Below are 52,624 nucleotides of genomic sequence, written 5' to 3'. Positions count from 1 at the left end.
GCAGCACTCATTTTGAATGCGCCGACGTATTCGCGAGCAGGCTCGCTCCCACAATGAGCAAGACAAGTCAGCGTTTGACCAGGTGCACCGCCAGTACATCGCAAGGCGCACCGTGCAGCACGTCATTCGCAGTCGAGCCGAGCAATAGCGCCAAACCATGACGGCCGTGGCTGCCAACCACAATCAGATCGCACGCCTGGTCTTTGGCGAAGTGGTGGATTTCCTGGCGTGGCTGGCCGTAGGTCAGGTGGCAATTGGCGCCTTCGAGTTCGGGATATTTCGATTTCAGTTTTTCCAGGCGCTCCTTGGCCTGATCGAACTGCTGTTGTTGCAGTTGTGACAGGTCCATCGGCACGTCGCCACCGAAGGCCATGGCCATCGGTTCAACGATGTGCACCAGCGACAACTTGGCACCGTTGCTCACCGACAGCTCGCGGGCGCGGTGGATCACAGGGTCGCACTCTTCGGTCAGATCTACAGCGACCAGTATGTGGTGGTAGGGCATGAGGTGCTCCTCCTGAGGGTTCGATATTGGTAAGTATGGCTGGTTTCAAGCGCATTGGTTCGCTAGTGACACAATGGGCTCATCAAAAATCGGGAGTACAGATATGACGGTCTGGCTGGTGGTGTCAATCCTGCTGGTAGTTTTAAGTCCGCTGGCATGGTTGCGCCCATCGCGTACACAGAGCGGGCGCATGGCCCTGCGCATGGAAGCGCGGCGCATCGGCCTGGCCATGCAGCTGGCGCCGCAGGAGTGGCCGCACTGGCTGTTGCCTGAGCCGCCGAATCCCTGCGCCCAGTACCACCGGCCGCGGCGTGGCAGTCAGCCGGCGTGCTGGACCTACTGGCAGAAGGCTCCCGGAGTCTGGGTCAATCAGTGGCAGGAAGTCTGTGATGAGCGGACGCTGCTGGATTATTTCGAAAAATTGCCGGGCAATGTTTTCAAGATCGAAGCGGACAGGCAGATGATCGCCCTGTACTGGGGCGAGAAGGGTGAGGCGACAGTTCTGCAGGACATTGATGCGACGCTGAAAGCGCTCGCGTGACGTGGCGATTTTTCTCACTGCAACGGTGTGATGCGTCCGGCAGACGCGCATTAAAAAGCCCGACATGATTCGTCGGGCGGGTTGGCCAGGCAGGCCGGTAAACTTTTTCGCGGCAGGCGCTTGGTTCGCCTCGGCAAATTCTCTGAAGTCCACCTAGCGTAGCCTTCTGAACAGGGCACGTCGGGAATTAGGGCGACTTTTCTAACTATTGATTCTATGAATAGCTGACCATGCGGGCGCGTGTTGCTGCTCATCATGGTGCAGAAATGACTGCAAAGTCGCGTTTCAGCCCGAATTTAGGGCGATTGACAATTGTCAGAAATTCCGTGAATGTGACGTACCCGAATCAAACGGGCGTATGAATTGAGCGTTTGTCTTACAGACTGCTCCTACAGAATCCCGACTATCGCGTTGGCGGGTGTGCCAGGCGGACAGGTATCAGCATCGACGAACAAAGCGTCCTTCTGAGCCATATGCCTGCGTCCGACGTGTACTGTTCAGCTTCCATATCGTGGAGATCAGTTGATGATTTACGAAGGTAAAGCCATCACGGTTAAAGCTCTTGAAAGTGGCATCGTCGAATTGAAATTCGACCTCAAGGGTGAGTCCGTCAACAAGTTCAACCGTCTAACCCTGAACGAACTGCGTCAGGCCGTAGACACCATCAAGGCAGATGCTTCGATCAAGGGCGTGATCGTCAGCAGTGGCAAGGACGTGTTCATCGTCGGCGCCGACATCACCGAATTTGTCGACAACTTCAAGCTGCCGGATGCCGAGCTGGTTGCTGGCAATCTCGAAGCCAACAAGATCTTCAGCGATTTCGAAGACCTCAACGTGCCAACCGTCGCGGCCATCAACGGCATCGCCCTCGGTGGCGGTCTGGAAATGTGCCTGGCGGCCGACTATCGCGTCATGTCCACCAAGGCCAAGATCGGCCTGCCGGAAGTCAAACTGGGCATCTACCCGGGCTTCGGCGGTACCGTACGTCTGCCACGCCTGATCGGCGTCGATAACGCCATCGAATGGATTGCCGCCGGCAAGGAAAACCGCCCTGAAGACGCGCTGAAAGTCAGCGCCGTCGACGCCGTGGTTGCTCCCGAGAAGCTGCAGGAAGCTGCCCTCGAGCTGATCAAGCGCGCCATTTCCGGTGAGTTCGACTACAAGGCCAAGCGTCAGCCGAAACTTGAAAAACTCAAGTTGAACGCCATTGAGCAGATGATGGCTTTCGAAACCGCCAAAGGTTTCGTCGCCGGTCAAGCGGGTCCGAACTACCCGGCGCCGGTCGAAGCGATCAAGACCATCCAGAAAGCCGCGAACTTCGGGCGCGACAAAGCTCTGGAAGTGGAGGCTGCAGGCTTCGTCAAACTGGCCAAGACTTCTGCTGCGCAGAGCCTGATCGGTCTGTTCCTGAACGATCAGGAACTGAAGAAAAAGGCCAAGGCCTACGACGAAATCGCCAAAGACGTGAAGCAGGCCGCCGTACTCGGCGCTGGCATCATGGGTGGCGGTATCGCCTATCAGTCGGCCTCCAAAGGCACGCCGATCCTGATGAAGGACATCAACGAGCACGGTATCGAACAGGGTCTGGCCGAAGCCGCCAAGCTGCTGGTTGGTCGCGTTGACAAAGGTCGCATGACCGCCGCGAAGATGGCTGAAGTGCTCAACGCCATTCGTCCGACCCTGTCCTACGGCGACTTCGGTCACGTCGATCTGGTCGTCGAAGCTGTGGTGGAGAACCCGAAGGTCAAGCAAGCGGTACTGGCTGAAGTCGAAGGTCAGGTCAAAGAGGACACCATCCTCGCCTCCAACACTTCGACCATTTCCATCAGCCTGCTGGCCAAGGCCCTCAAGCGTCCGGAAAACTTCGTCGGCATGCACTTCTTCAACCCGGTGCACATGATGCCGCTGGTGGAAGTGATCCGTGGCGAAAAGTCGAGTGAACTGGCTGTTGCCACCACCGTTGCCTACGCGAAGAAAATGGGCAAGAACCCGATCGTCGTCAACGACTGCCCGGGCTTCCTCGTTAACCGCGTACTGTTTCCGTACTTCGGCGGTTTCGCCAAGTTGGTCAGCGCCGGTGTCGACTTCGTCCGTATCGACAAGGTCATGGAAAAATTCGGCTGGCCGATGGGCCCGGCATACCTGATGGACGTGGTCGGCATCGACACCGGTCACCACGGTCGTGACGTCATGGCTGAAGGTTTCCCGGATCGCATGAAGGATGACCGTCGTTCGGCCATCGACGTGCTGTACGAAGCCAAGCGCCTGGGCCAGAAGAACGGCAAGGGTTTCTACGCCTACGAGGCCGACAAGAAAGGCAAGCAGAAGAAAGTCGCCGATCCGTCGGTGCTGGAAGTGCTCAAGCCGATCGTTTACGAGCAGCGCGAAGTCACTGACGAAGACATCATCAACTGGATGATGATCCCGCTGTGCCTGGAAACCGTGCGCTGCCTGGAAGACGGCATCGTCGAAACCGCCGCCGAAGCCGACATGGGTCTGGTTTACGGTATCGGTTTCCCTCCATTCCGTGGCGGCGCGCTGCGCTACATCGATTCGATCGGTGTCGCCGAGTTCGTTGCCCTGGCTGACCAGTACGCTGATTTGGGCGCGCTGTACCACCCGACCGCGAAGCTGCGCGAAATGGCCAAAAACGGCCAGAGCTTCTTCGGTTAAGCGCCCCCAACTAGAGTGAGAGTGAACTTATGAGCTTGAATCCTAGAGACGTCGTGATTGTCGACTTCGGTCGTACTCCGATGGGCCGCTCCAAGGGCGGCATGCACCGCAACACCCGCGCTGAAGACATGTCGGCGCACCTGATCAGCAAACTGCTGGAACGTAACAGCAAGGTCGACCCGGCGGAAGTCGAGGACGTGATCTGGGGCTGCGTCAACCAGACCCTGGAACAGGGCTGGAACATCGCGCGCATGGCGTCGCTGATGACCCAGATTCCGCACACCTCGGCCGGCCAGACCGTCAGCCGTCTGTGTGGCTCGTCGATGAGTGCACTGCACACTGCTGCGCAAGCGATCATGACCGGCAACGGTGACGTGTTCGTGGTCGGCGGCGTCGAGCACATGGGCCACGTGAGCATGATGCACGGTGTCGATCCGAACCCGCACATGTCGCTCTACGCGGCGAAAGCCTCAGGCATGATGGGCCTGACCGCTGAAATGCTCGGCAAGATGCACGGCATCACCCGTGAGCAGCAGGATGCCTTTGGCGTGCGTTCCCACCAGTTGGCCCACAAGGCAACTGTGGAAGGCAAGTTCAAGGACGAAATCATCCCGATGCAGGGTTACGACGAGAACGGTTTCCTGAAACTGTACGACTACGACGAAACCATTCGTCCGGAAACTACCCTGGAAAGTCTGGCGGCGCTCAAGCCGGCATTCAATCCGAAGGGCGGTACCGTGACGGCGGGCACTTCGTCGCAGATCACGGACGGCGCCTCGTGCATGATCGTGATGTCGGCGCAGCGCGCGCAGGACCTGGGTATCCAGCCGATGGCGGTGATCCGTTCGATGGCAGTGGCGGGTGTGGATCCGGCGATCATGGGCTATGGTCCAGTGCCAGCGACCCAAAAAGCCCTGAAGCGTGCGGGCCTTGGCATCAACGATATCGACTTCTTCGAGCTCAACGAAGCTTTCGCTGCACAGGCCCTGCCAGTGCTGAAAGATCTGAAAGTGCTCGACAAGATGAACGAGAAGGTTAACCTGCACGGCGGCGCGATCGCCCTGGGTCACCCGTTCGGTTGCTCCGGTGCGCGTATTTCCGGCACCCTGCTGAACGTGATGAAGCAGAATAGCGGTACCTTCGGGGTGGCCACTATGTGCATTGGTCTCGGCCAAGGTATCTCCACCGTCTTCGAACGCGTTTAAGCGTCTCGTCGATGGAAGCCGGGGCCCAGTGCCCCGGTTTTTGTTTTTGGGTTTTTTATTTATTTTTGAAAAGATTTCAGTGAGGGCCGAAGCATGCCGATACAACCTGGGCTCTATCAACATTACAAAGGTCCGCAATACCGTGTATTCAGTATTGCGCGGCATTCCGAGACCGAAGAAGAAGTGGTCTTTTACCAAGCCCTGTATGGCGATTACGGCTTTTGGGTGCGCCCGCTGAGCATGTTTGTCGAGTCGGTCGAGGTTGACGGCGAGCAGGTGCCGCGCTTTGCTTTGGTGCAAGCCGAACCGAGCCTTTTTCCCAAGGTTTGAGGCGACTGCGCAGAGAACCCTGCGCTTGACCTCACCTTGTATCAACTATATATAGCGGTGCCGCGTCAGGCGCCAACCGCCTTTCACTTCTAGAATTCAGGAATTTTCTGATCCATGGGCAAATCGCTGGTCATTGTGGAATCCCCGGCTAAGGCCAAGACCATCAACAAGTATCTGGGTAACCAATACGTGGTGAAGTCGAGTATCGGCCATATCCGAGACCTGCCCACCAGCGGTTCGGCTAGCGCCAGCAAAGAGCCAGCCGCCAAGCGTGGCAAGGCGGCTGCGGGCGAAGGTCCGGTGCTCTCGCCGAAAGACAAAGCGCGCAAGCAGCTGGTCTCGCGTATGGGCGTCGATCCCGAGCACGGCTGGAAAGCCAAGTACGAGATCCTTCCGGGTAAAGAGAAGGTCATCGAAGAGCTGCGCCGGCTCGCCAAGGATGCTGACACCATCTATCTCGCAACCGACTTGGATCGCGAGGGGGAAGCCATTGCCTGGCACCTGCGCGAAGCCATCGGTGGTGATGACAGCCGCTACAAGCGCGTGGTGTTCAACGAAATCACCAAGAAGGCGATTCAGGAAGCCTTCTCCGAGCCGGGCGAGCTGGACATCGATCGTGTCAACGCCCAGCAGGCGCGTCGCTTCCTCGATCGCGTTGTCGGCTACATGGTGTCGCCGCTGCTGTGGGCCAAGATCGCCCGTGGTCTGTCCGCCGGTCGTGTGCAATCGGTAGCGGTGAAACTGGTGGTCGAGCGTGAGCGCGAAATTCGTGCGTTCATCCCGGAAGAATACTGGGAAGTGCATGCCGATCTCGGCACTGCCAAAGGCTCGACCGTGCGTTTTGAAGTGGCTCGCGAAAAAGGCGAAGCCTTCAAGCCGCTCAACGAAGCCCAAGCCATGGCTGCGCTGGAGAAGCTCAAATCCTCCAGCTACAGCATCGTCAAGCGCGAAGACAAGCCGACCAGCAGCAAGCCGTCGGCGCCTTTCATCACCTCGACCTTGCAGCAGGCCGCGAGCAACCGCCTCGGTTTCGGCGTGAAGAAAACCATGATGATGGCCCAGCGTCTGTACGAAGCCGGCTACATCACTTACATGCGTACCGACTCGACCAATCTCTCGGCCGACGCCGTAGCGATGGCGCGCACTTACATCGAAGACGAGTTCGGCAAGAAATACCTGCCGGAATCGCCAAACGTCTACAGCAGCAAGGAAGGTGCGCAAGAGGCTCACGAAGCGATTCGTCCCTCCGACGCCAACACCACACCGAGCAAACTGGCGGGTATGGAGCGCGATGCCGAGCGTCTGTATGAGCTGATCTGGCGTCAGTTCCTCGCCTGCCAGATGCTGCCGGCGCAGTACCTGTCGACCACCGTCAGCGTTGGCGCTGGCGACTTCGAGCTGCGCGCCAAGGGCCGTATCCTCAAGTTCGACGGTTACACCCGCGTGATGCCACAAATTGCCAAGCCTGGCGATGACGACGTACTGCCGGATATGGCGCAGGGCGATGTGATGAAGCTGATCAAGCTCGATCCGTCGCAGCATTTCACCAAGCCACCGGCGCGTTACTCCGAAGCCAGTCTGGTCAAGGAAATGGAAAAGCGCGGCATCGGTCGTCCTTCGACCTACGCTGCGATCATTTCGACCATTCAGGATCGAGGTTACGTGACGCTGCACAACCGCCGTTTCTATTCGGAGAAGATGGGCGACATCGTCACCGAGCGTCTTTCCGAGAGTTTCTCCAATCTCATGGACTACGGCTTCACCGCCGGCATGGAAGAGAACCTCGATGACGTGGCGCAAGGCGAGCGCGACTGGAAAAACGTACTGGACGAGTTCTACGGCGACTTCAAGAAGAAACTCGAAGTAGCGGAAAACCCGGACAGCGGCATGCGCGCCAACCAGCCGGTCATGACCGACATTCCGTGCACCACCTGCGGCCGCCCGATGCAGATTCGTACTGCCTCGACTGGCGTGTTCCTCGGCTGCTCGGGCTACAGCCTGCCGCCGAAAGAGCGCTGCAAGGCCACGGTCAACCTGGTGCCGGGCGATGAAATCGCAGCGGACGACGAGGGCGAATCGGAATCGCTGGTACTGCGTGGCAAGCATCGTTGCCCGATCTGCAGCACGGCGATGGACGCCTACCTGCTGGACGAAAAGCGCAAGTTGCACATCTGCGGCAACAACCCGGATTGCGCCGGTTATGAAATCGAAGAGGGCAGCTATCGCATCAAGGGCTATGAAGGTCCTAGTCTGGAGTGCGACAAGTGCGGCAGCGAGATGCAGCTCAAGACCGGTCGTTTCGGCAAGTTCTTCGGTTGCACCAACCCGGAGTGCAAAAACACCCGCAAACTGCTGAAGAGCGGTGACGCAGCGCCACCGAAGATGGATCCGGTGAAGATGCCTGAGCTGAAATGCGAAAAGGTCAACGACACCTACATCCTGCGCGACGGCGCATCCGGTCTGTTCCTGGCCGCCAGTCAGTTCCCGAAAAACCGCGAGACCCGTGCTCCGCTGGTAATCGAGATTCTGCCGCACAAGGACGAGATTGATCCGAAGTACCACTTCCTGTGCGAAGCTCCGCAGAAGGATCCTGACGGTCTGCCGGCGGTCATCCGCTACAGCCGCAAGACCAAGGAGCAATACGTGCAGACCGAAGTCGATGGCAAGCCTACAGGATGGAAGGCGTATTACGACGGTGGCAAGTGGACAGTTGAAGACAAGCGCAGCGCGAAGGCCAAGGCTGAGTAAGCGTTAGTCTGAACAGCGAAAAGGCCGCATGAAACCTTAAGGATTTCATGCGGCCTTTTTGTTTTGTGCTTGCGGTGGCATTGGCTGATCCACGACACTGTCCGGCCTGTGTGAAGCAATTATTTCGTTGTGGAGGCTGCCGTCATGGCCCACGAACTCTATACCCGCACCAACCAGAAAATCTATTTCGCCGGACTGTCACTGGAAGCTCTGGCTCGTGCAGAAGAAGGGCGGGCGATGAATTCTCTGGCGCTGATTCAGGCCGGGCGTGAGTCGGCGTTGTTCCACCTCTACGGCGCACTGCTGGGTCTGTGTCATGAGATTGCCGGCTTTTACCGGCTACCACAGGCCAATTCGCCGAGGGCGGAGGAGTTGCTGAAGCAGGAAGTTCTGGAATCGATCGCTATCCCGGAGCTCGCAGAAATGGTCGAGCTGGCCGGGAACCCGGAAACCTGGCTGGCCAAACTGCTGGCGGCGCACGCGGCACTGTTTCAACCTCCCAGGGTGCCACGCAAGCCGAAAGGCGACGTGACACAGCCGCTGATTCAGGCCATCAACCTGGATGAAGAAGAGGCGTCAGAAGAGCTGACTCGAGAGGAGCTGGAGAGCTGGCGACAGAGCCTCAAAGGCTTTGCCATTCGATTCCGTGAGGGCTTGAACGAGTGCTGACGGGGTTTGATGCAGTGGCAATCAGAAACATGCTGCTGGTCAAGATCCCGAGCGAAGCTCGAATGATGTCTATATAATCGCTGCCTTTCGTGGAGAACAGACTTATATGCCAACGTCCTTTCTAGAAATTGTCGAGTTACCAGACGGCCGAATCGAACTGCGCAGGGCTGAGGACGAAGGCTCCCTGGTGACGCTGGATTTCTCCGAGGATGCCAAGGCGTTCCTGCAAGGCCAGCACGTCGAAATTGCCAAAGCGATGCTGAGCGTCGGCGTGCAGATGGCGGGGCGTATGGTTGAAGGCGAGTTTGATAAGGAAGAGGGGCCGCGGGTTCTTCATTGATCCACGCCTTGACCTTTTCTCGATCGCTTGCACTTCAGATCGGCTTCTCTATCCATGGAGAAGCCCTGCGCTTCACACAGCCCGCATCACCAGGCAATTACCCCAAACGAATGTTCAGACTCTGAGCTTCGCCCGTACGCGCGGCGCTGATCAGTTGTTGCCGCGAGTTGGCGTTCAACGGGTTGAGCCAGGTCACCACGGTATGGCTGCGACCCAGGCGCAAAGCTTCGCACGCCAGTTGCTGAGCGCTTTGAGTGCCCCGCGGTTGCAGCAGCAGAATGCGTTCGCGATTCAGTCCGGCATCGCGCAGCCAGGTTTGCGTCAGGCTGGCGGGCGGAGCGATCAGCGTCAGCCAGCGAGCATCCTGATCCTCGCTGAGCTCGCGCAGGATCGGCGCGAGCAGGTTCAGGCAGTTCCCGGCAGCACCACGCAGTGACAGTTCACTGAAGGCATCGGGTTTGGCATTCCAGTCACGCTCGACCACGTCTTTCAGAATCGGCGCCATAGGCTGGGCCAGAAACGCTTCGAATAAAGGCAGTTGTGTTTGCTGAGGTGTGTGTGGGAACTGCATGGAGCCTCCTTTAGCGGCGAATGACGCCGACACTCAAGCCTTCAATCACCAGTTCCTGATCTTTCAGGTCGACTTCGATAGGGGCAAACTCGGGGTTTTCGGCGATCAGCCAGACTTTGCTGCCTTCCCGCTTGAAGCGCTTGACCGTGACTTCGTCGCCGATACGGGCAACCACGACCTGGCCGTTACGTGCTTCACGGGTGGTATGTACGGCCAATAGATCACCGTCGAAAATGCCGATGTCCTTCATGCTCATGCCGTGCACACGCAACAGGTAGTCGGCGCGAGGATGGAAAAAGGTCGGGTTGATGTTGCAGGATTCTTCGATGTGCTGCTGGGCGAGGATCGGCGCGCCGGCAGCCACTCGGCCAATGATCGGCAGGGTGGAGTCGTCGGGCTTGGCTTCGAAGCCGGGAATACGGATGCCGCGGGAAGCGCCGGGCGTCATCTCGATCGCGCCCTTGCGGGCCAGGGCCTTGAGATGTTCTTCCGCCGCATTGGGCGATTTGAAACCCAGTTCCTGAGCGATTTCCGCACGGGTGGGCGGATAGCCGTTGTCTTCTAGGCAACGTTTGATAAAGGCCAGAATCTCGGCTTGGCGTGGCGTCAGCTTTAGCATATTGATCGCTCTGTCTTTTTATACAGTGACTGGGATTATATACAGTGAAGCGCTCTTGGCAATGGTCGTTTTTTTGCCGCCCGCCGAGCGGTCGCCAAGGGCACTTATTAATGCTGTGGTCTTGTGTGGTTAAATAGCTGACCGACCATTCCCAAAACGAACCGGCAGGCTTGACAAGGCACAGGCTGAAACGTATGTTTCAAACAAGTGTTTGTCAGGCGGAGTAGCCATGGCCCAGTCGGAAACCGTTGAACGCATTCTTGATGCTGCCGAGCAGTTGTTCGCGGAGAAAGGATTCGCTGAAACCTCATTGCGTTTGATCACCAGCAAGGCTGGCGTCAATCTGGCTGCGGTGAATTATCACTTCGGCTCGAAGAAGGCGCTGATCCAGGCGGTGTTTTCGCGTTTTCTCGGACCATTCTGCGTCAGTCTCGACAAAGAGCTCGAGCGCCGTCATGCCAAGCCGGAAAACAAGCCGACGCTCGAAGAGTTGCTGGAAATCCTCGTCGAGCAAGCGCTCGTCGTGCAGCCTCGCAGCGGCAACGACCTGTCCATCTTCATGCGCTTGCTCGGCCTCGCATTCAGTCAGAGCCAGGGTCACTTGCGGCGTTATCTGGAAGACATGTACGGCAAGGTGTTCCGCCGCTACATGCTCCTGGTCAACGAAGCGGCGCCCCGCATTCCGCCGATCGAGCTGTTCTGGCGCGTGCACTTCATGCTTGGCGCCGCCGCGTTCAGCATGTCCGGGATCAAGGCCTTGCGCGCGATTGCCGAAACCGATTTCGGCGTCAACACGTCCATTGAGCAAGTGATGCGCCTGATGGTGCCGTTCCTCGCCGCCGGCATGCGCGCCGAAACCGGCGTTACCGATACAGCCATGGCCAGTGCGCAATTGCGGCCGCGCAGCAAATCCACGCCGGTCGCCGCCAAGGTTTGACCGCGCACGGGTGGGCGCGGCAGCGGGGATCCGCTAAGCTAGCCGGCCATGCCGACTCTCGTACTGAACCCGATCTGCATGAGTTCTGCTGACCGTCCGGGCGCTGCCCACGGTAGCGAACACAGGCAGGTCGGGTTTTTCGTTTTCAAGGAATCTCTATGACTGCTGGCCTGCAAGGCTCGTTGATGGTGGACGTCGCCGGTACCTGGCTGACGGCCGAAGATCGCCAATTGTTGCGTCAGCCCGAAGTGGGCGGCCTGATCATTTTCGCCCGTAACATCGAGCATCCGCGCCAGGTGCGTGAACTCAGCGCGGCTATCCGTGCGATTCGTCCGGATCTGTTGCTGGCGGTGGATCAGGAGGGCGGGCGCGTGCAGCGCCTGCGTCAGGGTTTCGTCCGTCTGCCGGCCATGCGCGCCATCGCCGACAACCCGAACGCCGAATACCTCGCCGAGCAATGCGGCTGGATCATGGCCACCGAAGTGCTGGCGGTCGGGCTCGACCTGAGTTTCGCCCCGGTGCTGGATCTGGACTATCAGCGCAGCGCCGTGGTCGGAACCCGTTCTTTCGAAGGCGATCCCGAGCGTGCTGCCTTGCTCGCAGGCGCATTCATTCGCGGCATGAACAGCGCCGGCATGGCCGCCACCGGCAAACATTTCCCCGGCCACGGTTGGGCCGAAGCCGACTCCCACGTGGCGATTCCGAACGACGAGCGCAGCCTCGACGAGATCCGCGCCAACGATCTCGTGCCGTTTGCCAAACTCAGCAAACACCTGGCCGCCGTCATGCCGGCCCACGTCATCTATCCGCAAGTCGACTCACAGCCCGCCGGCTTCTCCCGGCGCTGGCTACAGGAGATCCTGCGCGGCGAGTTGCAGTTCGATGGCGTTATCTTCAGTGATGATCTGTCGATGGCCGGCGCCCATGTGGTCGGGGACGCCGCCAGTCGCATCGAAGCTGCGCTCACTGCTGGCTGCGACATGGGCCTGGTATGCAACGACCGCGCCGCTGCCGAACTGGCCCTCAGCGCCGCCCAGCGCATGAAGGTCAAGCCGTCCGCGCGTATCGCGAAGATGCGCGGTCAGGCTTTCGCCAGCACCGATTATCGTCAGGACCCGCGTTGGCTCACCGCCCTCGGCGCGCTCAAAGACGCCCAACTGATCGATTAAGGATTTTTCGTTATGACCGTTTACGCAATCATCGGTGGCACCGGCCTGACTCAGCTCGAAGGTTTGAGCATCCGCCAGTCGCTGGCAGTCGACACTCCTTACGGCGCGCCTTCGGCCGAAGTGCAGATTGGTGAGTACGCGGGCAAGGAAGTGCTGTTCCTCGCCCGTCACGGTCACCCGCACCGCTTTCCGCCACACAAGGTCAACTACCGCGCCAACCTCTGGGCATTGAAGCAGGCCGGTGCCGAAGCGATCATCGCAGTGAATGCGGTCGGCGGGATTCATTCGGCCATGGGCACCGGGCATTTCTGCGTGCCGCATCAGATCGTCGACTACACCAGCGGGCGCGAGCACACCTATTTCGCCGATGATCTGGAACACGTCACTCATATCGATTTCAGCTTTCCCTACAGCGAGCCGTTGCGTCAGCAACTGATTGCCGCGCTCGCCGCTGAAGGCTGCGAATACAGCGATCAGGGCGTGTACGCCTGCACCCAGGGCCCACGTCTGGAAACGGTCGCGGAGATCGTCCGACTGGAACGTGACGGCTGCGACATCGTTGGCATGACCGGCATGCCGGAAGCCGCCCTGGCCCGTGAGCTGGATCTGGATTACGCCTGTCTCGCACTGGTGGTGAATCCAGCCGCGGGCAAGACCACAGAAGTGATCACCATGGCCGAAATCGAGCAGGCACTGCACGATGGCATGGGCAAGGTGAAATCTACGTTGGCACGGGTGCTGGCCAGCTAAGGACTGTCCATGAGCATTTTCATCGAGCGGCTTAAAGGGCTGATATGGACCCACGCATTCACTAGCAAGGCGTTGGCCAAAGCCCGCGCTTATGCTGCCGATGACCGGGTCGAGATCATCGAAATCGATGACAAAAAGATCGAGGCGTTCTGTGTCGGTTCGGAACTTCAGGCGTATGAGCAAAGCATCTACCTGTCCGAAGATCGCCTGGGAACGGTTAATTTGCGGTGCTTGTGTACCTGTCCCGTTGCGATCGATTGCAAGCATTGCGCCGCGGTGCTCTATCACCTGCAGGGTACTGGCGACGATACGTCTGAAAGTGACGCAGCGGTCCCCTTGGGCCGGGCCCTGGAGCATTGGCTGTCGACAATTCCCGTGCCGGCCAAGCCTGCTGAAGAAAGTGCGCAAACCGCAGGCACGCGTCTGTTTTACAAGCTCAAACCGACGCCTGCGAACGGCAAGTGGCTGCTCGATATTTTCAAGGTCTATCAGCTCAAGAGCGGCGAGTTGCGCGAAGTAAAACCGATGTATTCGCTCTCGGACATGCTCATGCGCCAGCCCGGCTACCTGTCCGAGCTGGATCTGCGCGTCGCGAGGCTGCTGGTCGCCATGCACTCCCATCACGCCTATTACAGCGGCTATCCGCTGGAAGGCAGCAGTGGCGCCGAACTGCTGGAAATGCTCCTGCGCACCTCGCGCCTGTTCCTCGACTTCGAAGACTTGCAGCCCCTGGCGCCGGGCGCGAAACGCGTGGGCCAGTTCTCTTGGGCCGAGCAGGCCGACGGCGGCTTCCGCGCGCAGTGGAGCAGTGCCGAAGCCGCACAGGAAACCGTGCTGGCGCTGGAGCCGCTTTACTACCTTGATCGCGAGCAGCGCCAGGTTGGCCCGCTGTTCAGTGAGCTGGAAGAAAAACTCGCCTGCCATTTGACCCTCGCCCCAGACATTCCGGCGCGTCAGGCCATGCAGTTCAGCCATCGCATGAGCGCGACGAGCAGAATCCCGCCGCCGCACAAGCTCACCGAACGAATCATCGATGACGTGCTCCCGCAGCCGCAACTGACCCTGGTCAGCGGCCGGGAGCGTTCGCGCTGGGAATACGTTCTGGAGCACCGCGCCGCTCTGGTGTTTACCTACAACGGCCAGCCGGCGGTGGATCGTAATCCGGAAGTGATGATCCTCAACGGCAGCGAAACCCAGCGCATTCAACGTCAGCCTGCGCTGGAAAAGAAGCTGCGCCAGAGCCTGCAAAAGCACGGCTTCAAAAAAGCCACGCGCAAGAGCGCTATGGATCGTCCCGGCGAGATGTTTACCTTGCCGGATGATTCCGCCTGGCTCGGATTCATGCACGAAGGGCTTGCCACACTGCGCGCCGCAGACTGGAAAATCGAGATCAGTCCCGGCTTCCATTTCAATGTGCAACCGGTTGAACAGTGGTACGCCGAGGTCGAAGAAGAGGCCGGGCATCAGTGGTTTGATTTGCAGTTGGGCATCGTCGTCAATGGCGAGCGCTACAGCTTGCTGCCGATCCTTCTGCATCTGTTGCGCACCCAGCCGCGCTTGCTCGACCCGGTCAATCTGGCGCAACGCAGCGATGACGAAAAACTCCTGATCGAACTCAAGCCCAACGGTTTTGGCGACCAGGCGGGTGCCAAGGTCGCGTTGCCGCTGAGTCGGGTCAAACCGCTGATGGCGACGCTGGGCGAGTTGTACCTGGGCGGACATCAGGGCGATGCACTGCGCTTGACCGCTCCAGACGCCGCGCGCCTGAGTATGCTCGATGGCGTGCCGCTGGATTGGCAGGGCGGCGAACGCCTGCGGACCTTTGCCAGGCGCCTGCAGAATTCCAGTCACGCCCACGTTGCTGCGCCGGCCGGTCTCAATGCGCAACTGCGCCCGTATCAGCTCGAAGGCTTGAACTGGATGCAAACCCTGCGCGAGCTGGAGGTCGGCGGCATTCTTGGCGATGACATGGGCCTGGGCAAAACCCTGCAGACCCTGGCGCACCTGCTCACGGAAAAGCACGCCGGGCGTCTCGATTGCCCGGCACTGGCGGTGATGCCGACCAGCCTGATTCCCAACTGGCTTGATGAAGCCGAGCGCTTCACGCCGCAGTTGAAAGTCCTGGCGCTGCACGGCACCGGGCGGCAAAAGGACTTCGCCAATCTCGCCGAATACGACCTTGTGCTGACCACTTACGCATTGCTGCCCAGGGATCTGGAAACGTTGCAGCCGCAGGCGTGGAGCGTACTGATTCTCGACGAAGCGCAGAACATCAAGAACCCGCTGAGCAAAGCCGCGCAGGCCGCACGTGACTTGCAGGCCCGTCAGCGCTTGTGTCTGAGCGGTACGCCACTGGAAAACCACCTCGGCGAGCTGTGGTCGCAGTTCCATTTCCTCATGCCCGGCTGGCTCGGCGACAGCAAGTCGTTCAACCGCGATTACCGCACACCGATCGAGAAGCACGGCAACGTGCAGCGCATGCAGCACCTGACGGCGCGGATCAAGCCGTTTTTGCTGCGGCGCAAGAAGGATCAGGTCGCTACTGAGTTGCCGCCGAAAACCGAGATCATTCACTGGGTCGAACTCAGCGATGGTCAGCGCGACGTCTATGAAACGGTGCGCGTGGCGATGGACAAAAAGGTCCGCGACGAAATCGCCCGCAGCGGCGTGGCGCGCAGTCAGATCATCATTCTCGATGCGCTGCTCAAGCTGCGTCAGGTCTGCTGCGATCTGCGCTTGATCAACATGCCGCTCACGGCGAAGGCGTTGCGCTCGGGCAGCGGCAAGCTGACCAGCCTGATGGAGATGCTTGAAGAATTGCTCGGTGAAGGTCGCAGAATTCTGCTGTTCTCCCAGTTCACCTCGATGCTGGCGCTGATCGAGGAGGAGTTGCAGCAGCGTGGGCTCGGTTATTCGTTGCTGACCGGCGACACCACCGACCGGCGCACGCCAGTCAAGAATTTTCAGGGCGGCAAGGTGCCGTTGTTCCTCATCAGTCTCAAGGCCGGCGGTACCGGTCTGAACCTGACGGCGGCGGACACGGTGATTCACTTCGACCCGTGGTGGAACCCGGCCGTGGAGAATCAGGCGACTGATCGGGCTTATCGTATCGGCCAGAACAATCCGGTGTTCGTCTACAAATTGATTGCCAAAGGCACCGTCGAGGAGAAGATCCAGGCGTTGCAGCAGGAGAAGGCTGCGCTGGCCGGGGCGGTGCTTGAGGGGGGCACGACGGGGGGATTCAAACTCGAACAGAGTGATATCGAAGCGTTGTTTGCGCCGTTGCCGGTTTCCAGGGATTGAGCTTCGGTTTCAATCGTTTGACCGAGGTGATGCCTTTCGCGAGCAGGCTCACTCCTACAGGGGAACGCATTTCAAACTGTAGGAGTGAGCCTGCTCGCGAAAGCTATCTAACCAGCGACGACGATTTCAACGCTTGTCGATCTTGTCCGGCAACGGCGCAAACAGCGCTTCAATATCATCGCTCTGCAACTTCCAGTCTCCGGCCTTGCGCCCATCGAGCACGCCCGCGGCGAGGTCGGACTTTTCCTTCTGCAGGTGCTGAATCTTCTCTTCCACCGTGCCCCGGGCAATCATCTTGTACACGAACACCGGTTTTTCCTGGCCAATGCGATAGGCCCGATCGGTGGCCTGGTTCTCGGTCGCCGGGTTCCACCACGGGTCGTAGTGAATCACCGTATCGGCTTCGGTCAGGTTCAGACCGACACCGCCAGCCTTCAGGCTGATCAGAAAGATCTGACGCTTGCCGCTCTGGAATTCCTTTACCGGGGTGCGCCGGTCACGGGTCTGGCCGGTGAGCAGGGCATAGGCGACCTTGCGTTTTTTCAGTTCGTCCTCGATCAACGACAGCATCGAAGTGAATTGCGAGAACAGCAGAATCCGCCGACCTTCTTCGAACAATTCCTCAAGCATTTCCATCAGGCTGTCGAGTTTGCCCGAGGTGCTGCCGCGTGCGGGCAGGGTGGCGTCGTTGACCAGACGCAGGTCGCAGCAGACCTGACGCAGCTTGAGCAGTGCTTCGAGAATGATGATCTGGCTGCGCGCCACACCTTTGCGGGTGATCTCGTCGCGGACTTTCTTGTCCATCGCCAGGCGCATGGTTTCGTACACATCGCGCTGCGCTTCGTTGAGTTCGACCCAATGGATGATTTCGGTTTTCGGCGGCAGCTCAGTGGCGACCTGCTCTTTGGTGCGGCGCAGCAGAAACGGTTTAATCCGACCGTTGAGGTGCTGCAGCCTGACTTCGCTGCCGCGCTTTTCGATCGGCACGCGGTAGTCGGCATTGAAGCTCTTCACGTCGCCGAGCCAGCCCGGCAGCAGGAAGTGAAACAGCGACCACAGCTCACCCAAGTGGTTTTCCAGCGGCGTACCGCTGAGGCACAGGCGCTGGCGCGCATTCAGCTCGCGCGCGGCCTGGGCGGCTTTGCTGTTGGGATTCTTGATGTACTGCGCTTCGTCCAGCACCAACACGTGCAGCGGCTGCCTGGCCAAGCGCTCGACGTCTTTTGGCAGCAGGGCGTAGGTAGTGAGGATCAGATCGAAGTCGGCGAGATTGTCGAAGTGTTTCTTGCGCGTGGCGCCATACAGCGCGAGTACTTTCAGTTGCGGAGTAAAGTGCGCGGCCTCGTCGAGCCAGTTCGGAATCAGGCTGGTCGGCATCACCACCATGCACGGGCGATCGAGACGTCCGGCGTTCTTCTCGGTGAGAATATGCGCCAGGGTCTGTAGGGTTTTGCCCAGACCCATGTCATCCGCAAGAATCCCGCCGACTTCCAGTTGCCGCAGCGATTGCATCCAGCTCAAGCCTTCGAGCTGGTAGGGGCGCAGCGTTGCGTTCAAGCCTTGCGGCGCTTCGGCGCTGAAATCGCGGATGTCGCGCAGGCGCTGAGCGAAGGTGCGGATCTGCTCGCCGCCTTCCCACAGCAGCGGTAGCCCTTCCAGCGAATTGAGTCGGGTGGCATCAGCCTTGCTCAGGCGCAGGGTGGTTTCGCCCGGCTCCTGCAAATAGAACTCGCCCAGCGTCATCAATACCGGCTTCAAGCGGCCGAGCGGCAGCGCCACCTGCAACGGGCCGTGCTCGCTGGTGCGTTGCGGAATGTTTACCAGAATCAATTCGTCATCGCGACGACGGGCGAGGCGTTCCGGGTTGAGGATCTCGGTGTGCGAGCGCATCAGATTGAGCAGGATCGGCAGCAGGCTCAGGCGTTCGCCGTTGACGATAATGCCCAGTTCCAGATCGAACCAGTCGCGCTCCGGCGCCTGTTCGACGGTGGCGTACCAGTCGTCGACGGCGGTCAGGTCGAAGCCGAATTCTTCATCGATCTGCAACTCCCAGCCTTGGCTGCGCAACTTCGGCAGATCGTTGAGGGTGAAGGTCAGCCAGGCGCTGTCGTTGACCATTTCGTAGAGTTCGCCGGCGCTTTCCGGCAGGGCTTTGCTCTGCCTTGTGGCGATGCGGAAACCGAGGATTCTTAACTGCTCGCGGTAGGACTGTTCGACATCCGGGTGGCGTTTTATCCGCAAGGTCTGGGCTTCCTGACGGATCAGGATATCGCTGTGCTTTTGCCCGCTGACATATTCGTCCAGATAGCTGAACGACAGCGCCGCGCGGTGTTGAATGTAACGCTGCATCTTGCCATTGCGCGGCTCGAAAGCGCTGAACTCGACACTGGCCAGCCACAGGCGCGGCACCGGCTGCACGTTGTCCACCAGAACCTGCGGTGGCGCTTTCGGGCTGCGGTTTTCCAGCACCGCCTGGAGTTTCTCCAGCAGTTCGGCATCTTTCGCGGCGGCGGGGTAGTCGAGGGTTTCCTGGATTTTCAGCAGCACCGCCGCGCAGTGTTTGCAGTTGCTGCGCACCGGACAGGTGCAGGTGGCGTCGACCAGCAGCAGGGTGGCTTTGGCTGACTCGCGCAGATGGATAGTCTGCCGGTAGACACTGCCGCCAGAACCTTCGCAACTGGCGGTGATGGTCGCATCGCCGACCTGGGCGATGCGCACCCGATTCTCCAAAGCGTAGCGACGGCCGCGCTCCAGACTCTGTTCTTTGAATCGGCTGACCCACGACGGGGCCAGCGGTTTGCTCAGGGGCGGCGGCATAAGGACTTCGATCAGTCCGGCACGACTTCAGGCGCTTCCCGCGGCGCTGGCGCGGTGAGGGAAGTGATCTTGATCAGCAAGGCCAGATGACCGTTGTCGAGGTAGTTGAGCTGGCCGTTCTTGGTGTGGCTGTCCTGGCGCAGACGCTCACTGGCGGTGACCAGGCCATTGGCGTCGATCTGGTTGACCCAGAAGTCGGCGGTCACGTCGGTGAAGCGGCCGAGTTTCATTTCCAGCGTGCCCTCGATGGGGAACTGGCCGAACTGCTCCTGACCTTCACTGACCGCGACTTTCGCTGGCGCTTCGCCGAGGCTCTGCTGCCAGGCTTTGTGCATCAGCACCGTGTACTCGCCACTGGCCGTGAGTTTGGTTACCACATCATTGAGCGCGGGCGTGCGCTGGCTGTCGTTGCCCAAACGCTGGGCGCCAGCGGCCCAGTCTTCCGGCGCTGCGCGGCTGACGATTGCGGGTACGGCATTCTGGCGCACCAGAATCATTTCGACCTGATACGTGTCATCGGCAAACGCCGCTGGTGCTGCCACTGTCATCAAGAGCGAGGCAAGCAACAAAGTCAGAGAGCGGAACAGGCGCATCGGGCGTCCTTCAAGCGGATTTCGGGATGAGGCGCTCAAACAGCGCCTCGACAGTATTGAAACGTTCTTCCGGGCGCTCCATCGGCACCTGGAATTTGAACATCGTTGCGCCTTCGAACTTGTAGCGTTTGGGCTGCGTCTGGATCAGCTTGATCAGGGTCATCGGGTCAACCGGCGTCTGCGCTTCGAACTCGATGCGTCCGCCTTGCGGCCCGCCATCGACCTTCTTGATGCCGAGCTTTTCCGCCTGCAGTTTCAACGCGGTGATCCGCACCAGGTTCTTGGTCGGCTCCGGCAGCAGGCCGAAGCGGTCGATCATCTCGACCTGCAGATCCTTGAGCCCTTCCTCATCGGTGGCCGAGGCGATGCGTTTATACAGAATCAGCCGCGCATGCACATCCGGCAGATAATCTTCCGGAATCAGCGCCGGCACCCGCAGATTGACTTCCGGGCCGCCGCCAAGCGGTTGATCGAGGTTGGGTTGCTCGCCTTTGCGGATCGACTTCACCGCGCGCTCGAGCATCTCCATATACAAGGTGAAACCGACCGCCTGAATCTGCCCGCTCTGACCATCGCCGAGCAGTTCGCCGGCGCCACGGATTTCCAGGTCGTTGGTGGCCAGGACGAAACCGGCGCCGAGGTCCTGGGTGTTGGCGATCGCCTCCAGACGCTTTTCCGCATCCGAGGTGATCTGCTGGCGCGGCGGCGTCAGCAGGTAGGCGTAAGCCTGGTGGTGACTGCGACCGACACGACCACGCAACTGGTGCAACTGCGCCAGACCGAACTTGTCGGCGCGCTCGATGATGATGGTGTTGGCGCTCGGCACATCGATGCCGGTCTCGATGATGGTCGAGGCGATCAGCACGTTGAAGCGCTTGTGGTAGAAATCGCTCATCACCTGTTCGAGTTCACGCTCGCGCATCTGCCCGTGGCCGATACCGATGCGCGCTTCCGGCACCAGTTCGGCGAGGTCGGCGGCGCATTTCTCGATGGTCTTCACATCGTTGTGCAGGTAGTAAACCTGACCGCCACGCAGCAGTTCACGCAGCAACGCCTCTTTGACCGTGCTCTTGTTCTGCTCCATGACGAAAGTGCGCACCGACAGGCGTCGCGCCGGCGGAGTGGCGATGATCGACAGGTCGCGCATGCCTGACACTGCCATGTTCAGCGTGCGCGGGATCGGCGTGGCGGTCAGGGTCAGGATGTCGACTTCGCTGCGCAGGGCCTTGAGCTGTTCCTTCTGGCGCACGCCGAAACGGTGTTCTTCGTCGATGATCACCAGCCCGAGGTTTTTGATCTTCACGTCGTCGGACAGCAGCTTGTGCGTGCCGATAACGATGTCGATCTTGCCTTCCGCCAGATCGGCGATTGCCGCGTTGACTTCCTTGGCCGACTTGAAGCGACTCATCACTTCCACCGTCACCGGCCAGTCGGCGAAGCGGTCGCGGAAGCTGTTGTAGTGCTGCTGGGCGAGGAGGGTGGTCGGCACCAGAATCGCCACTTGACGCCCGCCGTGCACGGCGATGAACGCGGCGCGCATGGCCACTTCGGTCTTGCCGAAACCGACGTCGCCACAGACCAGGCGATCCATCGGTTTCGGCGCGAGCATATCCTCGCGCACGGCCTCGATGGTGGCTTGCTGGTCGGGAGTTTCTTCGAACGGGAAACCGGCGCTGAACGTAGCGTAATCGGCCTTCGGGTCGGCGAAGGCATAACCTTCACGGGCGGCGCGACGGGCATAAATGTCGAGCAGTTCAGCGGCGACGTCGCGCACCTGCTCGGCGGCTTTGCGCTTGGCTTTCTGCCAGGTTTCCGAGCCGAGGCGATGCAGCGGCGCGAGCGAATCGTCGCTGCCGGTGTAGCGTGCGATCAGGTGCAGGTTGGCGACCGGCACGTAGAGCTTGGCGTTCTCGGCGTATTCGAGGGTGAGGAATTCGGCGGCCTGATTGTCGATTTCCAGAATCGTCAGGCCCAGGTAGCGGCCGACGCCGTGATCGATATGCACCACCGGCGCGCCTTCGCGCAGCTCCGTGAGGTTCTTGATCACCGCATCGTTGCTGACGTCGCTGCGCTTCTCGCGGCGACGACGTTGCATGACGCGCTGGCCGAACAGCGGACTTTCCGCGACCAGCGCCAACGCCGGGTCGTCGAGCAGCAGACCTTCGTCGAGCGGGGCGATAGTGATCGCCAGACGATCCTTGCTGGCGACGAAGTCCGGCCAGCTGTCGACGGTTTTCGGCCGCAGCTTCAGACGTTCCAGCAGTTCCAGCAGGACTTCGCGACGACCCGCCGATTCGGCGGTGAACAGCACGCGCCCGGGGAATTCTTCGAGGAAACCTGCCAGCGCCGCCAGCGGTTGCGTGGCCTTGGCTTCGATGGCCAGATCCGGCAGCGCGTGCGCCGGGAAGCGTTCACGGCCCACGCCGCTTTCAACGTCCTGCTGACTGGCGACGACCCGCGGCCAGTTCTTCAGGCGCGCAAAGCAGTCTTCCACCGGCAGGAACAGTTCGGCCGGTGGCAATAAAGGACGCGAAGGATCGACGCGGCGTTCTTCATAACGGTTGCGCACGTCGTTCCAGAAATTTTCCGCCGCTTGCTCGATGCCCGGCAGCGAGAACACCTGAGTGTCCTGGGGCAGGTAATCGAACAAGGTCGAGGTTTCGTCGAAGAACAGCGGCAGGTAGTACTCGATACCGGCCGGGGTGATGCCGCTGCTCAGGTCCTGAAAGATCGGGCAGCGGCGGAAGTCGACGTCGAAGCGCTCGCGAAAGCGTGCCTTGAAGCGGGTGACTGCGTCTTTCTGCAGTGGGAACTCACGAGCCGGCAGCAGCTTGACCGACTCGACCTTGTCGATCGAACGCTGGGTTTCCGGATCGAAGGTGCGCAGGGTTTCGATTTCGTCATCGAACAGGTCGATGCGATAGGGCAGCTTGCTGCCCATCGGGAACAGGTCGATCAGCGCGCCGCGTACGGTGAACTCGCCGTGCTCATACACCGTGTCGACATAGCGATAGCCGCTGGCTTCGAGCCGCGCGCGCATCTGTTCGACGTCGAGCTTCTGGCCGATATCCAGCACCAGACTGCTGCCGAGCAGGAATTTGGTCGGCGCCAAACGGTGCAGGGCGGTGGTGATCGGTACCACCAGCACACCGTGGGCCAGTTCCGGCAGGCGATAGAGGCTGGCGATGCGCTGGGAAATGATGTCCTGGTGCGGCGAGAACAGGTCGTAGGGCAGAGTTTCCCAGTCGGGGAAATGCAGCACGGGCAAATCCGGGGCGAAGAAACTCAGCTCCTGTTCCAGCCGTTCGGCACTTTGGCTGTCGGCGGTCAGCAGCAGGGTAAAGCGCTTGGCAGCGCTGGCAGCCTCGGCAATCGCCAGGCTGAGGGCGGCACCGGGCAGATTGCCCCAATGCTGTTTACCTGCTTCGGCAGGGAGTAGCGGTAGACGCAGAACAGGCACGGAAGGTTGAGCTCCAGGCGTTGCGACAAAGTCGGTAATTGTAGCGGCCTCCGGTGCCGCCTGTCAGTTGCAGACTGCGTCTATCTTCACGGTTTGGACGAAATGTAGTGGTAACCATAAAAACGGGCACTTTTTTCGTGGTTATGTAGTGCCGAAACCGCGCGGTGTTACGGAGGGTTACAGACATCGTCTAACAGTCGTCGAAAAATTGACTGCGCTGAAAGCCCCGGTTTTACTGGGCTGGAGAAAGGCGTAAATTTTTTGAACGGGATTTTGTTACCGATTGCGCGACAAGCGCGCATTGCTGAAAGGGCTTGTCGGCGGCATAATGTAGCCCCTTTTTTCTGCCCCTACATGTGGAAGGTTACCGTGACTCAGAAGCCCGACCAGTGTCTTGGTGAATGGATCGACCGTGAAGCACTCGCAGAAGCGATGATCCCGCTTATCGGTCAGCTCTACCGCAATAACAACGTGGTTAGCTCGATCTATGGCCGCAGCCTGATCAACCAGTCTGTCATCGCGATTCTCAAAGCTCACCGCTTTGCTCGCCACCGTTCTTCCGACGACAGCGAACTCTCCGTCCACGAAACATTCCCACTGCTCAAGGCCATGAGCGAGCTCAAGCTCGGCGCGGCGTCGGTGGATCTGGGCAAGCTGGCGTTCAAATTCCGCAATGAAGGCAACGGCCGCAGCGCCGAGCAGTTCGTGCGTGAAGAGATGGCTGACGTGGTTGGTCAGCAAAACGCCTCGGCCCGCAAAGGCACTGACGTTGTTCTTTACGGCTTCGGTCGTATCGGCCGTCTGCTGGCGCGCATCCTGATCGAGAAAACCGGTGGTGGCGACGGCCTGCGTCTGCGTGCCATCGTCGTGCGCAAAGGCGCCGAGAACGACCTGACCAAACGCGCCAGCCTGCTGCGCCGCGATTCGGTACACGGTTCGTTCAACGGCACCATTACCATCGACGAAGAAAACAACACCATCACCGCCAACGGTAACCTGATCCAGGTGATCTACGCGAAGAACCCGACCGAGGTGGATTACACCCAGTACGGCATCAAAGACGCGCTGCTGGTGGACAACACCGGTGTATGGCGTGACGCCGATGGCTTGGGTCAGCACCTGGCCTGCCCGGGTATCGACCGCGTTGTTCTGACCGCGCCTGGCAAGGGCAAGCTGAAGAACATCGTTCACGGCATCAACCACGGTGAAATCACCGCTGACGACAAGATCGTGTCCGCCGCTTCCTGCACCACCAACGCCATCGTGCCGGTGCTGAAGGCTGTGAACGACAAGTTCGGCATCATCAACGGTCACGTCGAAACCGTTCACTCGTACACCAACGACCAGAACCTGATCGACAACTTCCACAAGGGCGATCGCCGTGGTCGCAGCGCCGCGCTGAACATGGTGATCACCGAAACCGGCGCCGCCACCGCTGCGGCCAAGGCGCTGCCAGAGCTGGCCGGCAAGCTGACCGGCAACGCGATTCGTGTGCCGACGCCGAACGTGTCGATGGCCATTCTCAACCTCAACCTTGAGAAAGCCGCCACCCGTGAAGAGATGAACGAGTACCTGCGCTACATGGCGCTGCACTCCGAGCTGCACAAGCAGATCGACTTCGTCAATTCGCAGGAAGTTGTGTCGACTGACTTCGTCGGCTCGCGTCACGCCGGTGTGGTCGATGCTGAAGCGACCATCGTGCAGGACAACCGCGTTGTTCTGTACGTCTGGTACGACAACGAGTTCGGCTACAGCTGCCAGGTGGTTCGCGTGATGGAAGACATGGCTGATGTGAATCCGCCAGCGTTCCCGCGCTAAGCCTCAGGCTTGAATGAAAACGCCCCGGCATTTTGTCGGGGCGTTTTTGTTTGTCTGCTTTATAGAGTTGTGTTGCCTGCGTAGGCCTCATCGCGAGCAGGCTCACTCCTACAGGGGGGGAAGTTCACAATTCCCTGTAGGAGCGAGCCTGCTCGCGAAAGCATTCTGTCAGGCGCCGCTGGCAACCGAAGCCTGCGCCGTGCGCAACTCATGCCGATTGCCACGGAACAACACTAGCGTGGCAACCAGTCCTAACACAGCCGCGCCGCTGAGCCAGATGCCTGGTGCTGCCTTGTTGTCCAGCACATGAATCAGGTAGGTGCACGCCGCCGGAGTGAACCCGCCGAACGTCGCCGTCGCCAGGCTGTAGGCCAGTGAAAACCCGGTCGTGCGCACTTCCACCGGCATGATCTCGGTCAGCGCCACCACCATCGCACCGTTGTAGGAGCCATAGAGGAACGACAGCCACAGTTCGACAATCAGCAAATGGCTGAAGCTCGGATTCGCCACCAGCCACGACAGCGCCGGATACGCAGTCAGGATCGCCAGAATCGTCGCCGCCAGCAGTAAGGGCTTTCGCCCGATCTTGTCGGAAACAGCGCCCATCACCGGCAGCCAGAAGAAGTTCGACAAACCAATGCACACGGTCACCAGCAAGGCATCGAGGTCCGACAGGTGCAGTTCGGCTTTGCCGAACGTCGGGGTGTAGGCGGTGATCAGGTAGAACGACACCGTGGTCATCACCACCAGTGCCATGCCGGCGATGACGATGCCGAAGTTCTGGCCGATCGAACGGACGATTTCGCCGAGGGTAGGGCGGTGGGTGCGCGCCTGGAATTCCGGGGTTTCCTCCAGCGAGCGACGGATGAAGAAAATCACCGGCACGATCATGCAGCCAATCAGAAACGGTACGCGCCAGCCCCATTCGCCCATTTGCTCCGGACTCAGCCAGTGATTCAGAGCAACGCCGAGCAGGCCGGCGAACACCACCGCAGCTTGTTGGCTGGCGGACTGCCAACTGACGAAAAAGCCTTTACGCCCCGGCGTGGAGATTTCCGCCAGATACACCGACACACCGCCCAGTTCCACGCCCGCCGAGAAGCCTTGCAACAGACGGCCGAACAACACCAGCAGCGGCGCGGCGACGCCGAGCGTCGCGTAGCCGGGCACGCAGGCAATCAGCACTGTACCGGCGGCCATCATCGCCAGAGTGATGATCAGCCCTTTGCGCCGTCCGTGACGGTCGATATAGGCGCCGAGAAAAATCGCCCCGAGTGGGCGCATCAGGAAGCCGGCACCGAAGGTCGCCAGCGACAGCATCAGCGAAGCGAACGCGCTGTCGGTGGGGAAGAAGGTTTTGGCGATGGCCGTGGCATAGAAGCCGTAGACCATGAAGTCGAACATTTCGAGGAAGTTGCCGCTGACAACGCGAAAGATCGCTTTGCCTTTGCCCGTGGTCGAGGACATGGGAGGTACTCACTGTTCAATTTTGTATAAAGGCGTTGCTGCCATGGGGAAGCGAGCGGGCGCTTGTAGTTCATAATGGCCGCCGTGGTTTTGCGGGGAGATGAAGAATTGTTAACTGGACGCTGGTTGGGGCTTGTGGTCTTGGCGGGGGCAATCGGCGGCTGCGGCAACGGCGATTCCCTGGAACAGGTCGGCGGCTCGACCATGGGCAGCACCTGGTCGGTCAAGTACGTGCGCCACGCCGGGGTTGCCGATCCTGCACAGGTGCGCGGCGAAGTGGAGACCATCCTCGGTGAAGTCGATCAACAGATGTCGACTTACCGAAGTGACTCAGCCATCGAGCGTTTCAACTCGTTGCCTGCCGACAGTTGCCAATCGATGCCGGCAGCGGTGCTTGAGTTGATCCGCGTCGGTGAACAGCTTTCGACGCAAAGCGAAGGTTCCTACGATCTGACCGTGGAACCACTGATGAATCTCTGGGGATTCGGTCCGCAAGGACGCGAAGAGATCATCCCCGATGAGATTGCCCTGGCCGAGGTCATGCAGCGGGTCGGCCATCAGCATCTGCGTATCGACGGCAACCGTTTGTGCAAGGACGCCGCTGTCGAAGTCGACTTCAACAGCATCGCCGCCGGTTATGCCGTGGATGCCATCGCCGCCAGATTGCAGGGCATGGGCATCGCCAATTACCTGGTCGAAGCCACGGGCGAACTCAAAGCCAAGGGCAGCAAGCCAGATGGCTCAGCGTGGCGCATCGCCGTCGAAGAGCCCCGGGATGACCAGCAAGTGGCCGAGCGGATTATCGATGTCGATGGTTACGGCGTATCCACCTCCGGCGACTACCGCAACTATTTTCTGCAGGACGGCCGGCGTTATTCCCACACTATCGATGCACGCAGTGGGCGACCGGTCCTACATGAGCTGGCGTCAGTCACGGTGATTCATCCTTCAGCGTTGATGGCCGATGGACTATCGACGCTGTTGCTGATTCTCGGGCCGGAAAGGGCGCAGGACTATGCCCAAAAGCATGACATTGCTGCATTCTTTGTCCTGCGTGCCGATACAGGTTTCGTCACCCGCAGCAGTCAGGCATTTGCGCAGCTTGTCGACGACAAAAACTGACTGAAGACAAGACGAAAGCTGGCGTTGTAGTGCAGGCAAAAGTAGCCTACGACGCGACCAAGGGTTAATGTGCGCGGCGTTGACGCTTCTATAGACTGTGTCCGGGTTCTTCACTGGCCCCCAATTGTTCCTTCGCGCCGCCGTTCGGCGTGATTTAGCCGCCGGTGCTGCTGGCATCGCGGCCTGTTCTGAGGAGTACGCATGGCTGTCTACAACTACGACGTGGTGGTACTGGGTTCCGGCCCGGCGGGAGAAGGCGCGGCAATGAACGCCGCCAAAGCGGGGCGCAAGGTCGCGATGGTCGACAGCCGTCGCCAGGTCGGCGGCAACTGCACCCACCTCGGCACCATCCCGTCCAAGGCACTGCGTCACTCGGTGCGGCAGATCATGCAGTTCAACACCAACCCGATGTTCCGCGCGATCGGCGAGCCACGCTGGTTCTCCTTCCCGGACGTGTTGAAAAGCGCCGAGAAAGTCATTTCCAAGCAAGTCGCTTCGCGCACCGGCTACTACGCCCGTAACCGCGTTGACGTGTTCTTCGGCACCGGCAGCTTTGCCGACGAGCAAACCATCGAAGTGGTCTGCGGCAACGGCGTGGTCGAAAAACTGGTCGCCAAGCACATCATCATCGCCACCGGTTCGCGTCCGTATCGCCCGGCGGACATCGATTTCCACCACCCGCGTATCTACGATAGCGACACCATCCTCAGCCTCGGCCACACCCCGCGCAAACTGATCGTTTACGGCGCTGGTGTGATCGGTTGCGAATACGCGTCGATCTTCAGTGGTCTGGGTGTGCTGGTCGAACTGGTCGACAACCGGGGCCAGTTGCTGAGCTTCCTCGACTCGGAAATTTCCCAGGCGCTGAGCTACCACTTCAGCAACAACAACATCACCGTGCGCCACAACGAAGAGTACGACCGCGTCGAAGGCGTGGACAACGGTGTGATCCTGCACCTCAAGTCCGGCAAGAAGATCAAGGCCGACGCCTTGCTCTGGTGCAACGGCCGTACCGGCAATACCGACACGCTGGGTCTGGAAAACATCGGGGTCAAGGTCAACAGCCGTGGCCAGATCGAAGTCGACCAGAACTACCGCACCTGCGTGGAGAACATCTACGGCGCCGGTGACGTGATCGGCTGGCCAAGCCTGGCGAGTGCCGCCCACGACCAGGGTCGTTCGGCCGCTGGCAGCATCGTCGACAATGGCAGCTGGCGCTTCGTCAATGACGTGCCGACCGGCATCTACACCATTCCGGAGATCAGCTCGATCGGCAAGAACGAGCAGGAGCTGACCCAGGCCAAAGTGCCCTACGAAGTCGGCAAGGCCTTCTTCAAGAGCATGGCGCGGGCGCAGATTGCCGGCGAGCCGCAAGGCATGCTGAAAATCCTCTTCCACCGCGAGACGCTGGAAGTGCTCGGTGTGCACTGCTTCGGTTATCAGGCGTCGGAGATCGTTCACATCGGTCAGGCGATCATGAACCAGCCGGGCGAGCTGAACACCCTGAAGTATTTCGTCAACACTACGTTCAACTACCCGACCATGGCCGAAGCCTATCGGGTAGCAGCGTACGACGGCCTCAACCGGCTTTTTTGACGGGCTCCGGCCGGTGGCCTGAGCCGGCCGGGGAGACCGATTTCAGCAATTCTCAAGGGTGGCAGTGGCCAAACCGGGAAAGTCTGTAATCAGGCTGTCAACGCCGAAGTCGGCGAGTCTGCGCATCAGTGCAGGCTCGTTGACGGTCCACACCGACACATGCAGGCCCTGACGCTGCGCCTTCTGCAGGCGTTCCGGCGTACACAGCGTCCAGTTCAAGGCGAGAATCTCGCAGCCGTAGCTGGCGGCGACCTTCAACGGATCGAGCCAGGCGTATTCGGCCACCAGGCCGCGCGACACGTCCGGTACCAGATCCAGCGCTGCCTTCAAGACTTCCCGCGAACTCGAGGTGATCGTCACCTTGTCGAGCAGTCCGTGGCGCTGAGCCATTTCCCGAATCGCCAGCACGGTAGTCGCCGCGCGGGTGCGCGAAGCGCTTTTGACTTCCAGCTGCCAGTGCTCGAAATCACACTTCTCGAACAACTCTTCCAGCGTCGGAATCGGGCACGGCTTGATCCAGCCCGGGCCACCCTTGCGCGCGTCATAGGTCACCAGTTCGGCAGCGGTGTGCTCGACGACTTTGCCGCGGCGTTCGGTGGTGCGCTTGAGCGTCGGGTCATGGATGACCATCAGCTCGCCGTCCTTGGACAGGTGCAGATCCAGTTCGCAGCGGCGCACGCCGTGCTTGAGGCATTCCTGAAAGCTGCTCAGGGTGTTTTCCGGTGCTTCGCCCTTGGCGCCGCGGTGGCCGTAGATGAGGGTCACGGTGCTTCCTTAAGTTAAATGCCAGATTCGTTCTGTTCGCGGGCCAGACGGCGTTCCTGAGCCTGCTTTTGCAAGATGTAGCGCGCAAGCAACTGGCGCTGCGCATCGGTCGGGCGTTCGAACTCGGTGCCGACGTCATAGCCATCGCCCTTGGGATCGCAATGCGTGACCCGGGCGCGCAGCAGCAGCCCCAGCGCCTGCGGCATCAGCACCAGTTTCACCGACAGGTGCGCTCCGGTGGCGATCGGGGTCGGGTACTGAAAGTCGATCCCGCCTTCGGAGATGATCACCGGCTGCGGCTCGCCGATGTGGCCGAGCGCGGTCAGGGCGATCACTTGGCTGAGCAGGTCGATGCGTTTGTTCTGCGATTTGAGAAATGCAGCGATGGCGCGGTCGCGCTCGCTGATCTGCCGCAGCAGGTGCTGCGACTCGAATTCGCTCAGGTGCAATTCGCTGAGCAGGTTGAACAGTGGGGAAGCATCCTGCAACACTTCCTGGCCTGCGGCTTCGGGAGCGGACAGGGGCCGAATTTCCAGTGCGATCGTGTCCTCGATACGGTAGTATTCGCGGCGATCTTCTTCATCTAATGTCGACATGGCGAACCCATGGTAGCGGCGGTGGTCTGAGTGTAAAGCTGGTTTTCGACCCCCGCCACAAGGACGTTCCTTTTCCCTCCGAACAAGCCCCGACATGTTCAGACCTCTCTTCGTATTTATCGGCACGCGTTATACCCGTGCAAAGCGTCGCAATCATTTTGTGTCATTCATTTCCCTGACTTCGATGATCGGGCTCGCCCTTGGCGTGGTCGTGATGATCGTCGTGCTGTCGGTGATGAACGGCTTCGACCATGAGATGCGCACCCGCGTGCTGGGCATGGTGCCTCACGCTACTCTCGAGACCGGCGAGCCGATCAATGACTGGCAGAGCCTGGCCGACAAGGTCAAGCAGAACCGGCAGGTCACGGCAGTAGCGCCGTTCACCCAGATGCAGGGCCTGCTGACCAATAACGGTCAGGTCTCCAAAGTGTTGCTCAATGCCATTGATCCTGCGCTCGAGCGCAATGTGTCGATCATCGACAACTTCATGAAGCAGGGCAAACTCGACGACCTGACGCCCGGCAGCTTCGGCATCGTCATCGGCGACAAGGCCGCGACCAAGCTCGGTGTCGGCATCGGCGACAAGGTTACTTTTGTCGCGCCGGAGGTCAGCGTGACCCCGGCCGGGATGTTCCCGCGCATGAAGCGCTTCACCGTGGTCGGGATTTTCCATGTCGGCGCCGGTGAGCTCGATGGCTACCTCGGCGTGACCAATCTGCAGGATCTGGCGAAAATGCACCGCTGGAAAGCCGATCAGGTGCAGGGCCTGCGTCTGAAGTTCGACGACCTGTTCCAGGCCCCGCGCGAGGCGTGGAACATCGCCCAGCACCTCGGCGAGGACCGTTACTACGCCCGCGACTGGACCCGCACCCACGGCAACCTGTATCAGGCGATCCGCATGGAAAAAGCCATGATCGGTCTGCTGTTGCTGCTGATTGTCGCCGTCGCCGCGTTCAACATCATTTCCACACTGGTGATGGTGGTGAACGACAAGAAGGGCGACATCGCCATTCTGCGCACCCTCGGCGCCACACCGGGCACGATCATGCGCACGTTCATGGTTCAGGGCACGGTAATCGGCGTGGTCGGCACGGCCATCGGCGCGGTGGTCGGGATTCTCGCGGCGCTGAATGTCAGTGCGGCGATTTCGGCGCTTGAAGGGCTGATCGGCCACAAGTTCCTTAATGCTGACGTGTATTTCATTGATTATCTTCCTTCGCAGGTACAGAGCCAGGACGTCGTCATGGTCTGCGCCGCTGCGTTGGTCCTGAGTTTCCTCGCCACCCTGTATCCCGCCTGGCGTGCCGCGCGCACCCAGCCGGCGGAGGCGTTACGTTATGAGTGAGTCGGGCATGAGTGAACAAGCAATTCTGAGCTGCCGTAACCTGGGCAAATCCTACGAGGAAGGCCCTGAGTCGGTACAAGTGCTGGCCGGCCTGCAACTGGAGTTGCACCCGGGCGAGCGCGTGGCGATCGTGGGTAAATCCGGTTCCGGCAAAAGTACCTTGCTCAACCTGCTCGGCGGTCTCGATACGCCGAGCAAGGGCAGCGTCTGGCTCGATGGCGAAGAGCTGTCGGCGTTGAGCGAGAAGAAGCGCGGCCTGCTGCGCAACCGCGCGCTCGGCTTCGTTTATCAGTTTCACCACCTGCTGCCGGAATTCACTGCGCTGGAAAACGTCTGCATGCCGCTGTTGATCGGCAAGACCGCCATCCCTGAGGCGCGCCAGCGTGCCACGGCGTTGCTGGAGCGGGTCGGTCTGGGTCATCGCCTCGAGCACAAGCCGGCGGAACTGTCCGGCGGCGAACGTCAGCGCGTAGCGATCGCTCGTGCCCTGGTCAACAACCCGGGGCTGGTGATGCTCGATGAGCCAACCGGCAACCTCGACCTGCACACCGCCGAAGGCATTCAGGATCTGATGCTCGAGCTGAGCACGTCGATGCGCACGGCGTTCCTGGTGGTGACGCACGACATGAACCTGGCTCGCCAGATGGATCGCGTTCTGCAGCTGCAGGAAGGCTGCCTCACCCCCATCTGACTGGCTGAAACCCGGCGCTCGTAACGGCGCCGGGTCTTTTATTTCTACACGGTGCCCCAGCGAATGTTCAGACCGTTATCGATCTTTATCGGCACGCGCTATACCCGCGCCAAGCGCCGCAATCGCTTTGTTTCATTCATTTCGATGACCTCGATGATCGGCCTCGCCCTCGGCGTGCTGGCGATGATCGTGGTGCTGTCGGTGATGAACGGTTTTCAGCGCGAAATGAGCTCGCGCATCCTCGGCATGGTGCCCCACGCGACCATCGACGGCGTCAAGCCGATCGACGACTGGCAACCGGTGGCCGCCGCCGCGATGAAAAATCTCGAAGTGACCGCCGCCGTGCCGTTCACCGAAATGGAAGGCATGCTTTCGTACAAGGGTTCGATGCAGCCGATCCAGATCAGCGGCGTCGACCCGGCCCAGGAAGGCAAGGTGTCGATCGTTGCTCAGCACATCGTCCAAGGGCGTCTTGATGCTCTGAAACCGGGCGAATTTGGCGTGGTGATCGGTGAAATCACCGCGCGGCGTTTCCGCCTGAACGTCGGCGACAAGATCACCCTGATCGTTCCGGAAGTCAGCACCGCGCCGGGAGGCATCACTCCGCGCATGCAGCGCCTGAATGTGGTTGGCGTGTTCAAGGTCGGTGCCGAGCTGGACGGTTCGATGGGCCTGATCCATGTCGCCGATGCGGCGACCATGCAGCATTGGCAGCCGAATCAGGTGCAGAGCGTGCGCCTTGCAGTCAAGGATCTGTACGCCGCGCCGAAGGTGTCTGCGGACATTGCCGGTGGCCTTGGCGCCGACTTCAAAGCTGACGACTGGACCCACACCCAGGGCAGCCTGTTCAGCGCGATGAAAATGGAAAAAACCATGATCGGCCTGCTGTTGCTGATGATCGTCGCGGTGGCAGCGTTCAACATCATCGCGACGCTGATCATGGTGGTGAACGACAAGGGCGCCGACATCGCGATCCTGCGCACCATCGGCGCCACACCGCGGCAGATCATGGCGATCTTCATGGTGCAGGGCACGGTGATCGGCATTGTCGGCACCATCATTGGTGGCGTGCTGGGCGTTATCGCCGCGCTCAATGTCAGCGAACTGGTCGGGTGGGTCGAGCGCGTTACCGGGCAGCACATCTTCAGTTCGGACGTGTATTTCGTCAGCAACCTGCCCTCGGAACTGCAGGGCGGCGACGTGCTGTTGATCTGCTCGGCGGGCTTCGTTCTGAGCTTTCTGGCGACGGTGTATCCGGCGTGGCGGGCGGCGAAGATCGAACCGGCGCATGCCTTGAGATATTCGTAACCTTTAGACCGCTTTCGCGAGCAGGCTCACTCCTACAATTGGAATGCGTTCCCTCTGTAGGAGTGAGCCTGCTCGCGATAGGGCCGGTACTGCTGGCCTCATTCTTCCTTTGGCAACTCGATCACAAACCGCGTCCAACCCGCTTCAGATTCGCAATGAATCGTCCCGCCATGCGCACGGACGATCGACTGGGTAATTGCCAGCCCCAACCCCGCATGCTCACTGCTGCCTTCCTGCCGCGCCGGATCCGCTCTATAGAACCGGTCAAACAGACGTTGCAGTAATTGCCCTGAAATCCCCTCACCACTGTTCTCGACGCAAACGCGTACAGCCTGCGGCTGCTCGACAATGCTCAGCCGAACATCACCTTCAGCCGGGGTAAAGCGCAGCGCGTTATCCAGCAGATTCGACAAGGCCCGGCGCAACATGCCGCGATCACCCTCGATACGCGCCGCCCCCTCACGACTCAGGTTAACGCGAGCGTCTTCGGCCAATGGCGCAAAAAACTCCAGCAACATGTCAGCCTCGTCCGCCAGTTCCAGCGGTTCGCGCTTGGGCATCAGCAGGCCGTGATCGGCCTTCGCGAGGTAGAGCATGTCGTTGACCAGTTGCGCCATCCATTGCAGCTCTTCGAGGTTGCTGTGCAGCGCTTCGCGGTAATCCTCCAGTGCCCGCGGACGGGTGAGGGTGACCTGGGTGTGGGTGAGCAGGTTCGACAGTGGCGTGCGCAGTTCATGGGCGATGTCGGCGGAGAACGCCGAGAGGCGCTGAAACGAGTCGTCGAGGCGTGCGAGCATGGCGTTGAAACTGTGGGCCATTTCCGCAAGCTCTGGCGGCATTTTCTCTTCAGGCAGTCGGGCATTCAGCGATTGCGCAGAAATTCCGCGGGCCACCGCGCTTATCCGCCGCAACGGGCGCAGTCCGCTGCGCGCGGCCCAGGCACCGAGCAACGCCGTGGCTAGCGCTGACAGGCCGACGGTCAGCCAGATCAGATGCTGCATGCGCGCAAGGAAATGCTGGTGATGGGTGATGTCCAGCAGCAGCGTCAGTTGCGGCGAATCGGCTGTGTCCGGGTAGAGCGGGGCGCGCAGTACACGGTAGTCGGTGCCGTCATGGCTGATGGTCGACAGGCCAGTTTGCAGCGGCAGACTCTTGGGGATCTGCACCGAGCTGTCGTACCAGTGCTGACCGTCGCCGCTGGTGATGCGCAACGACAGATCGGCCTGGCGGCTCAACTCATCGGCCAGCCGCGCTTCGCGCTGGGCAGGCTGGAGATCCTGCAAGGCGCGGCGCAGGCCGATCAGCTTAGCCTCCAGTTGTTGCTGATCGAGCTCGATGAAGTGCGCCTCGCTGGCGCGGTCGAACAGTACCCCGGCGAACAGCGAGACCACCGCGGTGCAGGCGGCAAACAACAGGGCCAGGCGCGTGCTCAGGGACAAGTGACGCATCACAGCGCACGCTCTTCAAGCACGTAACCCATGCCGCGCACGGTGTGGATCAGTTTGTTGGGGAAGTCGTCGTCGATCTTCAGGCGCAAGCGGCGGATCGCCACTTCGATGACGTTGGTGTCGCTGTCAAAATTCATGTCCCAGACCTGTGAAGCGATCAGCGACTTCGGCAGGACCTCACCCTGGCGGCGCAGGAGCATTTCCAGCAGGGCGAATTCCTTGGCGGTCAGGTCGATGCGTTGGCCGCTGCGTTCGACCCGGCGGCGGATCAGATCCAGGCGCAGATCGGCCAGTTGCAGGCTGGTTTCCTGGGCGATCGCGCTGCCGCGCCGCAACAGGCTGCGCACCCGGGCGAGCAGTTCGGAGAAGGCGAATGGCTTGACCAGATAATCGTCAGCACCCAGTTCGAGGCCGTGAACCCTGTCGTCCACGGCGTCCTTGGCCGTCAGAAAAAGTACCGGCGTGTCGAGGCCGGCGCTGCGCACCGCTTGCAGAATCTGCCAGCCATTGCGTCCGGGCAGCATCACATCGAGGATCAGCAGCGCGTACTCGCCGCTCAAGGCCAATTGCTGGCCGCTGATGCCGTCTGCCACCAGCTCGGTATTGAACCCGGCCTCGGTCAGGCCCTGACGCAGGTATTGCCCGGTTTTGGCTTGGTCTTCAACGATCAACAGTTTCATGGGCGACTCGGACGGGGTGGTATTTAGAAGGGCGAGGGCGTTATACCGTGAGATCCGGCGATAAGCGCCAAGCTGACAAAGTTGTAATCTGTCTGTCAGGTCGGTGCCAGCCCAGGGTGGTTAGAGTTTCCCACAGGCTGAACCTTCTCTTGCTGGAGCGTGACCATGTTTTTTCGCACATCTCTTACAGTAGTGGCTTGTCTGCTGGCATTGAGTTCGCCAGCCTGGGCGACACCGGCGCACACCTACGCTTTCGGCCAGCCGGCAGCGGTCAGCCAGGCCACGCGCAGTATCGAAATCGTCATGGGCGACATGAACTTCGATCCGAAAACCATACAGGTCAAGGCGGGTGAGACGGTTCGCTTTGTGCTGGTGAATAAAGGCCAGTTGCTGCACGAATTCAACTTGGGTGACGCGGCGATGCATGCCAGTCACCAGCAGGAAATGTTACAGATGCAGCAGAGCGGCATGCTCACGCCGACAGGGATAAAAGAAATGTCCCACGACATGGCGGGCATGGATCACGCGGCGATGGGCCACGGAATGAAACACGACGACCCCAACAGTGTATTGGTCGAACCGGGTAAATCCGCGGAGTTGACCTGGACCTTCAGCAAGGCCACGGCGCTTGAGTTCGCCTGCAATATTCCGGGGCATTACCAGGCGGGCATGGTCGGCAACCTGACAGTCAGTCAGTAAGCACTAAAAGGCGCAGGCAAAGGCTGGTAGAATCCGCTGATTCTTCAGTCAGGTTTCCGCCATGCATCCCGCAGCCGAACATTCGCCGCTGGGCAAATCCAGCGAATACATCGCCACCTACACGCCGTCCCTGCTGTTCCCGATTCCGCGCACCGCGAAATGGGCAGAGCTGGGCCTGAGCGCCGAAACCCTGCCCTATAAAGGCGTAGATTTCTGGAACTGCTTCGAGCTGTCGTGGCTGCTGCCGTCGGGCAAACCGGTGGTGGCGATCGCCGAATTCAGCATCCCGGCCGACTCGCCGAACATCATCGAATCGAAGTCGTTCAAGCTGTACCTCAACTCGCTGAACCAGACGCCGTTCGCCGACGTCGCCACGCTGGAGGCGACGCTGATCAAGGATCTGTCCGCCGCCGCCGGCAAACCGGTGGGCGTGCGGGTTCGCAGTTTGAAGGACGTTGAGGCTGAAGGCGTCGTGGCACTGCCGGGCGTGTGCATCGACGATCTGGATATCAGTGTCAGCAACTACGAACATCCGCGCCCGGAATTGCTGCGTTGCGACGATTCGCGAATCGTAGAAGAGAGCGTGCACAGCCATCTGCTCAAATCCAACTGCCCGGTGACCAGCCAGCCGGACTGGGGCAGCGTGGTCGTGGAATATCGCGGCGCGGCGCTGGATCACGCCAGCCTGCTGGAATACATCGTCAGCTTCCGCCAGCACTCGGATTTCCATGAGCAGTGTGTGGAGCGGATTTTTCTTGATCTGCAGCGGTTGCTGAAGCCGCAGAAGCTCACTGTATTTGCGCGATATGTTCGGCGCGGCGGGTTGGATATCAACCCGTATCGCAGCACTGAGGAGGTGCAACTGCCGAACCATCGTCTGGTGCGTCAGTAACTGTAGGAGTGAGCCTGCTCGCGATAGCTGAATGACATTCAACGGTGAATTCGACTGGTCCACCGTTATCGCGAGCAGGCTCACTCCTACAGGAGATTGCGTTTCAAATTGTGGAAATGAAAAAGCCCTGCCATCGCTGGCAGGGCTTTTTTGTGCGGCGGGGCGTCAGATGCCCATGCTGCCCAGCGCGTTGACGATGTTGCGCAGGGTGCCGGCGATAGCTGGATGTTCAAGCTCAAAGCGATCCACTGCCAGGTTCACACCATCGGCAATGCTCGCGTCCTGGGTGGCAGTTTCCAGCTGGATTTCCGATTCGATCTGCGCCATCAACGCACGCAGATCTTCACGCTCGACTTCCGACAGCGGTGGATTCTGTTCCAGCTGCTCGCGCAGGGTATCGAGCTGTTTTTGCAGTTCTTGGGCGGGCATGGTGGTTTCCTTTTATCAATAGGCACTGGCATTGACCGCAGCCGCGCGCCAAAGGTCTATGGCTGACCTTTAGATTAATCCACTCTCGGTGAACCTGCATGACGTTGGTCAGGGCTTTTCGCCTTTGGCGCGGCGCGAGCTGATGTCGGCAAGACAGGCATCCAGTTCGCCGAGATGATCGATCACTGAGTGCACGCCAAGGCTGAACAACTGCACGGTTGCTTTGCCGCGCAGCTGCTCACGGTCTGTTTGCGAGAGAGCTTGCCATTCGCTCGGGCTCAGGCCGCACAACGAGCCGCAGGACGCCAGGCCAATTGTCCACAGTCCGGCATTCAGGCCGGCCTGCAACAGACGCGGCTCACCGCTGACCAGCACGCAGCCATCGAGGCGGTCGATGTTCAGATCCATCAATGCTTGCCAACACGCATTGGGTGCCGGCCATGGATTCATTGTTGCTGAATGTTGCGTCGGCTTGATCCAGGTTGGCAGCGAAGCGGCCAGTGAATGAACGAGGGCGGGGGGCAATTCGTCGAGCCAGGCACAGGGAATCCGCTGACGCTGCAAGCTTCTTAGGCTATCGAGCGCGCCCGGGGTGGCTTCGGCGTGTTCCGGCCCGGCGGTGAGCTGTTGCGCGGCGCGGGAACCGAAATCCACCAGGCAACCGCTCAGGCCGAACAGTACGGCAGTCAGACTGGGCGCGGCGACGGGCAAGGTTTCGGCGTGAGTCATGGCAACGTCCCTGAAATAACGCTCAAGGCTATGGCGCGCGGGTGACAGTTGCATGACAGTCCTGTGAAAGACGACGTAGGAAACTTCCTGCATATCCTTGCCTGCCAGACTGCCCAAATCGCCGTTTACGCTTATACTAGCGGCCTTAATGCCTGGGCCCCGAGGTCCGCGCCAGTATCAAATCCAAGGAGTTTTTCTATGCGCTGGAGCCCTTCGCTCGCTCAGCTAAGTGTATGTGCCAGCCTGTTGCTGGCGCCGTTCGCCACTCAGGCGGCCACGGAAGAAGACCCTTGGGAAAGCGTCAACCGGCCGATATTCCGGTTCAACGACTTCGTTGACACCTACGCGCTGAAGCCATTGGCGCAGGGCTATGAGTTCGTCACCCCGCAGTTCGTTGAAGATGGCATTCACAACATGTTCCGCAACGTCGGTGACGTCACCAACCTGGCGAACAATATTCTCCAGGCCAAACCGGCTGCAGCGGGCGTTGATACCGCCCGACTGATTTTCAACACCACCTTCGGTCTGCTCGGCTTCTTCGACGTCGGCACCCAGATGGGCCTGAACCGCAGCGACGAAGACTTCGGTCAGACCCTCGGTTACTGGGGCGTGGGCAGCGGCCCGTACGTGATGCTGCCGCTGATGGGCCCGAGCACCCTGCGTGACGCACCGTCGAAATACGTCGACAGCTACACCGGGATGTACCGCTACATCGATCATGTGCCGACGCGTAACTCGATCTTCGGCCTCAACATCGTCGACACCCGTGCCAGCCTGCTGTCGAGTGAGAAGCTGATCAGCGGCGACAAGTACACCTTCATCCGCAACGCTTACCTGCAGAACCGCGAGTTCAAGGTGAAGGACGGACAAGTCGAAGACGATTTCTGATTTCGACCGATGCCAAAAAGGCGACCCTCGGGTCGCCTTTTTTGTCTGCGCCAGAGCATCGCCATCGACTGCCGCTACCTTCCATCGGGTTACGTTTACAGCGGTTCTTATAACTCCCGGTGATTTGACAAACAAAGTCGTCAAGCGACAATCGGCGCATGCTTGAAACGCTCTGCGGATGGGAGTACCGTCTGCGCCTTAGAAGGGCACCTCTGTTTAAAACCGCGCGCCAGGCGAATGCTTGAAAGCGCTGCAGCAGAGAGGCTAGAAAGCGAATCCAGTAGTCTGCGCAGGGCCGTTGCCCCGCTCACTACGCCAACCTAATTCTGGCGCCGTTTGCCCACATGCCAAAAACCAGTGCCACGCTGCTGATAATCGATGATGACGAGGTAGTGCGCGCGAGCCTCGCGGCCTATCTGGAAGACAGTGGTTTCAGCGTCCTGCAGGCCGGCAACGGTCAACAGGGTCTTCAGGTATTCGAGCAAGACGAGCCCGATCTGGTGATCTGCGATCTGCGCATGCCGCAGATGGGCGGTCTCGAACTGATCCGTCAGGTCACCGAGCGCTCGCCGCAAACGCCGGTGATCGTGGTCTCGGGTGCCGGGGTGATGAACGACGCGGTCGAGGCCCTGCGCCTCGGCGCGGCAGATTACCTGATCAAGCCTCTCGAAGATCTGGCTGTGCTCGAGCACTCTGTGCGCCGAGCCCTGGATCGTGCGCGGCTGCTGCTGGAAAACCAGCGTTACCGCGAGAAGCTGGAAAAGGCCAACCGCGAGCTCGAAGCCAGCCTGAACCTGCTCCAGGAAGACCAGAACGCCGGTCGCCAGGTGCAGATGAACATGCTGCCGGACAGCCCGTGGAGCATCGACGAATTCAACTTTGCCCACCAGATCATCCCGTCGTTGTACCTGTCGGGTGATTTTGTCGACTATTTCCGCGTCGACGAGCGTCGGGTCGCGTTCTACCTGGCGGATGTTTCCGGGCATGGCGCGTCATCCGCCTTCGTCACTGTGCTGTTGAAGTTCATGACCACGCGTCTGCTCTTCGAATCGAAACGCAGCGGTACCTTGCCGGAGTTCAAGCCTTCGGAAGTGCTCGGTCATATCAACCGGGGGCTGATCAGTTGTAAGCTGGGTAAACACGTCACAATGGTCGGTGGAGTCATCGACGAGGAGACCGGTTTGTTGACCTATAGCATCGGCGGCCATCTGCCGTTGCCTGTGTTGTACACGCCTGACAGTGTTCGTTATCTCGAAGGTCGTGGTCTGCCGGTGGGGCTGTTCAATGAAGCCACCTACGAAGACCACGTGCTTGAGCTGCCGCCGACGTTCAGCCTGACGCTGATGTCTGATGGCATTCTGGACCTTTTGCCGGAAGCAACGCTCAAAGAAAAAGAGGCTGCTTTGCCCGAACGGGTGAAGTCAGCGGGCGGCAGCCTGGATGGTCTGCGGCAAGTGTTTGGTTTGGCCACGCTAGGGGAGATGCCGGATGATATCGCCCTGTTGGTGTTGAGCAGGAATCTTCAATGAGTACCGGTAGAATCCAGTTCGCCGAGCAGGACGGCACCTTCGTCCTGAAGTTCGTCGGTGAAGTTCGCCTGACCCTGTGTTCGGCGTTGGATGCGACTATTGAGAAAATCTTCACCGCGCTGAACTTCAACGCGATCGTGATCGATTTGACCGAAACCCGCAGCATCGACAGCACCACCCTCGGCCTGCTGGCCAAACTGTCGATCCTGTCGCGGCAGAAGGTCGGTCTGTTGCCGACGGTTGTCACCACCCACGAAGACATCACCCGGCTGTTGCAGTCGATGGGCTTCGAGCAGGTATTCAACATCGTCAACCACCCGGTGCCGTGCCCGGAGTGCCTGGACGACCTGCCGGATCAGGATCAGTCGGAAGAAGTGGTGCGCATCAAAGTGCTGGAAGCGCACAAGATTCTCATGGGCCTGAACGATTCCAATCGTGAGGCGTTTCATGATCTGGTGAATGCCCTCGAAAGACACTGATGGCCTGTGGCGAGGGAGCAAGCTCCCTCGCCACAGGTGACTGGCTGACAGCAAATTGCGTGAACACAAAAAAGGGCGAACCTGTGAAGGTTCGCCCTTTTTGCATTCTACAAACTCAAATCACAGCTTGGCCTGCAGCAACGCTTCCAGCTTCTCCTGGTCGCGTGCGAACTGACGGATGCCTTCAGCCAGTTTCTCGGTGGCCATCGCGTCTTCGTTGGACAACCAGCGGAATTGCGCTTCGTTGAGGCTCAGACGCGCTTCCCCGGCGTTGCCCGGTGCCAGTTTGCGTTCCAGCTTGCCGGTGTCGGCGGCGAGTTTTTCCAGCAGTTCCGGGCTGATGGTCAGGCGATCACAGCCAGCCAGTTGTTCGATCTGGTTGATGTTGCGGAAGCTGGCGCCCATGACCACGGTCTTGTAATCATTGGCCTTGTAGTAGTTGTAGATGCGCGTCACCGACTGCACGCCCGGATCATCGGCACCGGTGTAGTCGTTACCGTTGGCCTTCTTGTACCAGTCGTAGATGCGGCCCACGAACGGCGAAATCAGGAAGACACCGGCGTCGGCGCAGGCGGCGGCCTGGGCGAAGGAGAACAGCAGGGTCAGGTTGGTCTGGATGCCTTCTTTCTCGAGGATCTCGGCGGCGCGGATACCTTCCCAGGTCGAGGCGATCTTGATCAGCACGCGGTCGCGGCCGACGCCAGCCTTGTCGTACAGCTCGATCAGGCGGTGTGCACGCTTGAGGATCGCGTCCTGGTCGAAGGACAGGCGTGCGTCCACTTCAGTGGAAATGCGGCCAGGAACCACGTTGAGGATTTCCTTGCCCACTGCGACGCCGAAACGGTCGCTGGCCAGGCCGACATCGCCCTTGCAGTCGCGGACGCAATCGTTCAGCAGTTCGGCGTAACCGTGAATCGCCGAGGCCTTGAGCAGCAGGGAAGGGTTGGTGGTGGCGTCGACCGGTTTGACCCGGGCGATCGCTTCGAAGTCGCCGGTGTCGGCAACCACGGTGGTGAACTGTTTGAGTTGTTCCAGCTTGGAAGTCATGGGCATGCTCTATCCTATGGGTCTGAAGACATTACCCGAGCGCTGACGGGCACTCAAGGGTGCATTCGTGGATCGATGGCCCCTGCGGCAACAACCTGAAAACGATTGTTTGAAAGGCGGGGCGCGGTGTCGATGAATACGATGCCAAAACAGCCCACAGGTTCAAAGCAACCGACCTGTGAACAGACCGGTTGCCCAAGCCCTACTCAGCGTTCAACAAACCTTCCACGGACAAGCGTGCCGGTTTTGGCTGACCGTCGGAAGTGAGAAAGCCGAAGTTCTTCTCGCGATCATTGCTGCCTGAATCACTGTTGCGCCATTCATAGATAGATGTCAGCGGGATATTCAGACGTTTAACGTCAGCGATAAACGCGTTGATCCTGGTCGCCTGCCCCTCAGGCCCGCCGTTGGAGGCGAGGGCCGAAACTCCCCACTCACTGATGACCCCCGGCAGATTGAAGTTCTGCTGGATAAACGTCTGCGCGTTGCTGATCTGCGTAGCGGTCATGCCGTAAGGGTGATAGGACACCGCATTGAGGCATTTGGGATAATCGCTGACGATGCTTTTCAGCGCCACCGTTGAGGCAGAGCCGGCGCTTGGCGGCCGGGCGAAGCCGAAACCGACGCGCGGTGTCGTCTGCGGCTGGCCTTCGAAGGCCTTGCACATACCTGCCATGAACGGCACGAACGTGGTGTCGAAATTGCGGGTTGGCCAGTAGGTTTCCAGATCCGGCTCGTTCCAGATTTCGATCGCGACCAATTGCGAACTCCAGGATTTTTCCAGCCCGGTCACGGCGTTGGCAAACGTAGCACCGGCTGCGTTCAGTTCAGCGGGCGAAGTCGCGGGCAAAGCCTTGATGGCGCGCACGGTCAGCAACACCGGCAGCCCGGCGGAAGCAGCGGCGGCGAAGGCGTCGCTGATCTGTTTCTGATAAGCCTTGGCGGTGAGGCTGTCGCTCCACACGCCGAAGCGCACAAAGCTGAAACCTGCTGTTTTGATCTGCGCGGCATCGGCAGCGGTAAAGCTCTGGATCTTCACCTGAACGCCGATGGTTTTCGCTGGAAGGTTGGGGAACAGCTCACTGGCATGAACCTGACTCGTGGCACCGATTGCCATCAGGACGAGGGCGGCGAGTTTATTGCGCTGTGCTGATTTCATGTCTGCTCTCCTGAAGAGAATGACAACTACGAATATTTATCCCGTTACTCAATTTCCGATAACGATGATGGCACTAAGTGCGTGAATGTTATTTTTTGTCAGGAAAACAGCAACTGAAAATCACAGTTATTTTTAGTCCGCTAATTGTGGTTGGGGCGGCTTAAAACGCTGTGGTACTTAATGTTCCTGTACTAACAGGGCGAAGCTATTTCTGAGTGCAGGAAAGTCGTGGGGGTTCATTAACTTTCACGGCATGTTGGCTGTTTGATATTACACAGGAAAGCAAGACTTGTTCAAAAAGATCCTCGTTGTCTGCGTGGGCAATATATGCCGAAGTCCGACGGCTGAACTGCTGCTGCGCAACGCGCTGGGCCCGTCCGCCATCACGGTGTCCTCCGCCGGCCTGTCCGCCCGCGTGGGCGAGGGCGTCGAAGCCTCGGCGCGGCAGGTTCTCGAAGAACACGGGCACTGCGCCGAGGCTTTCAAGGCGCGGCAACTGACTTCGGACATCGTCAATGACTCGGATTTGATCCTGGTCATGGAAAAGGCCCACGTCAATCAAGTGCTGAAGATTGCCTCGCACGCCAGAGGCAAAGTGTTTCTGCTCGGCAAATGGCAGAGCGAGCGCGAAATACATGACCCGTATCGTCAAGGCAAGGCCGCTTTTATTCATGCCCACGCATTGATTGAAGATGCTGTTAGTTCATGGGCAAAGCGTCTCGGGCATTGATGAATATTCTTCAGAACAGTGAATGGTAAGAACAGACTTATGCAGTTACCGTCCGTAATCGGCTCCCGCGACAATGATCAAGACAGTATTGATCTGCTCGGCATCTTTGGCAGCCTGATCGACCAGAAGTGGCTGATCGGCGCGCTGACCGGTGCCTTCATGGTCACTGGCGTCGCCTATGCGGTGCTGGCGACGCCGGTGTATCTGGCGAACGCGCTGGTGCAGGTCGAACCGAAAAAGAACGACATGCTCGGTTTCTCCGACCTCAACAGCATGCTCGGTGGGCAATCGCCATCGGTGACCGAAATCGGCATCATCAAATCCCGCGCGGTAATCGGCAAAACCGTTGATGACCTGCGCCTGGATATCGACGTCACTCCCAACACGTTTCCGTTGATCGGCGGCTTTCTTTCGCGGCGCTATCGCGGCGAAAGCGAGACCAGCGTAGCGCCGCCGCGCTTCGGTCTGAGCAGTTATGCCTGGGGCGGTGAGCGTCTGGAGTTCACTCGGCTGGAATTGCCGAAAGACCTGCTCGGCAAGAAACTCACCCTGATCGCCGGCGAGCAACAGCGCTTCCAGCTGTTCGATGAGAACGACAATCTGCTCGCCGAAGGTGTGGCCGGTGAAGCGTTTGCCAACGACGGTGTAGAAGGGCAGATCGCGCAACTGGCGGCCAACCCCGGTACGCGTTTTCAAGTGGTGCGCAATCCACGGATCGTGACCATTCAGGGCTATCAGGACGCGCTGGATATCTCCGAGCAAGGCAAGGAGTCGGGGATCATTCGTCTGGCGCTGGCCAGCTCGGACGCTGGCGAAGCGGTGAAGATTCTCAACAAGATCGCCTCGCTCTACGTCGAGCAAAACGTGCGCCGCACCTCGGCGGAGGCCGCGCAAAGCCTGGCGTTCCTGCAGAGTCAGTTGCCGCAGGTCAAACGCGATCTGGCCAAGGCCAGCGACGCCTTGAATGCCTACCAGACCCGTGGCAAGACCGTGAATATCTCGCTGGAAACCCAGTCGGTGCTGGGCCAGTCGGTGGCGCTGGAAACGCGCATCTCCGAACTGAAAATGCAGCAGGCCGAGCTCGATCGCAAGTTCACCAAACAGCACCCGGCCTACCGCGCTTTGATGACGCAGATCGGCGAGCTGACCCAGCAGCAGAAATCCCTCGAAGGCAAGGTTCAGGACCTGCCCGCCACCCAGCAGGAATTGCTCAACCTGACCCGCGACGTTGAAGTGGCCTCGCAGATCTACACGCAGTTGCTGAACAAATCCCAGGAACTGGACATCGTCCGCGCCGGGGCCGTTGGCAATGTGCGTTTGATCGACACCGCTGACGTCGACCTGACCAGCCCGATCAAACCGAAGAAACCGCTGATCGTGCTGATCGCGACGTTGCTCGGTGCGTTCATCGGCGTGGCCGTGGTGTTGCTGCGCAAATCCCTCAGTCGAGGCCTCGAAGGCCCGGAGGGCATCGAGCAGTTGGGCCTGCCGGTTTATGCGTCGATTCCCTACAGTGCCTTGCAGGAGGAAGAGGACAGTAAAAAGGGCCGCGCCCGCGATGGCGTTGATAAACCGGCCTACTTGCTGGCGCTGCGCAATCCGACCGATCTGTCGATCGAATCGATCCGCAGCCTGCGCACGTGCCTGCACTTTGCCGGGCTCGACTCGACCAACAACCGCATCATGATTTCCGGGCCGAGCCCGCAGGTCGGCAAGACTTTTGTCTCGTCCAACCTCGCGGCGGTCATGGCCCTGAGCGGCCAGCGCGTGGTGCTGATCGACGCCGACATGCGCAAAGGGCACCTGCACAAAACCCTCAACACTCCGATCAGCAACGGTCTGTCCGACCTGCTGGTCAAGCGCTGCACCCTCGAGCAGGCGATCAACACTGTCGAGATCGACAACCTGCATTTTATCAGCCGGGGACAGGTGCCGCCCAATCCTTCCGAGTTGCTGATGCACGCCAACTTCCGTGAGCTGCTGGCGCAACTCAGCGAGCGCTATGACCTGGTGATCATCGACACGCCGCCCCTGCTGGCGGTGACCGATGCCGCCATCGTCGGTCGTGAGGCCGGCATCAGCCTGATCGTCACCCGCTTCGGCGTGAACCCGGCCAAAGAGATCGAACTGACCATTCGCCGCTTCGCCCAGAACGGCATCGAGTTGAAAGGCGCGGTGTTCAACGGCGTCGAGAAGCGTGCCGCGAGCTATTACGGCGGCACTGGCTATTACAACTACGAATACGCGTCCGACAAATCCTGATGGTTGCCGATTGTTCTTTCCTGTTTGAAGTGGGTGAGTTGTGAAAAAAATACTGCACGTGGCAGAGACGATCAAAGGTGGCGTGGCGACGGTGATCCGCACGATCTCGGCATCGCCCGAAGACGACGCGGCGAATTATCAACTGGTCTATCTGGTCCCCGAGGATCAGGCCAAGGAGCTGCACGGCATCGCCCCACAGCAGGTGCGCACCTTTCCACGCAGTGGCCGCAACGTGCCGTCGCTGCTGCGTTTCGCCTGGCGTCTGAGCCAGGTGCTGCTCAAGGAAAAACCCGACGTGGTGCATTTGCACAGCACCTTTTCCGGGGTGATCGGCCGTGTGGTGTGTGTGCTGTTGCGACCATGGCGCAAGCCGAAAATCGTCTACTGCCCGCATGCGTTTTCGTTCCTGATGGAAAGCTCGCCGACCAAGCAGAAGGTCTACGCGTGGATCGAGCGCGTGCTGCAGAAAGTCACCGACGTGATCATTTGCGTCAGCCAGTACGAGCTGGATAAAGCCGCGCGTTTCGGTATCGAGCGCAAGCGCATGAAGCTGATCTACAACGGCATTCATCACAAGGATGACGCGCCAAAAACCGCTGGCGCCGAGCCGATTCATCTGCTGTTCGTCGGGCGCCTGGATTACCAGAAAGGCTTCGACGTGCTGCTCAAGGCCTACGCCAAGGTCAACCGCAACGACCTGAAACTCACCGTGGTCGGCAGTGCGGTCAACGAAGATTCGGTCGAGTGCCCGCCGATGGATTCGGTCGAGTACCTGCCATGGGTGACCCCGAGTGAAGTGCAGGCGCTGTATCAGAAAGCCGATGCGCTGATCGTACCGAGTCGCTGGGAAGGCTTTGCCATGGTGCCGCTGGAAGGCATGGCCATGGGGCTGCCGGTGATCGCCAGCAACTGCACTTCACTGCCGGAACTGGTCACCAATGAAGTGTCCGGCTACGTCTTCCCCTCCGGCGATCACCAGGCGCTGGCCGACGTTTTGACGATCATCCAGAAGCCGCGACTGCTCGACCTCGGCAACGAAGGCCGGAGCATTGTCCGCGAACGTTTCAGCGCCGCGTTGATGATCCGCCAGACCTACGACCTGTATCACGCTCCCACTTATTAAGTAGAACTCAAGCTTATGAACGTAACGATTTTGCATGGCTACAGTGCGTCCAACTCCGGTGACGGTCTGCTCGTCGATCTGGCCATTGCTCTGGTGCAGCGTAACTTCGGTGACGACACCGCGATCAGTGTCGTGGCGTCCGACCCTGAGTCGTTCAACTATCTGCCGCACCCGCGTTTCGATGCGCCGGTGATGGCGGCCAAGGGTCTGGGGCGGGTCAAGCAAGCGGTGTTTCTCAATCAGTCCTACGCCGGGCTCGCCGATCTGCTGAAGAAAACCGATCTGATCGTCGGTGTCGGCGGCGGTTACATGCGTTCGAAAAGCGCCTTCGAGCACATCAAGCTGAAGCTCGGCCATGCCAAGCAACTGGAAACCGCGATTCTCAGCAAAGTGCCGTCGGTGTACCTGCCGCAGAGCATCGGCCCGTTCCACGGCGAGAGCAGCAAGATCGTCGAACACTACTCCAGCGCCGATGCGGTGTTCGTGCGTGACAACCGTTCCTCGGCCATCTTCGATGCTTGCGAAAACGTCTACCGCGCGCCGGATCTGGCGGTGCAGTCGCTGGCGAGCAAGATTCTTCAGCAACCGAAATTCACTCGCTGCGCCGCCTCGCCGGCGACCGTCTGCGTGGTGCTGCGCAAGCCACCGGAGTGGAGCAAAGAGAAGAAGGTCGCTTATGTGGCCAATCTGAAACTGCTGCTGCAGCGCCTGAAGAACAAAAGCAAAGTGGTCTGCGCCGTGCAAAGCGCGGTGCGCGGCAACGATGACGGCGCGTTCTACCGCGAGCTGGGCATCAACGAAGACCTGCTGTCGCTGAAGGCAACCATCGCCAAATACCAACCGGACCTGGTGATCTCGGTGCGTCTGCACGGCGCCATCGAATCGCTGCTCTCCGGCGTGCCGGCGTATCACATCAGCTACGAGCGCAAAGGTTTTGGCGCCTACCAGGACATGGGTGTCGAGGACTGGGTGATCAACGGCGGCGACATCGACGTCGACACCATCATCAACACCGTTTACGCGCCCAATGCCTTGGCGGATTTCGGCAAGCGCCTGACCGACACTTGCCGCGAGATCGAGGCGAAAACCGTGGCCATGGACGAAATCATCAAGGGTGTCGTTCGATGATATTTCGGCTGTTGCTTCGCGGCGGAGCCTTGGGCGCGAAGTTCTTGCTGGTGTTGGCCATCACCCATTACCTCGGTTACGAGGCGCTGGGTTTTTATGGTGTGGTGGTCGCGGCGTCGCTGATCGCTTCGAAGTTCTACAGCGTCGGCTTCAGTTCCGAGATCAACCGGCTGATCAGCGTCGGCGGCAGCTCGCGGCGGGTGGTCGACAAGGTTCTGCTGCTGTATCTGGCGGTCGGGCTATTGTTGTCGGTACTGACGGTGCTGGTCTATTCGCTGTTCCAGTCGGTGGAAGCGACCGCCACGCTGATCCTGTGCGTGACGCTGGTGTTGCTCACCGAGCACCTGTCGTTCGAAATCAATTCCTTCGTGTTTTCTGCGCAGAAAGCCACCGCCGGCGCCTTGCTGTTCTTCATCAAGACCGGCCTGTGGGCGGTGTTGGCGGTGGGCGGCATGGTGCTCGGCTGGGTCGCGGGCATCGCCAGCGTCTTGTGGCTGTGGGTCGCCGCCAACGTGCTGGTGATCATCGCCGGTTATCTGATCGTGGTGAACGTGCACAAGGGCCGCGAAGCCGCGTCGCTGGACACCGCGACGGTGTGGAAGGCCGGGTTGCCGTTCTATCTCGGCACCGGTCTGATCGCGCTGAGTCAGTACGCCGAGCGCTTTCTGATCATCGACTTGGAGCCCTACGCCAGCCTCGGTAAATATGTGTACGCGTGGTCGGCGGCGAACACTTTGCAGGCCTTGTCGTATGCGGTGGTGGCAGTGGTCGGCATTCCGGTGTTGGCCAAGCGTTTCCAGGCCGATCAACAGGCGTTCACGGTCAGGCAACTGTTCGTCAACAAATGGGTGATGCGCTCGCTAGCGGTCTCCGCCGTTGTGGCCGTGGCGATCTATGTGTTTTTCAATGTGCTGCTCGATTACGTCGCCGCCAGCGTGCCGCGTCCCGATAACGCGATTCTCGCGGTGCTGATTTTTTCCTTCGCCTTGCGGGCGATTGGCGACATCGTCTGGGGCGGTTTGATTGCTTCGAAAAACAGCCGGGTGTCGCTGGCCAGCGCGGCGCTCTGCCTGCTGATTTCGGTGCCGGTCAGCTATGTGCTGATCAAGCATTACTCGATCTACGGCGCGGCGTGGGGCAATGTTTTCGCCATCGTCGTGCAACTTGGTGTGATTGCAGTGTTGACCCGTGTCACCGGCGCAAAGAAGGCTGCGCTGTCATGGGCCTGAAACTGCCGCGCATCGAGTTTCGCGGGCGCACATTCGATTCGTCGATTTCCTTCCTGATTCTGTTCACCGGACTATTTCTGTCGGTGGCGATGCCGTTGCTGGTGCCACGCGATCCGGGGCCGGACGCGATGACGTTGTGGTCGTCATATGCGCGTGCCGACAACTGCAATTTCTGGAATCCGTTCTCACCGGATCGCTCGTCCTACGAGTGTTCGGCGTTCCTGCTGCGGCCTACCGGGATCAACCTGACCAATGCCTGGGCCTACGGCATGTTCTGCAATTTCTTCCTCACCGCAATTCCGGTAGTGGTGTTCCGGCGCATGCCGTTGACCATCTTCGGCACCCTGTGCCTGTGGGGCATCGTGCGCTCGTTTTTCCTTGAGAACCTGACCAAGGAAATCATCGTGTCGGTAGCGGTGTTGAGCATTCTGCTCAGCGCATTGACGCGCAAATATCGCGGCGGTTTTTTCCTCTCGGCGGTGATTTACGGTGTGCTGATCCGGCCGTACTGGATTCTGTTTTCGCTGTCGTGGGTCGGCGTCTGCGTGATGAAAAAGTACGTCTCGCGCTTCACCTTCTTTCTGATGCTGTTCCTGTTTTATCTGGCGGTGGCCATGGCCATTCAGCTGGCGCTGGGCTTTCCGGTGTCATCGATCCGCGCGAGCAACAACGAGCTGCGCACGGCGGGCGAGGAGGGCTCGAAGTCGCTCATCGTGTCGTGGCTCAGCGGCAGTGACTTCGTCTCCCAGGCACTGGACTCGATGATCATTTTCTTCCGCCTGTCGTTTCCGGTTGAGCTGATTCTGCTGTCCGGACCGGGGCAGGTGATCTTCGTTGCGCTGATGATCATGACCGCGCTGCTGCTGTTCAAGGTCATCACTTCGACCGACTACAAGGGCGCGCCGATCCAGACCAAACCCAAGGAGCTGATCGCGATTCCGCTGGCATTCCTGTTGGTGCAAGGCTTGTTCGAGCCGGACTTCGGCTCCTTCGCCCGCCACTTCTCGATGGTCGTGCCGGTGTTGTTCGTCGGCCTGGGCTTGATGCTGCGCGCGAACAAGCCGGCGCAGGTTGAATCACGCATTCTCACTTAAGGCAGGTGCTCTATGTCGAGCAAGAAAAAATCCCTGGAGATCGAAACTTTGCGCGGCCTGGCGTGCCTGCTGCTGGTGCTCTATCACGTCATCGGCCCGCTGGGCGGCGGCTTGAAGATCGACATCGGCTCGCCGTTCCGGGTCATCGCCGACTCGATGGTGTACGTGCGCATGCCGTTGTTCACCTTTATCTCCGGCTACATCTATGCGATCTACAAGATTCGCGGCAATGACTTTTCCGCGTTCTTTACCGGCAAGGTGCGTCGGTTGATCGTGCCGCTGCTGTGCGTCGGCGTGCCGTTCTCGGTGCTGCAAGCGGTGGGGCCGGGGGTGAACAAGGACGTCGGCGTGATCGATGCGCTGTTGTCGTTCTGGGTGCCGATCAACCACTTCTGGTTCCTGCAGGCGGTGTTCATCATTTTCATCTTCGTCGGCTTGCTGGAATGGCGCGGCCTGCTGCGTTCAGCGACGCGGTTGTATGGGTTGTTTGTGTTTGCCGCGGTGTTGTTCCTGCTGCCGCCGTTGCCGCTGGATGCGTTCGGCATCAACGGTGCGATATACCTGCTACCGTTTTTCGTCGCGGGGATGATTGGCCAGGAAAATGTCGATGTTTTAAAGCAGCGTTTCAAGGTGCTCGGGCCGCTGCTGTTTGTGCTGATTTCGCTGACGTTGCTGTATGTCGCGGCGATCGATCGTGAGCTGATTGTCGATCGTCGCAGTGTGATCGGTCTGACGGTGGGGTGTGTGTCTTGCATCGCCTTGCTGTCCAGTGACATGCGCTCGAAAGCGCTGACCTGGCTGGGCGGATATTCCTATGCGATTTTCCTGTTTCATGTGCTGTTCGCGGCGACCTCGCGGTTTGTGCTGGGACGCATGGGCGTGAAAGATGAAAGCTTGCTGGTGCTTGGTGGTCTGAGCTGTGGATTGCTCGGGCCGGTGTTGTTGGCGATGGTGTTCAGTCGGTTCAACTTCACCTCGGTGTTGTTCCTTGGCGAGCGCGCGGCGAAGAAGAAACCGTTGGTGCCCGTCACCCCCGTGGTACACACGCAATCATCCCCGTAGGAGCTGACGAGTGAAACGAGGCTGCGATCTTTTGATCTTTTGCCGTGGCTTGCGAAGATCAAAAGATCGCAGCCTCGTT

44 protein-coding genes are annotated in these 52,624 nt (G+C 59.8%); 29 read left to right on the top strand and 15 right to left on the bottom strand.

All coding sequences use genetic code 11. The annotated features are described in order from the left end of the window. Positions 1 to 67: 67 nt before the first annotated feature. Positions 68 to 505 (bottom strand): universal stress protein, encoded by a 438-nt coding sequence (locus DCO47_RS08290; protein WP_042609030.1) that lies wholly within the window; start codon positions 503 to 505, stop codon positions 68 to 70. Between the two features lie 103 nt (positions 506 to 608). On the opposite strand from DCO47_RS08290, the gene DCO47_RS08285 reads away from it, so the two are divergent. The 7 genes from DCO47_RS08285 to DCO47_RS08250 all read left to right on the top strand — a co-directional run bounded on the left by DCO47_RS08285 (position 609) and on the right by DCO47_RS08250 (position 9,011). Next, a complete protein-coding gene (locus DCO47_RS08285; RefSeq protein WP_064365366.1) occupies positions 609 to 1,046 on the top strand; it encodes a hypothetical protein in 438 nt (145 codons plus the stop codon). A gap of 525 nt (positions 1,047 to 1,571) precedes the next feature. Next, the gene (gene fadB / locus DCO47_RS08275; RefSeq protein ID WP_064365365.1) at positions 1,572 to 3,719 is read left to right on the top strand and encodes a fatty acid oxidation complex subunit alpha FadB; all 2,148 of its coding nucleotides are present in this window, start codon (positions 1,572 to 1,574) and stop codon (positions 3,717 to 3,719) included. A 29-nt stretch (positions 3,720 to 3,748) separates the two neighbouring features. Beyond that, complete coding sequence (gene fadA, locus DCO47_RS08270; RefSeq protein WP_016775495.1) at positions 3,749 to 4,924, top strand: acetyl-CoA C-acyltransferase FadA; 1,176 nt, start codon at positions 3,749 to 3,751, stop codon at positions 4,922 to 4,924. 93 nt (positions 4,925 to 5,017) lie between these two features. Next, positions 5,018 to 5,254: a DUF1653 domain-containing protein gene (locus DCO47_RS08265; protein WP_042609033.1), complete on the top strand. Its 237-nt coding sequence runs from the start codon at positions 5,018 to 5,020 to the stop codon at positions 5,252 to 5,254. A 114-nt stretch (positions 5,255 to 5,368) separates the two neighbouring features. Beyond that, positions 5,369 to 8,002: a type I DNA topoisomerase gene (gene topA / locus DCO47_RS08260; RefSeq protein ID WP_042609034.1), complete on the top strand. Its 2,634-nt coding sequence runs from the start codon at positions 5,369 to 5,371 to the stop codon at positions 8,000 to 8,002. Positions 8,003 to 8,146: 144 nt separating this feature from the next. Then, the gene (locus DCO47_RS08255; protein WP_116657887.1) at positions 8,147 to 8,671 is read left to right on the top strand and encodes a DUF6586 family protein; all 525 of its coding nucleotides are present in this window, start codon (positions 8,147 to 8,149) and stop codon (positions 8,669 to 8,671) included. A gap of 106 nt (positions 8,672 to 8,777) precedes the next feature. Continuing rightward, positions 8,778 to 9,011 carry a hypothetical protein gene (locus tag DCO47_RS08250; RefSeq protein WP_003226592.1) on the top strand — a complete coding sequence of 78 codons (234 nt, stop codon included), beginning with the start codon at positions 8,778 to 8,780 and terminating at the stop codon, positions 9,009 to 9,011. 97 nt (positions 9,012 to 9,108) lie between these two features. On the opposite strand, the gene sulA is transcribed toward DCO47_RS08250, so the two are convergent. Next, positions 9,109 to 9,582 carry an SOS-induced cell division inhibitor SulA gene (gene sulA / locus DCO47_RS08245; protein ID WP_064365362.1) on the bottom strand — a complete coding sequence of 158 codons (474 nt, stop codon included), beginning with the start codon at positions 9,580 to 9,582 and terminating at the stop codon, positions 9,109 to 9,111. Positions 9,583 to 9,592: 10 nt separating this feature from the next. Then, complete coding sequence (gene lexA / locus DCO47_RS08240) at positions 9,593 to 10,201, bottom strand: transcriptional repressor LexA (RefSeq protein WP_064588433.1); 609 nt, start codon at positions 10,199 to 10,201, stop codon at positions 9,593 to 9,595. A gap of 229 nt (positions 10,202 to 10,430) precedes the next feature. Here lexA and DCO47_RS08235 point away from each other — a divergent pair, with 229 nt between their 5' ends. The 4 genes from DCO47_RS08235 to DCO47_RS08220 all read left to right on the top strand — a co-directional run bounded on the left by DCO47_RS08235 (position 10,431) and on the right by DCO47_RS08220 (position 16,360). Next, a complete protein-coding gene (locus tag DCO47_RS08235) occupies positions 10,431 to 11,138 on the top strand; it encodes a TetR/AcrR family transcriptional regulator (RefSeq protein WP_116657886.1) in 708 nt (235 codons plus the stop codon). A 158-nt stretch (positions 11,139 to 11,296) separates the two neighbouring features. Continuing rightward, a complete protein-coding gene (gene nagZ / locus DCO47_RS08230) occupies positions 11,297 to 12,307 on the top strand; it encodes a beta-N-acetylhexosaminidase (protein WP_064365361.1) in 1,011 nt (336 codons plus the stop codon). A gap of 12 nt (positions 12,308 to 12,319) precedes the next feature. Beyond that, positions 12,320 to 13,057, top strand: coding sequence for an S-methyl-5'-thioinosine phosphorylase (locus DCO47_RS08225; protein ID WP_042609039.1), 738 nt, complete (start codon positions 12,320 to 12,322; stop codon positions 13,055 to 13,057). 9 nt (positions 13,058 to 13,066) lie between these two features. Next, complete coding sequence (locus DCO47_RS08220; protein WP_116657885.1) at positions 13,067 to 16,360, top strand: DEAD/DEAH box helicase; 3,294 nt, start codon at positions 13,067 to 13,069, stop codon at positions 16,358 to 16,360. A 126-nt stretch (positions 16,361 to 16,486) separates the two neighbouring features. On the opposite strand, the gene DCO47_RS08215 is transcribed toward DCO47_RS08220, so the two are convergent. Genes DCO47_RS08215 through mfd form a run of 3 tightly spaced genes read right to left on the bottom strand, consistent with a single transcriptional unit; the run spans position 16,487 to position 23,230 of the window. Beyond that, a complete protein-coding gene (locus DCO47_RS08215; protein WP_116657884.1) occupies positions 16,487 to 19,177 on the bottom strand; it encodes a DEAD/DEAH box helicase in 2,691 nt (896 codons plus the stop codon). Positions 19,178 to 19,188: 11 nt separating this feature from the next. Continuing rightward, the gene (locus DCO47_RS08210; RefSeq protein WP_042609042.1) at positions 19,189 to 19,770 is read right to left on the bottom strand and encodes a CsiV family protein; all 582 of its coding nucleotides are present in this window, start codon (positions 19,768 to 19,770) and stop codon (positions 19,189 to 19,191) included. 10 nt (positions 19,771 to 19,780) lie between these two features. After that, positions 19,781 to 23,230, bottom strand: coding sequence for a transcription-repair coupling factor (mfd, locus tag DCO47_RS08205; RefSeq protein WP_024013632.1), 3,450 nt, complete (start codon positions 23,228 to 23,230; stop codon positions 19,781 to 19,783). Positions 23,231 to 23,584: 354 nt separating this feature from the next. Between mfd and DCO47_RS08200 the strand changes: the two genes are divergently transcribed. Then, on the top strand, positions 23,585 to 25,048 hold the full coding sequence (locus tag DCO47_RS08200) for a glyceraldehyde-3-phosphate dehydrogenase (protein WP_016775482.1): 1,464 nt from the start codon (positions 23,585 to 23,587) through the stop codon (positions 25,046 to 25,048). 168 nt (positions 25,049 to 25,216) lie between these two features. Here the strand turns inward: DCO47_RS08200 and DCO47_RS08195 are convergent, their stop codons facing one another. Further along, positions 25,217 to 26,515: an MFS transporter gene (locus DCO47_RS08195; protein WP_042609043.1), complete on the bottom strand. Its 1,299-nt coding sequence runs from the start codon at positions 26,513 to 26,515 to the stop codon at positions 25,217 to 25,219. A gap of 75 nt (positions 26,516 to 26,590) precedes the next feature. Here DCO47_RS08195 and DCO47_RS08190 point away from each other — a divergent pair, with 75 nt between their 5' ends. Then, complete coding sequence (locus DCO47_RS08190; RefSeq protein ID WP_165839193.1) at positions 26,591 to 27,637, top strand: FAD:protein FMN transferase; 1,047 nt, start codon at positions 26,591 to 26,593, stop codon at positions 27,635 to 27,637. Between the two features lie 201 nt (positions 27,638 to 27,838). Continuing rightward, a complete protein-coding gene (gene sthA / locus DCO47_RS08185; RefSeq protein WP_016775479.1) occupies positions 27,839 to 29,233 on the top strand; it encodes a Si-specific NAD(P)(+) transhydrogenase in 1,395 nt (464 codons plus the stop codon). A 42-nt stretch (positions 29,234 to 29,275) separates the two neighbouring features. On the opposite strand, the gene DCO47_RS08180 is transcribed toward sthA, so the two are convergent. After that, on the bottom strand, positions 29,276 to 29,998 hold the full coding sequence (locus DCO47_RS08180) for a glycerophosphodiester phosphodiesterase (protein WP_007910500.1): 723 nt from the start codon (positions 29,996 to 29,998) through the stop codon (positions 29,276 to 29,278). A 14-nt stretch (positions 29,999 to 30,012) separates the two neighbouring features. Next, the gene (locus tag DCO47_RS08175) at positions 30,013 to 30,594 is read right to left on the bottom strand and encodes a PilZ domain-containing protein (protein ID WP_042609045.1); all 582 of its coding nucleotides are present in this window, start codon (positions 30,592 to 30,594) and stop codon (positions 30,013 to 30,015) included. Between the two features lie 94 nt (positions 30,595 to 30,688). Here DCO47_RS08175 and DCO47_RS08170 point away from each other — a divergent pair, with 94 nt between their 5' ends. The 3 genes from DCO47_RS08170 (at position 30,689) to DCO47_RS08160 (ending at position 33,938) form a co-directional block, all read left to right on the top strand. Then, positions 30,689 to 31,939, top strand: coding sequence for a lipoprotein-releasing ABC transporter permease subunit (locus DCO47_RS08170; RefSeq protein ID WP_083352312.1), 1,251 nt, complete (start codon positions 30,689 to 30,691; stop codon positions 31,937 to 31,939). After that, entirely contained in the window at positions 31,932 to 32,630 is a 699-nt protein-coding gene (lolD, locus tag DCO47_RS08165) for a lipoprotein-releasing ABC transporter ATP-binding protein LolD (RefSeq protein ID WP_024013628.1), read from the top strand. Before DCO47_RS08170 ends, lolD begins: the two co-directional genes overlap by 8 nt. A 63-nt stretch (positions 32,631 to 32,693) precedes the next feature. Beyond that, entirely contained in the window at positions 32,694 to 33,938 is a 1,245-nt protein-coding gene (locus DCO47_RS08160) for a lipoprotein-releasing ABC transporter permease subunit (protein WP_116657883.1), read from the top strand. Between the two features lie 98 nt (positions 33,939 to 34,036). Here the strand turns inward: DCO47_RS08160 and DCO47_RS08155 are convergent, their stop codons facing one another. Then, a complete protein-coding gene (locus DCO47_RS08155; protein WP_116657882.1) occupies positions 34,037 to 35,386 on the bottom strand; it encodes a heavy metal sensor histidine kinase in 1,350 nt (449 codons plus the stop codon). Continuing rightward, on the bottom strand, positions 35,386 to 36,066 hold the full coding sequence (locus tag DCO47_RS08150) for a heavy metal response regulator transcription factor (protein ID WP_064361427.1): 681 nt from the start codon (positions 36,064 to 36,066) through the stop codon (positions 35,386 to 35,388). Before DCO47_RS08150 ends, DCO47_RS08155 begins: the two co-directional genes overlap by 1 nt. A gap of 165 nt (positions 36,067 to 36,231) precedes the next feature. Here DCO47_RS08150 and DCO47_RS08145 point away from each other — a divergent pair, with 165 nt between their 5' ends. Then, positions 36,232 to 36,765, top strand: coding sequence for a plastocyanin/azurin family copper-binding protein (locus DCO47_RS08145; protein WP_116657881.1), 534 nt, complete (start codon positions 36,232 to 36,234; stop codon positions 36,763 to 36,765). A 61-nt stretch (positions 36,766 to 36,826) separates the two neighbouring features. After that, positions 36,827 to 37,657, top strand: coding sequence for an NADPH-dependent 7-cyano-7-deazaguanine reductase QueF (queF, locus tag DCO47_RS08140; protein WP_042609052.1), 831 nt, complete (start codon positions 36,827 to 36,829; stop codon positions 37,655 to 37,657). A gap of 165 nt (positions 37,658 to 37,822) precedes the next feature. On the opposite strand, the gene DCO47_RS08135 is transcribed toward queF, so the two are convergent. After that, the gene (locus DCO47_RS08135) at positions 37,823 to 38,086 is read right to left on the bottom strand and encodes a DUF4404 family protein (protein WP_042609053.1); all 264 of its coding nucleotides are present in this window, start codon (positions 38,084 to 38,086) and stop codon (positions 37,823 to 37,825) included. Positions 38,087 to 38,194: 108 nt separating this feature from the next. After that, a complete protein-coding gene (locus DCO47_RS08130; protein ID WP_116657880.1) occupies positions 38,195 to 38,815 on the bottom strand; it encodes an HAD family phosphatase in 621 nt (206 codons plus the stop codon). Between the two features lie 198 nt (positions 38,816 to 39,013). Here DCO47_RS08130 and DCO47_RS08125 point away from each other — a divergent pair, with 198 nt between their 5' ends. From DCO47_RS08125 to rssC, 3 genes are all read left to right on the top strand, one after another. Continuing rightward, positions 39,014 to 39,703, top strand: coding sequence for a VacJ family lipoprotein (locus DCO47_RS08125; protein ID WP_042609055.1), 690 nt, complete (start codon positions 39,014 to 39,016; stop codon positions 39,701 to 39,703). A 344-nt stretch (positions 39,704 to 40,047) separates the two neighbouring features. Further along, positions 40,048 to 41,232 carry a two-component system response regulator RssB gene (gene rssB, locus DCO47_RS08120; protein ID WP_064361422.1) on the top strand — a complete coding sequence of 395 codons (1,185 nt, stop codon included), beginning with the start codon at positions 40,048 to 40,050 and terminating at the stop codon, positions 41,230 to 41,232. After that, positions 41,229 to 41,711 carry an anti-sigma factor antagonist RssC gene (gene rssC / locus DCO47_RS08115; protein ID WP_003226553.1) on the top strand — a complete coding sequence of 161 codons (483 nt, stop codon included), beginning with the start codon at positions 41,229 to 41,231 and terminating at the stop codon, positions 41,709 to 41,711. Before rssB ends, rssC begins: the two co-directional genes overlap by 4 nt. A 120-nt stretch (positions 41,712 to 41,831) precedes the next feature. Here rssC and tal read toward each other — a convergent pair whose 3' ends face one another. Beyond that, on the bottom strand, positions 41,832 to 42,758 hold the full coding sequence (tal, locus tag DCO47_RS08110) for a transaldolase (protein ID WP_041477315.1): 927 nt from the start codon (positions 42,756 to 42,758) through the stop codon (positions 41,832 to 41,834). A 202-nt stretch (positions 42,759 to 42,960) separates the two neighbouring features. Next, entirely contained in the window at positions 42,961 to 43,917 is a 957-nt protein-coding gene (locus DCO47_RS08105) for a glycosyl hydrolase family 5 (protein ID WP_116657879.1), read from the bottom strand. Between the two features lie 289 nt (positions 43,918 to 44,206). Between DCO47_RS08105 and DCO47_RS08100 the strand changes: the two genes are divergently transcribed. Genes DCO47_RS08100 through DCO47_RS08070 form a run of 7 tightly spaced genes read left to right on the top strand, consistent with a single transcriptional unit; the run spans position 44,207 to position 52,545 of the window. Beyond that, a complete protein-coding gene (locus DCO47_RS08100) occupies positions 44,207 to 44,647 on the top strand; it encodes a low molecular weight protein-tyrosine-phosphatase (RefSeq protein WP_016775466.1) in 441 nt (146 codons plus the stop codon). A 39-nt stretch (positions 44,648 to 44,686) separates the two neighbouring features. Further along, positions 44,687 to 46,909, top strand: coding sequence for a polysaccharide biosynthesis tyrosine autokinase (locus DCO47_RS08095; RefSeq protein WP_116657878.1), 2,223 nt, complete (start codon positions 44,687 to 44,689; stop codon positions 46,907 to 46,909). Positions 46,910 to 46,949: 40 nt separating this feature from the next. Continuing rightward, positions 46,950 to 48,032 (top strand): glycosyltransferase, encoded by a 1,083-nt coding sequence (locus tag DCO47_RS08090; protein WP_116657877.1) that lies wholly within the window; start codon positions 46,950 to 46,952, stop codon positions 48,030 to 48,032. Between the two features lie 15 nt (positions 48,033 to 48,047). Beyond that, on the top strand, positions 48,048 to 49,160 hold the full coding sequence (locus DCO47_RS08085; RefSeq protein WP_116657876.1) for a polysaccharide pyruvyl transferase family protein: 1,113 nt from the start codon (positions 48,048 to 48,050) through the stop codon (positions 49,158 to 49,160). Further along, a complete protein-coding gene (locus DCO47_RS08080; protein WP_116657875.1) occupies positions 49,157 to 50,389 on the top strand; it encodes an oligosaccharide flippase family protein in 1,233 nt (410 codons plus the stop codon). The genes DCO47_RS08085 and DCO47_RS08080 overlap by 4 nt, the downstream gene beginning before the upstream one ends. Beyond that, positions 50,380 to 51,483, top strand: a complete 1,104-nt coding sequence (locus DCO47_RS08075; protein WP_071173035.1) for a hypothetical protein — start codon at positions 50,380 to 50,382, stop codon at positions 51,481 to 51,483. Before DCO47_RS08080 ends, DCO47_RS08075 begins: the two co-directional genes overlap by 10 nt. Before the next feature lie 12 nt (positions 51,484 to 51,495). Beyond that, positions 51,496 to 52,545: an acyltransferase family protein gene (locus DCO47_RS08070; RefSeq protein ID WP_116657874.1), complete on the top strand. Its 1,050-nt coding sequence runs from the start codon at positions 51,496 to 51,498 to the stop codon at positions 52,543 to 52,545. Positions 52,546 to 52,624 lie beyond the last annotated feature (79 nt).

It is taken from the genome of Pseudomonas sp. NDM (assembly GCF_003105095.1).
Classification (GTDB): domain Bacteria; phylum Pseudomonadota; class Gammaproteobacteria; order Pseudomonadales; family Pseudomonadaceae; genus Aquipseudomonas; species Aquipseudomonas moraviensis_A.
This window is presented reverse-complemented; position numbering and strand designations above follow the sequence as displayed.

Bases quoted from the DNA above. Each gene is read 5' to 3' on its own strand.
- lexA (WP_064588433.1), bottom strand. From the start codon at position 10,201: ATGCTAAAGCTGACGCCACGCCAAGCCGAGATTCTGGCCTTTATCAAA.
- DCO47_RS08070 (WP_116657874.1), top strand. From the start codon at position 51,496: ATGTCGAGCAAGAAAAAATCCCTGGAGATCGAAACTTTGCGCGGCCTG.
- lolD (WP_024013628.1), top strand. From the start codon at position 31,932: ATGAGTGAGTCGGGCATGAGTGAACAAGCAATTCTGAGCTGCCGTAAC.
- DCO47_RS08075 (WP_071173035.1), top strand. From the start codon at position 50,380: ATGGGCCTGAAACTGCCGCGCATCGAGTTTCGCGGGCGCACATTCGAT.
- DCO47_RS08215 (WP_116657884.1), bottom strand. From the start codon at position 19,177: ATGCCGCCGCCCCTGAGCAAACCGCTGGCCCCGTCGTGGGTCAGCCGA.
- topA (WP_042609034.1), top strand. From the start codon at position 5,369: ATGGGCAAATCGCTGGTCATTGTGGAATCCCCGGCTAAGGCCAAGACC.
- DCO47_RS08095 (WP_116657878.1), top strand. From the start codon at position 44,687: ATGCAGTTACCGTCCGTAATCGGCTCCCGCGACAATGATCAAGACAGT.
- sulA (WP_064365362.1), bottom strand. From the start codon at position 9,582: ATGCAGTTCCCACACACACCTCAGCAAACACAACTGCCTTTATTCGAA.
- DCO47_RS08160 (WP_116657883.1), top strand. From the start codon at position 32,694: ATGTTCAGACCGTTATCGATCTTTATCGGCACGCGCTATACCCGCGCC.
- DCO47_RS08170 (WP_083352312.1), top strand. From the start codon at position 30,689: ATGTTCAGACCTCTCTTCGTATTTATCGGCACGCGTTATACCCGTGCA.
- DCO47_RS08130 (WP_116657880.1), bottom strand. From the start codon at position 38,815: ATGACTCACGCCGAAACCTTGCCCGTCGCCGCGCCCAGTCTGACTGCC.
- DCO47_RS08255 (WP_116657887.1), top strand. From the start codon at position 8,147: ATGGCCCACGAACTCTATACCCGCACCAACCAGAAAATCTATTTCGCC.
- DCO47_RS08145 (WP_116657881.1), top strand. From the start codon at position 36,232: ATGTTTTTTCGCACATCTCTTACAGTAGTGGCTTGTCTGCTGGCATTG.
- DCO47_RS08285 (WP_064365366.1), top strand. From the start codon at position 609: ATGACGGTCTGGCTGGTGGTGTCAATCCTGCTGGTAGTTTTAAGTCCG.
- DCO47_RS08225 (WP_042609039.1), top strand. From the start codon at position 12,320: ATGACCGTTTACGCAATCATCGGTGGCACCGGCCTGACTCAGCTCGAA.
- DCO47_RS08195 (WP_042609043.1), bottom strand. From the start codon at position 26,515: ATGTCCTCGACCACGGGCAAAGGCAAAGCGATCTTTCGCGTTGTCAGC.
- DCO47_RS08210 (WP_042609042.1), bottom strand. From the start codon at position 19,770: ATGCGCCTGTTCCGCTCTCTGACTTTGTTGCTTGCCTCGCTCTTGATG.
- DCO47_RS08105 (WP_116657879.1), bottom strand. From the start codon at position 43,917: ATGAAATCAGCACAGCGCAATAAACTCGCCGCCCTCGTCCTGATGGCA.
- DCO47_RS08175 (WP_042609045.1), bottom strand. From the start codon at position 30,594: ATGTCGACATTAGATGAAGAAGATCGCCGCGAATACTACCGTATCGAG.
- DCO47_RS08080 (WP_116657875.1), top strand. From the start codon at position 49,157: ATGATATTTCGGCTGTTGCTTCGCGGCGGAGCCTTGGGCGCGAAGTTC.
- DCO47_RS08085 (WP_116657876.1), top strand. From the start codon at position 48,048: ATGAACGTAACGATTTTGCATGGCTACAGTGCGTCCAACTCCGGTGAC.
- tal (WP_041477315.1), bottom strand. From the start codon at position 42,758: ATGACTTCCAAGCTGGAACAACTCAAACAGTTCACCACCGTGGTTGCC.
- DCO47_RS08150 (WP_064361427.1), bottom strand. From the start codon at position 36,066: ATGAAACTGTTGATCGTTGAAGACCAAGCCAAAACCGGGCAATACCTG.
- DCO47_RS08125 (WP_042609055.1), top strand. From the start codon at position 39,014: ATGCGCTGGAGCCCTTCGCTCGCTCAGCTAAGTGTATGTGCCAGCCTG.
- fadB (WP_064365365.1), top strand. From the start codon at position 1,572: ATGATTTACGAAGGTAAAGCCATCACGGTTAAAGCTCTTGAAAGTGGC.
- DCO47_RS08155 (WP_116657882.1), bottom strand. From the start codon at position 35,386: ATGCGTCACTTGTCCCTGAGCACGCGCCTGGCCCTGTTGTTTGCCGCC.
- nagZ (WP_064365361.1), top strand. From the start codon at position 11,297: ATGACTGCTGGCCTGCAAGGCTCGTTGATGGTGGACGTCGCCGGTACC.
- DCO47_RS08250 (WP_003226592.1), top strand. From the start codon at position 8,778: ATGCCAACGTCCTTTCTAGAAATTGTCGAGTTACCAGACGGCCGAATC.
- DCO47_RS08235 (WP_116657886.1), top strand. From the start codon at position 10,431: ATGGCCCAGTCGGAAACCGTTGAACGCATTCTTGATGCTGCCGAGCAG.
- DCO47_RS08265 (WP_042609033.1), top strand. From the start codon at position 5,018: ATGCCGATACAACCTGGGCTCTATCAACATTACAAAGGTCCGCAATAC.
- rssC (WP_003226553.1), top strand. From the start codon at position 41,229: ATGAGTACCGGTAGAATCCAGTTCGCCGAGCAGGACGGCACCTTCGTC.
- DCO47_RS08220 (WP_116657885.1), top strand. From the start codon at position 13,067: ATGAGCATTTTCATCGAGCGGCTTAAAGGGCTGATATGGACCCACGCA.
- sthA (WP_016775479.1), top strand. From the start codon at position 27,839: ATGGCTGTCTACAACTACGACGTGGTGGTACTGGGTTCCGGCCCGGCG.
- rssB (WP_064361422.1), top strand. From the start codon at position 40,048: ATGCCAAAAACCAGTGCCACGCTGCTGATAATCGATGATGACGAGGTA.
- DCO47_RS08190 (WP_165839193.1), top strand. From the start codon at position 26,591: ATGGCCGCCGTGGTTTTGCGGGGAGATGAAGAATTGTTAACTGGACGC.
- fadA (WP_016775495.1), top strand. From the start codon at position 3,749: ATGAGCTTGAATCCTAGAGACGTCGTGATTGTCGACTTCGGTCGTACT.
- DCO47_RS08200 (WP_016775482.1), top strand. From the start codon at position 23,585: ATGTGGAAGGTTACCGTGACTCAGAAGCCCGACCAGTGTCTTGGTGAA.
- queF (WP_042609052.1), top strand. From the start codon at position 36,827: ATGCATCCCGCAGCCGAACATTCGCCGCTGGGCAAATCCAGCGAATAC.
- DCO47_RS08290 (WP_042609030.1), bottom strand. From the start codon at position 505: ATGCCCTACCACCACATACTGGTCGCTGTAGATCTGACCGAAGAGTGC.
- DCO47_RS08135 (WP_042609053.1), bottom strand. From the start codon at position 38,086: ATGCCCGCCCAAGAACTGCAAAAACAGCTCGATACCCTGCGCGAGCAG.